At 67.9% G+C, this 53,315-nt stretch carries 60 protein-coding genes, 4 tRNA genes and 1 pseudogene; 38 read left to right on the top strand and 27 right to left on the bottom strand.

Annotated features, from left to right (window positions below; all coding sequences use genetic code 11):
- Positions 1 to 99: 99 nt before the first annotated feature.
- The 4 genes from ACLM5J_RS11730 to ACLM5J_RS11745 form a co-directional block, all read right to left on the bottom strand.
- The gene (locus ACLM5J_RS11730; protein WP_413656598.1) at positions 100 to 843 is read right to left on the bottom strand and encodes a sirohydrochlorin chelatase; all 744 of its coding nucleotides are present in this window, start codon (positions 841 to 843) and stop codon (positions 100 to 102) included.
- Positions 844 to 907: 64 nt separating this feature from the next.
- Positions 908 to 1,654, bottom strand: a complete 747-nt coding sequence (locus tag ACLM5J_RS11735; protein WP_413656599.1) for a phosphoadenylyl-sulfate reductase — start codon at positions 1,652 to 1,654, stop codon at positions 908 to 910.
- Entirely contained in the window at positions 1,651 to 1,842 is a 192-nt protein-coding gene (locus tag ACLM5J_RS11740) for a hypothetical protein (RefSeq protein WP_413656600.1), read from the bottom strand. Before ACLM5J_RS11740 ends, ACLM5J_RS11735 begins: the two co-directional genes overlap by 4 nt.
- A gap of 3 nt (positions 1,843 to 1,845) precedes the next feature.
- The gene (locus tag ACLM5J_RS11745) at positions 1,846 to 3,561 is read right to left on the bottom strand and encodes a nitrite/sulfite reductase (protein WP_413656601.1); all 1,716 of its coding nucleotides are present in this window, start codon (positions 3,559 to 3,561) and stop codon (positions 1,846 to 1,848) included.
- A 404-nt stretch (positions 3,562 to 3,965) separates the two neighbouring features.
- Between ACLM5J_RS11745 and ACLM5J_RS11750 the strand changes: the two genes are divergently transcribed.
- The 3 genes from ACLM5J_RS11750 (at position 3,966) to ACLM5J_RS11760 (ending at position 7,102) form a co-directional block, all read left to right on the top strand.
- Positions 3,966 to 5,408 (top strand): glycine hydroxymethyltransferase, encoded by a 1,443-nt coding sequence (locus ACLM5J_RS11750; protein ID WP_413656602.1) that lies wholly within the window; start codon positions 3,966 to 3,968, stop codon positions 5,406 to 5,408.
- Between the two features lie 159 nt (positions 5,409 to 5,567).
- The gene (locus ACLM5J_RS11755; RefSeq protein WP_413656603.1) at positions 5,568 to 6,677 is read left to right on the top strand and encodes a potassium channel family protein; all 1,110 of its coding nucleotides are present in this window, start codon (positions 5,568 to 5,570) and stop codon (positions 6,675 to 6,677) included.
- A 152-nt stretch (positions 6,678 to 6,829) separates the two neighbouring features.
- The gene (locus ACLM5J_RS11760; RefSeq protein ID WP_413656604.1) at positions 6,830 to 7,102 is read left to right on the top strand and encodes a hypothetical protein; all 273 of its coding nucleotides are present in this window, start codon (positions 6,830 to 6,832) and stop codon (positions 7,100 to 7,102) included.
- Positions 7,103 to 7,219: 117 nt separating this feature from the next.
- Here the strand turns inward: ACLM5J_RS11760 and ACLM5J_RS11765 are convergent.
- A tRNA-Val gene (locus tag ACLM5J_RS11765) sits at positions 7,220 to 7,291 on the bottom strand.
- A 142-nt stretch (positions 7,292 to 7,433) separates the two neighbouring features.
- On the opposite strand from ACLM5J_RS11765, the gene ACLM5J_RS11770 reads away from it, so the two are divergent.
- Positions 7,434 to 7,862 carry an SsgA family sporulation/cell division regulator gene (locus ACLM5J_RS11770; RefSeq protein ID WP_413656605.1) on the top strand — a complete coding sequence of 143 codons (429 nt, stop codon included), beginning with the start codon at positions 7,434 to 7,436 and terminating at the stop codon, positions 7,860 to 7,862.
- 41 nt (positions 7,863 to 7,903) lie between these two features.
- On the opposite strand, the gene ACLM5J_RS11775 is transcribed toward ACLM5J_RS11770, so the two are convergent.
- Positions 7,904 to 8,725, bottom strand: coding sequence for an aminotransferase class IV (locus ACLM5J_RS11775; protein WP_413656606.1), 822 nt, complete (start codon positions 8,723 to 8,725; stop codon positions 7,904 to 7,906).
- 115 nt (positions 8,726 to 8,840) lie between these two features.
- Here ACLM5J_RS11775 and ACLM5J_RS11780 point away from each other — a divergent pair.
- The 4 genes from ACLM5J_RS11780 (at position 8,841) to ACLM5J_RS11795 (ending at position 10,214) form a co-directional block, all read left to right on the top strand.
- Positions 8,841 to 8,913: transfer RNA gene (locus tag ACLM5J_RS11780), tRNA-Gly, on the top strand.
- A gap of 22 nt (positions 8,914 to 8,935) precedes the next feature.
- Positions 8,936 to 9,006, top strand: a tRNA-Cys gene (locus ACLM5J_RS11785).
- A 46-nt stretch (positions 9,007 to 9,052) separates the two neighbouring features.
- A tRNA-Val gene (locus ACLM5J_RS11790) sits at positions 9,053 to 9,127 on the top strand.
- A 325-nt stretch (positions 9,128 to 9,452) separates the two neighbouring features.
- Positions 9,453 to 10,214, top strand: a complete 762-nt coding sequence (locus tag ACLM5J_RS11795) for a hypothetical protein (RefSeq protein WP_413656607.1) — start codon at positions 9,453 to 9,455, stop codon at positions 10,212 to 10,214.
- 39 nt (positions 10,215 to 10,253) lie between these two features.
- Here the strand turns inward: ACLM5J_RS11795 and ACLM5J_RS11800 are convergent, their stop codons facing one another.
- The 3 genes from ACLM5J_RS11800 to ACLM5J_RS11810 are packed head-to-tail and all read right to left on the bottom strand — an operon-like array spanning position 10,254 to position 12,858.
- Positions 10,254 to 11,180 (bottom strand): COX15/CtaA family protein, encoded by a 927-nt coding sequence (locus tag ACLM5J_RS11800; protein WP_413656608.1) that lies wholly within the window; start codon positions 11,178 to 11,180, stop codon positions 10,254 to 10,256.
- Between the two features lie 8 nt (positions 11,181 to 11,188).
- Positions 11,189 to 11,962 (bottom strand): ABC transporter permease, encoded by a 774-nt coding sequence (locus tag ACLM5J_RS11805; protein ID WP_413656609.1) that lies wholly within the window; start codon positions 11,960 to 11,962, stop codon positions 11,189 to 11,191.
- Positions 11,959 to 12,858: an ABC transporter ATP-binding protein gene (locus ACLM5J_RS11810; protein WP_413656745.1), complete on the bottom strand. Its 900-nt coding sequence runs from the start codon at positions 12,856 to 12,858 to the stop codon at positions 11,959 to 11,961. The genes ACLM5J_RS11805 and ACLM5J_RS11810 overlap by 4 nt, the downstream gene beginning before the upstream one ends.
- A 244-nt stretch (positions 12,859 to 13,102) precedes the next feature.
- On the opposite strand from ACLM5J_RS11810, the gene ACLM5J_RS11815 reads away from it, so the two are divergent.
- The 10 genes from ACLM5J_RS11815 to ACLM5J_RS11860 all read left to right on the top strand — a co-directional run bounded on the left by ACLM5J_RS11815 (position 13,103) and on the right by ACLM5J_RS11860 (position 21,674).
- Entirely contained in the window at positions 13,103 to 14,077 is a 975-nt protein-coding gene (locus ACLM5J_RS11815; RefSeq protein ID WP_413656610.1) for an ATP-binding cassette domain-containing protein, read from the top strand.
- Positions 14,074 to 14,904, top strand: a complete 831-nt coding sequence (locus tag ACLM5J_RS11820) for an ABC transporter permease (protein ID WP_413656611.1) — start codon at positions 14,074 to 14,076, stop codon at positions 14,902 to 14,904. The genes ACLM5J_RS11815 and ACLM5J_RS11820 overlap by 4 nt, the downstream gene beginning before the upstream one ends.
- Before the next feature lie 170 nt (positions 14,905 to 15,074).
- Positions 15,075 to 15,758: a helix-turn-helix transcriptional regulator gene (locus tag ACLM5J_RS11825; protein ID WP_413656612.1), complete on the top strand. Its 684-nt coding sequence runs from the start codon at positions 15,075 to 15,077 to the stop codon at positions 15,756 to 15,758.
- Between the two features lie 9 nt (positions 15,759 to 15,767).
- Positions 15,768 to 17,192: a Fe-S cluster assembly protein SufB gene (gene sufB, locus ACLM5J_RS11830; RefSeq protein WP_413656613.1), complete on the top strand. Its 1,425-nt coding sequence runs from the start codon at positions 15,768 to 15,770 to the stop codon at positions 17,190 to 17,192.
- A 50-nt stretch (positions 17,193 to 17,242) separates the two neighbouring features.
- Entirely contained in the window at positions 17,243 to 18,400 is a 1,158-nt protein-coding gene (gene sufD, locus ACLM5J_RS11835) for a Fe-S cluster assembly protein SufD (RefSeq protein WP_413656746.1), read from the top strand.
- A complete protein-coding gene (locus ACLM5J_RS11840) occupies positions 18,400 to 18,735 on the top strand; it encodes a non-heme iron oxygenase ferredoxin subunit (RefSeq protein ID WP_413656614.1) in 336 nt (111 codons plus the stop codon). The genes sufD and ACLM5J_RS11840 overlap by 1 nt, the downstream gene beginning before the upstream one ends.
- 35 nt (positions 18,736 to 18,770) lie before the next feature.
- On the top strand, positions 18,771 to 19,526 hold the full coding sequence (sufC, locus tag ACLM5J_RS11845) for a Fe-S cluster assembly ATPase SufC (RefSeq protein ID WP_413656615.1): 756 nt from the start codon (positions 18,771 to 18,773) through the stop codon (positions 19,524 to 19,526).
- 35 nt (positions 19,527 to 19,561) lie between these two features.
- On the top strand, positions 19,562 to 20,833 hold the full coding sequence (locus ACLM5J_RS11850; protein WP_413656616.1) for a cysteine desulfurase: 1,272 nt from the start codon (positions 19,562 to 19,564) through the stop codon (positions 20,831 to 20,833).
- Positions 20,834 to 20,837: 4 nt separating this feature from the next.
- Positions 20,838 to 21,302, top strand: a complete 465-nt coding sequence (sufU, locus tag ACLM5J_RS11855) for a Fe-S cluster assembly sulfur transfer protein SufU (RefSeq protein WP_413656617.1) — start codon at positions 20,838 to 20,840, stop codon at positions 21,300 to 21,302.
- A gap of 9 nt (positions 21,303 to 21,311) precedes the next feature.
- Complete coding sequence (locus tag ACLM5J_RS11860) at positions 21,312 to 21,674, top strand: metal-sulfur cluster assembly factor (RefSeq protein ID WP_413656618.1); 363 nt, start codon at positions 21,312 to 21,314, stop codon at positions 21,672 to 21,674.
- Positions 21,675 to 21,732: 58 nt separating this feature from the next.
- Here ACLM5J_RS11860 and ACLM5J_RS11865 read toward each other — a convergent pair whose 3' ends face one another.
- A complete protein-coding gene (locus tag ACLM5J_RS11865) occupies positions 21,733 to 22,464 on the bottom strand; it encodes a hypothetical protein (protein ID WP_413656619.1) in 732 nt (243 codons plus the stop codon).
- 86 nt (positions 22,465 to 22,550) lie between these two features.
- Between ACLM5J_RS11865 and ACLM5J_RS11870 the strand changes: the two genes are divergently transcribed.
- Entirely contained in the window at positions 22,551 to 24,506 is a 1,956-nt protein-coding gene (locus tag ACLM5J_RS11870; protein ID WP_413656620.1) for a GMC family oxidoreductase N-terminal domain-containing protein, read from the top strand.
- 3 nt (positions 24,507 to 24,509) lie between these two features.
- Here the strand turns inward: ACLM5J_RS11870 and ACLM5J_RS11875 are convergent, their stop codons facing one another.
- Entirely contained in the window at positions 24,510 to 25,130 is a 621-nt protein-coding gene (locus tag ACLM5J_RS11875; protein ID WP_413656621.1) for an acVLRF1 family peptidyl-tRNA hydrolase, read from the bottom strand.
- A 117-nt stretch (positions 25,131 to 25,247) separates the two neighbouring features.
- Between ACLM5J_RS11875 and ACLM5J_RS11880 the strand changes: the two genes are divergently transcribed.
- Positions 25,248 to 26,147, top strand: a complete 900-nt coding sequence (locus ACLM5J_RS11880) for a phosphotransferase (RefSeq protein ID WP_413656622.1) — start codon at positions 25,248 to 25,250, stop codon at positions 26,145 to 26,147.
- Positions 26,148 to 26,154: 7 nt separating this feature from the next.
- Here ACLM5J_RS11880 and ACLM5J_RS11885 read toward each other — a convergent pair whose 3' ends face one another.
- Positions 26,155 to 27,108, bottom strand: coding sequence for a neutral zinc metallopeptidase (locus tag ACLM5J_RS11885; RefSeq protein WP_413656623.1), 954 nt, complete (start codon positions 27,106 to 27,108; stop codon positions 26,155 to 26,157).
- A 70-nt stretch (positions 27,109 to 27,178) separates the two neighbouring features.
- On the opposite strand from ACLM5J_RS11885, the gene ACLM5J_RS11890 reads away from it, so the two are divergent.
- Positions 27,179 to 28,777 (top strand): ABC-F family ATP-binding cassette domain-containing protein, encoded by a 1,599-nt coding sequence (locus tag ACLM5J_RS11890; RefSeq protein ID WP_413656624.1) that lies wholly within the window; start codon positions 27,179 to 27,181, stop codon positions 28,775 to 28,777.
- Positions 28,778 to 29,268: 491 nt separating this feature from the next.
- Here the strand turns inward: ACLM5J_RS11890 and ACLM5J_RS11895 are convergent, their stop codons facing one another.
- The gene (locus tag ACLM5J_RS11895) at positions 29,269 to 29,466 is read right to left on the bottom strand and encodes a hypothetical protein (protein WP_413656625.1); all 198 of its coding nucleotides are present in this window, start codon (positions 29,464 to 29,466) and stop codon (positions 29,269 to 29,271) included.
- A 96-nt stretch (positions 29,467 to 29,562) separates the two neighbouring features.
- Here ACLM5J_RS11895 and ACLM5J_RS11900 point away from each other — a divergent pair, with 96 nt between their 5' ends.
- The 5 genes from ACLM5J_RS11900 (at position 29,563) to ACLM5J_RS11920 (ending at position 34,175) form a co-directional block, all read left to right on the top strand.
- Positions 29,563 to 29,823, top strand: a complete 261-nt coding sequence (locus ACLM5J_RS11900) for a hypothetical protein (RefSeq protein WP_413656626.1) — start codon at positions 29,563 to 29,565, stop codon at positions 29,821 to 29,823.
- A 91-nt stretch (positions 29,824 to 29,914) separates the two neighbouring features.
- On the top strand, positions 29,915 to 30,607 hold the full coding sequence (locus tag ACLM5J_RS11905; RefSeq protein WP_413656627.1) for a hypothetical protein: 693 nt from the start codon (positions 29,915 to 29,917) through the stop codon (positions 30,605 to 30,607).
- A 46-nt stretch (positions 30,608 to 30,653) separates the two neighbouring features.
- The gene (locus ACLM5J_RS11910) at positions 30,654 to 31,439 is read left to right on the top strand and encodes an enoyl-CoA hydratase/isomerase family protein (protein WP_413656628.1); all 786 of its coding nucleotides are present in this window, start codon (positions 30,654 to 30,656) and stop codon (positions 31,437 to 31,439) included.
- A gap of 20 nt (positions 31,440 to 31,459) precedes the next feature.
- Entirely contained in the window at positions 31,460 to 33,418 is a 1,959-nt protein-coding gene (locus ACLM5J_RS11915; protein ID WP_413656629.1) for an ABC transporter ATP-binding protein, read from the top strand.
- A gap of 1 nt (position 33,419) precedes the next feature.
- Positions 33,420 to 34,175 (top strand): SDR family oxidoreductase, encoded by a 756-nt coding sequence (locus tag ACLM5J_RS11920; RefSeq protein ID WP_413656630.1) that lies wholly within the window; start codon positions 33,420 to 33,422, stop codon positions 34,173 to 34,175.
- On the opposite strand, the gene ACLM5J_RS11925 is transcribed toward ACLM5J_RS11920, so the two are convergent.
- Genes ACLM5J_RS11925 through ACLM5J_RS11935 form a run of 3 tightly spaced genes read right to left on the bottom strand, consistent with a single transcriptional unit; the run spans position 34,172 to position 35,509 of the window.
- Positions 34,172 to 34,951, bottom strand: coding sequence for an SURF1 family protein (locus ACLM5J_RS11925; RefSeq protein WP_413656631.1), 780 nt, complete (start codon positions 34,949 to 34,951; stop codon positions 34,172 to 34,174). The genes ACLM5J_RS11920 and ACLM5J_RS11925 overlap by 4 nt on opposite strands.
- A 40-nt stretch (positions 34,952 to 34,991) precedes the next feature.
- Complete coding sequence (locus ACLM5J_RS11930) at positions 34,992 to 35,204, bottom strand: acetone carboxylase (RefSeq protein WP_413656632.1); 213 nt, start codon at positions 35,202 to 35,204, stop codon at positions 34,992 to 34,994.
- A complete protein-coding gene (locus ACLM5J_RS11935; protein WP_413656633.1) occupies positions 35,204 to 35,509 on the bottom strand; it encodes a DUF3099 domain-containing protein in 306 nt (101 codons plus the stop codon). The genes ACLM5J_RS11930 and ACLM5J_RS11935 overlap by 1 nt, the downstream gene beginning before the upstream one ends.
- 54 nt (positions 35,510 to 35,563) lie before the next feature.
- Here ACLM5J_RS11935 and ACLM5J_RS11940 point away from each other — a divergent pair, with 54 nt between their 5' ends.
- From ACLM5J_RS11940 to ACLM5J_RS11955, 4 genes are all read left to right on the top strand, one after another.
- Complete coding sequence (locus ACLM5J_RS11940) at positions 35,564 to 35,776, top strand: dodecin (protein ID WP_413656634.1); 213 nt, start codon at positions 35,564 to 35,566, stop codon at positions 35,774 to 35,776.
- A gap of 79 nt (positions 35,777 to 35,855) precedes the next feature.
- A complete protein-coding gene (gene fabG, locus ACLM5J_RS11945; RefSeq protein ID WP_413656635.1) occupies positions 35,856 to 36,560 on the top strand; it encodes a 3-oxoacyl-[acyl-carrier-protein] reductase in 705 nt (234 codons plus the stop codon).
- 34 nt (positions 36,561 to 36,594) lie between these two features.
- Positions 36,595 to 37,365: an enoyl-ACP reductase FabI gene (fabI, locus tag ACLM5J_RS11950; protein ID WP_413656636.1), complete on the top strand. Its 771-nt coding sequence runs from the start codon at positions 36,595 to 36,597 to the stop codon at positions 37,363 to 37,365.
- 37 nt (positions 37,366 to 37,402) lie between these two features.
- Positions 37,403 to 37,918: a SixA phosphatase family protein gene (locus ACLM5J_RS11955; RefSeq protein WP_413656637.1), complete on the top strand. Its 516-nt coding sequence runs from the start codon at positions 37,403 to 37,405 to the stop codon at positions 37,916 to 37,918.
- 225 nt (positions 37,919 to 38,143) lie between these two features.
- Here ACLM5J_RS11955 and serB read toward each other — a convergent pair whose 3' ends face one another.
- Complete coding sequence (gene serB / locus ACLM5J_RS11960; RefSeq protein ID WP_413656638.1) at positions 38,144 to 39,364, bottom strand: phosphoserine phosphatase SerB; 1,221 nt, start codon at positions 39,362 to 39,364, stop codon at positions 38,144 to 38,146.
- Positions 39,365 to 39,384: 20 nt separating this feature from the next.
- Complete coding sequence (locus ACLM5J_RS11965; RefSeq protein ID WP_413656639.1) at positions 39,385 to 40,134, bottom strand: hypothetical protein; 750 nt, start codon at positions 40,132 to 40,134, stop codon at positions 39,385 to 39,387.
- Positions 40,135 to 40,268: 134 nt separating this feature from the next.
- On the opposite strand from ACLM5J_RS11965, the gene ACLM5J_RS11970 reads away from it, so the two are divergent.
- The 3 genes from ACLM5J_RS11970 to ACLM5J_RS11980 all read left to right on the top strand — a co-directional run bounded on the left by ACLM5J_RS11970 (position 40,269) and on the right by ACLM5J_RS11980 (position 42,783).
- Positions 40,269 to 41,069 carry an ABC transporter ATP-binding protein gene (locus ACLM5J_RS11970; RefSeq protein WP_413656640.1) on the top strand — a complete coding sequence of 267 codons (801 nt, stop codon included), beginning with the start codon at positions 40,269 to 40,271 and terminating at the stop codon, positions 41,067 to 41,069.
- 59 nt (positions 41,070 to 41,128) lie between these two features.
- Positions 41,129 to 41,587, top strand: coding sequence for an NfeD family protein (locus ACLM5J_RS11975; RefSeq protein ID WP_413656641.1), 459 nt, complete (start codon positions 41,129 to 41,131; stop codon positions 41,585 to 41,587).
- Between the two features lie 68 nt (positions 41,588 to 41,655).
- Complete coding sequence (locus ACLM5J_RS11980; protein ID WP_413656642.1) at positions 41,656 to 42,783, top strand: SPFH domain-containing protein; 1,128 nt, start codon at positions 41,656 to 41,658, stop codon at positions 42,781 to 42,783.
- A 79-nt stretch (positions 42,784 to 42,862) separates the two neighbouring features.
- On the opposite strand, the gene ACLM5J_RS11985 is transcribed toward ACLM5J_RS11980, so the two are convergent.
- The 5 genes and pseudogenes from ACLM5J_RS11985 to ACLM5J_RS12005 all read right to left on the bottom strand — a co-directional run bounded on the left by ACLM5J_RS11985 (position 42,863) and on the right by ACLM5J_RS12005 (position 45,333).
- The gene (locus ACLM5J_RS11985; protein WP_413656643.1) at positions 42,863 to 43,381 is read right to left on the bottom strand and encodes an RDD family protein; all 519 of its coding nucleotides are present in this window, start codon (positions 43,379 to 43,381) and stop codon (positions 42,863 to 42,865) included.
- Positions 43,382 to 43,493: 112 nt separating this feature from the next.
- Complete coding sequence (locus ACLM5J_RS11990) at positions 43,494 to 43,625, bottom strand: hypothetical protein (RefSeq protein WP_413656750.1); 132 nt, start codon at positions 43,623 to 43,625, stop codon at positions 43,494 to 43,496.
- Positions 43,626 to 43,660: 35 nt separating this feature from the next.
- Positions 43,661 to 43,936: pseudogene (locus tag ACLM5J_RS11995) on the bottom strand (RDD family protein); the annotation flags it as partial.
- 83 nt (positions 43,937 to 44,019) lie between these two features.
- Complete coding sequence (locus ACLM5J_RS12000; RefSeq protein ID WP_413656644.1) at positions 44,020 to 44,373, bottom strand: hypothetical protein; 354 nt, start codon at positions 44,371 to 44,373, stop codon at positions 44,020 to 44,022.
- Between the two features lie 9 nt (positions 44,374 to 44,382).
- Positions 44,383 to 45,333, bottom strand: coding sequence for an alpha/beta hydrolase (locus tag ACLM5J_RS12005; protein ID WP_413656645.1), 951 nt, complete (start codon positions 45,331 to 45,333; stop codon positions 44,383 to 44,385).
- Between the two features lie 117 nt (positions 45,334 to 45,450).
- On the opposite strand from ACLM5J_RS12005, the gene ACLM5J_RS12010 reads away from it, so the two are divergent.
- Both ACLM5J_RS12010 and ACLM5J_RS12015 read left to right on the top strand, forming a co-directional pair.
- Complete coding sequence (locus ACLM5J_RS12010) at positions 45,451 to 46,623, top strand: LLM class flavin-dependent oxidoreductase (RefSeq protein ID WP_413656646.1); 1,173 nt, start codon at positions 45,451 to 45,453, stop codon at positions 46,621 to 46,623.
- 25 nt (positions 46,624 to 46,648) lie between these two features.
- The gene (locus tag ACLM5J_RS12015) at positions 46,649 to 47,254 is read left to right on the top strand and encodes an FMN reductase (protein ID WP_413656647.1); all 606 of its coding nucleotides are present in this window, start codon (positions 46,649 to 46,651) and stop codon (positions 47,252 to 47,254) included.
- Between the two features lie 88 nt (positions 47,255 to 47,342).
- Here the strand turns inward: ACLM5J_RS12015 and ACLM5J_RS12020 are convergent, their stop codons facing one another.
- On the bottom strand, positions 47,343 to 47,864 hold the full coding sequence (locus tag ACLM5J_RS12020) for a YbhB/YbcL family Raf kinase inhibitor-like protein (protein ID WP_413656648.1): 522 nt from the start codon (positions 47,862 to 47,864) through the stop codon (positions 47,343 to 47,345).
- Positions 47,865 to 47,931: 67 nt separating this feature from the next.
- Between ACLM5J_RS12020 and cobT the strand changes: the two genes are divergently transcribed.
- Genes cobT through ACLM5J_RS12035 form a run of 3 tightly spaced genes read left to right on the top strand, consistent with a single transcriptional unit; the run spans position 47,932 to position 51,044 of the window.
- Positions 47,932 to 48,990, top strand: coding sequence for a nicotinate-nucleotide--dimethylbenzimidazole phosphoribosyltransferase (gene cobT, locus ACLM5J_RS12025; protein WP_413656649.1), 1,059 nt, complete (start codon positions 47,932 to 47,934; stop codon positions 48,988 to 48,990).
- The gene (cobA, locus tag ACLM5J_RS12030; RefSeq protein ID WP_413656650.1) at positions 48,987 to 50,222 is read left to right on the top strand and encodes a uroporphyrinogen-III C-methyltransferase; all 1,236 of its coding nucleotides are present in this window, start codon (positions 48,987 to 48,989) and stop codon (positions 50,220 to 50,222) included. The genes cobT and cobA overlap by 4 nt, the downstream gene beginning before the upstream one ends.
- A 3-nt stretch (positions 50,223 to 50,225) precedes the next feature.
- The gene (locus ACLM5J_RS12035; RefSeq protein WP_413656651.1) at positions 50,226 to 51,044 is read left to right on the top strand and encodes a TrmH family RNA methyltransferase; all 819 of its coding nucleotides are present in this window, start codon (positions 50,226 to 50,228) and stop codon (positions 51,042 to 51,044) included.
- A gap of 94 nt (positions 51,045 to 51,138) precedes the next feature.
- Here ACLM5J_RS12035 and def read toward each other — a convergent pair whose 3' ends face one another.
- The 3 genes from def to ACLM5J_RS12050 all read right to left on the bottom strand — a co-directional run bounded on the left by def (position 51,139) and on the right by ACLM5J_RS12050 (position 53,277).
- Positions 51,139 to 51,729 (bottom strand): peptide deformylase, encoded by a 591-nt coding sequence (gene def / locus ACLM5J_RS12040; RefSeq protein WP_413656652.1) that lies wholly within the window; start codon positions 51,727 to 51,729, stop codon positions 51,139 to 51,141.
- Positions 51,730 to 51,761: 32 nt separating this feature from the next.
- Complete coding sequence (locus ACLM5J_RS12045; protein WP_413656653.1) at positions 51,762 to 52,586, bottom strand: hypothetical protein; 825 nt, start codon at positions 52,584 to 52,586, stop codon at positions 51,762 to 51,764.
- A gap of 76 nt (positions 52,587 to 52,662) precedes the next feature.
- Positions 52,663 to 53,277: a hypothetical protein gene (locus tag ACLM5J_RS12050; protein WP_413656654.1), complete on the bottom strand. Its 615-nt coding sequence runs from the start codon at positions 53,275 to 53,277 to the stop codon at positions 52,663 to 52,665.
- Positions 53,278 to 53,315 lie beyond the last annotated feature (38 nt).

The raw sequence follows: 53,315 nt of genomic DNA on the forward strand, positions 1-53,315 counted from the left end.
CTGCTGAGCAACCCGCCAGCAGACAACAACGTTGCTTCCACCACCTGAACCCGCCAGCGTTTTCAGGGGCTTTTCGTCAGGGACTATCGCGGCTGTGGATTAAACGGGCACCAACTCGACAGCTCCGACCGCGTACCGGGCCAGGATCACCCGGGCCAGTTCGGGGTGAGCGCCCAGCGGAGCCGAGACGGCGACCGCACCGGCCTCGAGGGCGAGCTCGGCCGCTCGGTCCGGCAGGAAGCCGGGAGCCAGGAAGAGAGAGGCGACCGCGATGTGGCGCCGGCCCTCAGCGCGGAAGGCACGGACCGCTTCGCCGGTGGCCGGGGGAGCGGTCGAGGCGAAGGCCGCCTTGACCGGGAGCTTGTGGTGCGCGCCCCAGAGCCGTGCCAGGCGCGCCACCGAACGGTTCGCGAGCTGGTCGCTGGAACCGGCCGCCGCCAACACCAGCGCGTCGAGCTCGCGGATCCGTGCCTCCTTGAGGGCATCCCGCAGACGCTCGTCGAGCACCTCGAGGAACGCCGTCTCCAAGCCCAACACCTTGGTGGCCCGGATCTGCACGCCCTCGTGCAGTGCCGACTGCTCGGCGACGGCAGCAGGTACGTCGACCTTGGCGTGGTAGGCCTCGGTCAACAGCAGCGGAACTACCACGATCTCGTCGAAGCCGGATCGCACGAGCTTCTTGACCGCCGTCGCGAAACTCGGCTTGGCATGGTCGAGGAACGCGACCTCGACCCGCAGGTCAGGGCGCATGCCTCGAACCTGGGTGACGAGCGCGTTGATCGTCTCAAGCGATCGTGGATCGCGGCTTCCGTGAGCCAGACACACCATGGCAGGAGCGGTCATGTCCACGGCCTCCCTTCGAGAAACTTGTGGGGTTTCGACGCCGTTGTCGAGGTTGGAGTGCGAATCAGATGTGGATGCCGCACTCGGTTTTGTTCTGTCCGGCCCAACGGCCGCTGCGCGGGTCCTCGCCCGGGGCGACCCGGGACGTGCAGGGCCAGCAACCGATCGACGGGTAACCGTCGTAGACGAGAGGGTTCACCAGGACGCCGTTGTCCTCGATGTACTTCTCGACCTGCTCATCGCTCCAGCGAGCGATGGGCGAAACCTTGACCTTGCCCTTGCGCGCGTCCCAGCCGACGACCGGCGCGATCACCCGGTTACGGGTCTCCGCGCGGCGCAGGCCGGTCGCCCAGGCGTCGTAGCCGTCGAGGCTGGTCGCCAACGGCTGGACCTTGCGCAGCTTGCAGCACAGGTCGGAGTCACGCTTGTAGAGCTCCGGCCCGTACTCGGCGTCCTGCTCGGCCACGCTCTGAGCGGGCGTGATCGTGATCAGGTTGACCGGCAAGGTGTGCTTGACGGCGTCGGCGGTGCCGATCGTCTCGGCGAAGTGGTATCCCGTGTCCAGGAAGACCACGTCGATGCCGGGCGCCACCTTCGACGCCAGGTGTGCCAGGACGGCGTCACCCATCGACGAGGTGATGCAGAACCGTTCGCCGAAGGTGGCGACAGCCCATTCGATGATGTGCTCAGCCGGAGCGAGCTCCAGCTCGGCACCCATGTGCGAAACGATCTCGCGCAGTTCTTCGGGTGACCGGTCGGCGGTGTGGCTGCCGCGGTACGCGGCAGCTGCTGCGGTGGTGGATGCGGTCATGGCTTCTTCAGCGTTTCGGGTCGACGGAGCATTCCAAGCATCTTGAGCGAGAAGGCGCGCAGGCAGGCCCGGCACTCCCACGTGCCGCGGGGAGAGGTGACCTCGCCGTCGGCGTCCACGAGCTCATGAGGACGCAGGTCCTCGTTGCCGCAGAAGGGGCACAAGTACGGCACTGCGCGCTCGCTCATCGCTCAGACCCCAGCCAGCTCGGTACGGGGGTCGGACTCGCCGCGCAGCACGGTGTCGTCGGCGCGGGCGACCCAGGTCGCGAAGCGCTCGCCGTCCTCCCGCTCGATCAGGTAGGCGTGGACGACGTTGGTGATGTAGTCGTCGAGGCCGACGCTGGTGACCTTGTGTGCCCGCAGCTTGCGGCCGAAGTTGGTCTCCAGACCGAGCGCGCCACCGAGGTGGACCTGGAAGCCTTCCACCTGGTTGCCGTCGTCGTCGAGCACGAGCTGGCCCTTGAGGCCGATGTCGGCGACCTGGGTGCGCGCGCAGGAGTTCGGGCATCCGTTCACGTTGACGGTGATCGGGGTATCCAGGTCCGGGAAGCGCTGCTCCAGGGAGCCGACCAGCTGGCGAGCGCGCTCCTTGGTGTCGACGATGGCGAGCTTGCAGAACTCGATGCCGGTGCAGGCCATCGTGTTGCGGCGCCAGTTCGAGGGCTTCGCGTCCAGGCCGATCGCGGCCAGGTCGGTGACGAAGGCGTCGACGGCCTGCGGCGGCACGCCGAGCACGACCAGCTTCTGGTACGCGGTCAGGCGGGCACCGGCTGCGCCGTGCTTCTCGACGACGTCGGCGAGGTCGAGCAGCGTCTGGCCGTTGATCCGGCCGACGACCGGGGCTGCGCCGATGTAGAAGTTGCCGTCCTTCTGCTCGTGGACACCGATGTGGTCGCCCTGGGCGACCGGCGGCTGCGGCGACGGGTTGTTGACCAGTTCGCGCTTGAGGTACTCCTTCTCGAGGACCTCGCGGAACTTCTCCACGCCCCAGTCCGCGACCAGGAACTTCAGGCGGGCCCGCGAGCGCAGTCGGCGGTAACCGTAGTCACGGAAGATCGACGCGACGCCTTCCCAGGCGTCGGCGACCTCGTCGAGCGGGATCCAGACACCGAGCTTGACGGCGAGGTGCGGGTTCGTGGAAAGACCGCCACCGACCCACAGGTCGAAGCCGGGGCCGTGCTCGGGGTGCACGGTGCCCACGAAGGAGACGTCGTTCGCCTCGGGGGCGACGTCGTGGCTCGGGTGGCCGGTCAGTGCGGTCTTGAACTTCCGCGGGAAGTTCGAGAAGTCGGGGTTGCCGATGAAGCGACGCTTGATCTCGGCCAGCGCCTCGGTGCCGTCGATGATCTCGTCCTTGGCGACGCCGGCGACCGGCGAACCGAGGAACGGGCGCGGCGAGTCGCCGCAGGCTTCGAGGGTGGTCAGGCCGGCCGCGCCGAGACGCTCCCAGATCTCCGGGACGTCTTCGATCTCGATCCAGTGGTACTGGATGTTGCAGCGGTCGGTGATGTCGGCGGTGCCGCGGGCGAAATCGACCGAGACGCTGCCCAGGGCACGCAGCGCGTGCGGGTCCAGGATGACGCCGTCCGAGCGGACCCGCATCATGAAGTAGCGGGCGTCGAGCTCTTCCTCGGGGAGGGTGGCCGTCTTGCCGCCGTCGAATCCTTCGGCACGCTGGGTGTAGAGGCCCATCCAGCGGAAGCGGCCACGCAGGTCGGCCGGGTCGATGGAGTCGAAGCCACGCTTGGAGTAGATGCCGCGGATGCGAGCTTCAACGTTGAGCGGGTTGTCGTCCTTCTTGGACTGCTCGTTCTTGTTGAGCGGCTCGAGGTAGCCGAGCGCCCACTGGCCTTCGCCGCGCTTGGGGCGGGGACGAGCCTTGCGTGCCGGAGCCTGGTCAGTCATCTGGTGCGGGATCCTTACTCAGCAGGAGACGCGCGACGCGGGGCGACCAACGCTGCTTCGTTGCGGCGGAGTCGGCCTACGACCGGGCGCCCAGGAGGTGTGGAGACGAAGAAAGGGCGTGGGTCAGCAGGGCCAACACATCATGCTGCGGGTACGCCCGAAGTCCACGTGGCGTCGAACCACGAGGTAGGCGTGGGTGGCAGCACTGATCATGTGGCCCAGTCTCACGTGGCGGACACCCTTCCGACAAGGTGAAATCTCATGACGTGAGACTGGTGTCCACGACTTGAGACGTACCCCTGGGTAGCGGGGTGGTCCCACGCTGCGGGGGTGTCAGGGAAGAGGCGCGCGTCACACTCCGGCTGATGTTCGGGTGGGCGCGGAGGGCCACTACGCTTGGCCCCATGAGCGACCTGCCCTCCCTGACCAGCTCCGTCTATTCCCAGGCTCTCGAGGTCATTGCCTCGGTCGAGCCGCGGATCGCGGAGGCGACCCGCCAAGAGCTGGCCGACCAGCGTGCCTCGCTGAAGTTGATCGCGAGCGAGAACTACGCCTCGCCCGCCGTGCTGATGACCATGGGCACCTGGTTCAGCGACAAGTACGCCGAGGGAACCGTCGGCCACCGCTTCTACGCCGCCTGCCAGAACGTCGACACCGTCGAGTCCCTGGCCGCCGAGCACGCGCGCGAACTCTTCGGTGCCGAGTACGCCTACGTCCAGCCGCACTCGGGCATCGACGCCAACCTCGTCGCCTACTGGTCGATCCTCGCCAACCGGGTCGAGTCCCCGGCGCTGGAGAAGCTCGGCGCAAAGAACGTGAGCGAGCTGACCGAGGCGGACTGGGAGTCGCTCCGAGCCGAGCTCGGCAACCAGCGTCTGCTCGGTATGTCGCTCGACGCCGGTGGCCACCTGACCCACGGCTTCCGCCCGAACATCTCCGGCAAGATGTTCCACCAGCAGCAGTACGGCACCGACCCCGAGACCGGTCTGCTCGACTACGACGCCGTCCGGGCGAAGGCGAAGGAGTTCAAGCCGCTGGTGCTCGTCGCCGGCTACTCCGCCTACCCGCGCCGGGTGAACTTCGCCAAGATGCGCGAGATCGCCGACGAGGTCGGCGCCGTGCTGATGGTCGACATGGCGCACTTCGCCGGTCTGGTGGCAGGCAAGGTCTTCACCGGCGACGAGAACCCGGTGCCGCACGCCGACATCGTCACCACCACGACGCACAAGTCGCTGCGTGGGCCGCGTGGCGGCATGGTGCTGGCCACCAAGGAGTTCGCTGCCGACGTCGACCGCGGTTGCCCGATGGTCCTCGGTGGCCCGCTCAGCCACGTGATGGCTGCCAAGGCGGTCGCCCTGGCGGAGGCGCGCCAGCCCGCGTTCCAGACCTACGCACAGAACGTCGCCGACAACGCTCAGTCGTTGGCCGAGGGCTTCACCAAGCGCGGAGCGCGCCTGGTCACCGGCGGCACCGACAACCACATCGTGCTGCTCGACGTCACCTCGTTCGGTCTGACCGGTCGCCAGGCCGAGTCGGCTCTGCTCGACGCCGGTGTGGTCACCAACCGCAACTCCATCCCGTCCGACCCGAACGGCGCCTGGTACACCTCGGGCATCCGTTTCGGTACCCCGGCGCTGACCACTCGCGGCTTCGGTCACGACGAGTTCGACACGGTGGCCGAGCTGGTCGTCGACGTGCTGACCAACACCGCCGCCGGCACCACCAAGGCCGGCGGGCCGTCGAAGGCCTCCTACGTGCTGGGCGATGGCATTGCGGAGAAGACCCGCGCCGCGTCGGCCGAGATGCTCGACAAGCACCCGCTCTACCCGGGTCTCGAGCTCTCCTGACCCGAGGGCATCGCCTGATCCGTGAAACGGCCGACCTGCGCAGGCAGGTCGGCCGTTCGCGTTGCCGCTCGGTGTGGTTCGGCGTCCGGGGCTCGATCGAGTTCCGCCACGCGACCGCGAGGCCCGCGGTGCGGGTGCGGACGTGTCAGACTGCGCCACGTGGCTAACAGTGATTTGCCGGCTCCGCCGCGGGCGGAGGGTTCGAGCGCTTTCGGCGACATCGTCCTGCCCGACCGGAAGCGGTCGCCGTGGTGGGAGCTCGGACGGCGGATCCTCTTCGCCGTGGGGATCCTGGTCGGTACTGTGCTGCTGGTCTGGTTCGACCGGCACGGCTACCGCGACGGCGGTGACCCGACCGGCAAGGTCGACTTCATCGACTCGATGTACTACACGACCGTCACGCTCAGCACCACGGGATACGGCGACATCACGCCGGTCTCCGAACGGGCCCGCCTGATCAACGCGTTCGTGATCACCCCGGCACGTATCGGGTTCCTGGTGTTGTTGATCGGTACCACCCTGGAGGTTCTCGCCAACCAGGGTCGCGAGATGTTCCGGGTTGCCCGGTGGAGGAAGCACATGAATGACCACGTCGTGGTGATCGGTTACGGCACCAAGGGACGTAGCGCCATCGACACCCTGGCCCGCAACGGGATCCCGCGTGAATCGTTCGTCGTGGTCGACCCGCGGCCGACGGCCCGCGAGGAGGCCAACTCCGACGGCCTTGCGGTGATCGCCGGTGACGGCACGCGCCGCGAGGTGCTGCGCCGCGCTGGTGCGGCCCGCGCCAGCCAGGTGATCGTGACCACCGACCACGACGCGACCACGATGATGGCGGTGCTCACGGTGCGCCAGCAGAACGCCGAGGCCTACATCGTCGCCGCGGTGCGGGAACAGGACAACGTGCCGTTGCTGCGGCAGAGCGGCGCCGACTCCGTGGTGACGTCGAGCGAGGCGGTCGGCCGCCTGCTGGGGCTCTCGTCGCTGTCGCCGACGCTGGGGGCGGTGATGGAGGACCTGATGACCTACGGCGCCGGCCTGGAGGTCGCCGAACGCGACCTGCTGGTCAGCGAGGTGGGCAAGCAGCCGCAGACGCTGCCCGACCAGGTGATCGCGGTGGTGCGGGACGAGAAGGTCTACCGGTACTTCGATCCGGTGGTGACGTTGCTGGCCCGCGGTGACAGGTTGATCGTGGTGCGTCCGTCCCGAGAGAAGCCGTGGGCGCCCCGCCCCGGGACACACAACGAGGCCCTGGCGGACGAGGACTGAGGACGTTCGGCTGACCTGCGTGGTCCGATCGGGTAGTTCTTCTGGGACTTACGGTCACCGCTGACGGGTAACCGTCCCGCCGCGCGGGGGAGTTACCTACGGTGACTCATGTCCCGACCCGAAGGTGGCGGGGCAGCGAGGAGTCGGACGGCGTGGAGCGTGAGTATCGGGCAACCCCGCGAGAGGTGCTTGCTGCCGTGATGGCGGCCCGTCCCCGACGGTTCCACTTGGTGCGCGCGACCGCCTCCCTCATTCATGTCCGGGTGATTGCGGCGCACTCCACCGGTGTGGAGCAGAGCCTGCTCGTCCATCTGACGGCGACCGAGGCAGGCACGCTGGTCCGCGTCGAGCCAGGGCCGGAGCGATCGCTGCAGATCCGCGAGGAGGTTGTCGCTGACTTCCTGAGGAGCTTGGTCAGCGCTTAGCTCGCGCGCATCGGCTGAGGACGTACTGGCGCTCTCGCGCGCGGAGACTCGGCTGGCGAGCCGACCCCGGAAACGGAAAGAGCCCCTCGAGAGGGGCTCTGACCTGCGGTGTTGCGGTGGGCGATACTGGGTTCGAACCAGTGACCTCTTCGGTGTGAACGAAGCGCGCTACCACTGCGCCAATCGCCCGCGACGTGTGGAACATTAACGCATCCGAGGGGAGGTTGAGTAATCGACCTCAAAGTGACCAGAAATCTCGGCCGTTTTCGCGTCATGTCCTTACCGCTATCGCGTTCCTACCTCAGGAGCACGATCCAGTTGGGAGGGCAGGATGTTCAATCGCGCAGAAGGTGGCGGTTCGTCGGTGCGTCAGTCGGTGACGATGCACTGCGTCGATGTCGGTGTTGCGGCTGCCCTCGATGTCGACCTCGGCTATAGTGAACACGACCCCTACGCGGTGACCGCGTCCTTCCAGACCGAGTACGGCGAGGTCGTCTGGACCTTCGCTCGCGATCTGTTGATCCGCGGACTCACCCGTCCGGTCGGCGATGGCGACGTCGAGGTCTGGCCAGCAGTCGGGATGACGGGTGCCGCGATGGTGCGCATCGAGTTCCGCTCTCCTGACGGCGAGCTCCTGGTGGAGACGCCGAGCCGCGGGATCACCGCCTTCGTCAACCAGAGCATGCAGGTCGTTCCGCTCGGTGAGGAGTCGGCGCACCTCGACGTCGACGACCTGATCGACCAACTGCTCGGCGTCTGAGATCCACGGACTCTCGACCCCACCTGATCTGAGCGGAGCGATCAGGGATCGATGTCGGCCGCGGACCGCGCAGCGAAGATGTGGGCGGCCTCCTGGGTGATCGGCCCTGGTGCGGCGACCGAGCGCCCGTCGTGCGCGTGCACGCCCTGGACGTCGCGGGTGGTCGAGGCGAGGAAGATCTCACTCGCCTCCGCCAACACCTCGACCGACTCGTCGATCTCGCGCGCCCCCGCCCACTCGAGCAGCAGCGCCCTGGTGACCCCGGCCAGACAGCCGCTGGCCAGCGTCGGCGTGCGTAGTTCGCCGTCGAGTACGTAGAAGACGTTGGAGCCCGTCCCCTCGCACAGGTTCCCGGCCAGGTTGGCGAACAGTGCCTCCGCGGCACCCGCGCGCTGGGCGTGGGCCAGCGCCACCACGTTCTCGCCGTAGGACGTCGTCTTGAGGCCCGTGAGCGCGCTTCGTTCGTTACGGGGCCACGGGACCAGGCAGGTGGACGCGGTCGGCGGGTACGGCGTCATCGGGCTGACGGCGACTACCAGCGTCGGCTCGGAGTCGGTCCGGCCGGAACCCATCGGGGCCGGCCCGCCGGTGTAGGTGATCCGGATCCGGCCGAGGGGGAGCGGGTTGTTCGCCAGGACGGCGTCGACCCCGGTCCGCACCTGGGTCAGGTCGACCTGGGGGAGCCCGAGCCCCTCGGCGCTGTGCGCGAGCCGGTTCAGATGGCGGGTCAGGGCGAACGGGGCGCCGTCGACGACCTTGATCGCTTCGAAGACTCCGTCGCCGACGGTGAAGCCATGGTCGGAGATGGTGATCGCCGGGGCGGTCGGATCGGTCAGGAGTTCGCCATTCATCCACGCGTGCATGGCCCCACCGTAGCTGTGCGAACACGCCCAATGGACCCCGGATTTTGCACGTCGAACGGGTTCGGCTAATGTTCTCGTCGTTGCCCGGTACGGCGAAAGCCCGAACGGAAGACAAGCGGACGTAGCTCAGTTGGTAGAGCGCAACCTTGCCAAGGTTGAGGTCGCGAGTTCGAGCCTCGTCGTCCGCTCTGAGAGGTTACTTGCCTCCGCGGTGGGTTGGCCGAGAGGCGAGGCAACGGACTGCAAATCCGTGTACACGGGTTCAAATCCCGTACCCACCTCCCATGTAATAATGTGGACAACCCCCAAAATATAACTAAAAATCACGGGCGATTGGCGCAGCGGTAGCGCGCTTCCTTGACACGGAAGAGGTCACTGGTTCAAACCCAGTATCGCCCACCATGAGAAACACCCTCTGAGCTGCGGTTATGCAGAGCAGAGGGTGTTTTTCATTGCCTGCACTCCTCCTTGAAATGAGCACGAGTCTCCTAAAGGAGACGGGTGACAGCACGGGGACAGCTGAATCAGATCAGCGGGCGCGAGCCATTGAGGGAGCCTCGGGATGCCTCGTTGTACGCGCAGAAGGCGTGTTTGGACGTGGGATGCGTGCCAACGACGCGGAAGAGGTCCCTGGTTCCAACCCAGTTTCGCCCACCGCCTCAGAGTCGGATTGGAAACAGTCCGGCTCTCGCTGTTTCGCACATAGGATCGCTCAGGGGACAGGGCGGTGCAGACGACAGCGGGGGAGAGCATGGTCCGGTGGGCGGCAGGAGCGCTGCTGCTGGCGACGGCGTCGCTGGTGGGGTGTAGCGGGCAGGACGGGCACCGGTGGCTCGCCTCACCCTCGGGAGAGTGCTCCTACGACCGGCTGCGACTGCTGCCGGCTCTGGAGGCCGCGATGCCCAGCGACGCCACCGTGCGGATGGAGATGGCGGCGACCGGCGGCGACGACTCCATGTCTATGTCAGGGGTCCTTGCCTACACGCCGACCGGGCCCGAGATGGAGATGAGCTACGGAGGACCGGAGCCGTTCACGTTGGTCGCCGTCGACGGCCGGCTCTTCATCAACGAGGTGCCGGGCGGCGAGTACTTCGAGCTCGACCTTGAGCATCCGGAGGCAGCGGAGCTCGCCGACATGATGGCTCAGATGGACGTGAGCGCCAGCTTCGACGCCTGGCGCGCCGGCCTGCGTGGGGTGAGGTCGCTCGGCCCGGGGACGATCGTCTCCGCTGAAGAGGGCCGGGAGGACGTCTGCCACTACGTGCTGGAGGTGGACTTCGCTGATGCGGCAGCGGCTGCCGGAGAGAAGGTTCCCCGGGGCGCCCCAGAGCGCATCGACTACGACCTCTATGTCACTGCCGACGATCTGATCCGCCGGGTGACATTCACGAGCGGCCCGATGAAGGCGACGATGGACATGACGAAGTGGAACGAGCCAGTCGACATTCGGGTGCCCAGTAATCTCGGCTACCCGGAGGATGAGGTCTGAACCGCTTGCCAAGGCCTCCTGCGCACTGCTGAGCCGGTCTCAGCCCTGCGGGGAGGCCTCGCCACTGGTCCAGGCCAGGAGGCGGCCGTGGTGGGTATGTGTGGCGGTGTGCGGACGGGTGGCCAGCACGATCCGGGCGAAGCCTGCTGCGAGCAGTCCGGCGCCGAGCATGTGCAGGGCGACCAGGAGGACCGGAAGGTCGAGCACGTACTGGCTCCAGCCGACGACGCCCTGGAGGAGCTCAAGGGCGAGCAGGGCAGCGGTGACGATGGTCAACCAGCGGTTCCCGGATCGGATCGCCAACACCAGCAGGAGGATGGTCAGCGCGACCAGCAGGTAGACCGAGGCCGCGTGGATCTGGGAGATCGTCGCGGGGTCGATGCCGTTCCGCTTGGCCTCCTCGTCGCCCGCATGCGGCCCGGCGCCAGTCACCACGGTGCCCAGATAGAGGACGACCCAGCCGACCAGCATGATCGCGGCCGCCGTCAGCCGGATAGCGGCGGGCGCAGCGCTGCGGGTGGGGCTGCGCAGGTGGTCCAGCATGGCCAGGCAGATCATGATCATCAGCATCGAGGCCAAGAAGTGCAGCGAGACGACCCACGGGTTGAGGTCGGTCAACACGGTGATCCCGCCGATCACGGCCTGCAGCGGGATACCCAGCGCAACGATCAACGAGTAGCGCGTCGAGAGCCGGTCCTTGGCCCAGAGTGCGGCGAAGAAGCAGGCGATCGCGATGATCGCAAGAGCGAAGGTGAGCATCCGGTTGCCGAACTCGATCGCGCCGTGGATACCCATCGACGGGTGGGTCGTGTACGACTCGTCGGTGCACTTGGGCCAGGTGGGGCACCCCAGTCCGGAGCCGGTGAGACGGACGGCCGCGCCGGTCACCACGATCCCGATGTTCGCAAGCAGGTTCGCGACGGCGAGTGGCCACAGCCAGGAGGCGAGGCGCTGCTTGTAACCCATGGTGATCTCTACTCCCACTTGAAGAAACGGCCGGCGAGGGTGCCGCCGACCAGGGCCCAGGCGGCAAGGATCGCCAAGGCGCCGAGGTTGAACGTGCCGTCGATGAACGCGCTACGCATCGCGTCACCGATCGCTGCCGAGGGCAGGGCCTGCAACAGTTCGCCCGCTCCACCGTAGGTGTCGCGGGGGAAGACCACCGCGCCACCGGCGAGCAGCAGCAGATAGATCATGTTGGCGCCGGCCAATGTGGCCTCGGCGCGTAACGTCCCGGCCAGCGCCAGGCCGAGCCCGGCGAAGGCGCAGGTCCCGAGCAGCGCGGCGGCGATCGCGGCCAGCACTCCGATCAAGCCGGGCGACGGCTCCCAGCCCAAGGCCAGGGCGACGCCGCAGATCACGATCGCCTGCAGGACCTGGACACCGAGCAGCGCGAGCACCTTGCCGAGTAGCAGCCCGACCCGGGGGAGCGGTGATGCGCCGAGTCGCTTCAGCAGCCCGTATCGGCGCTCGAAGCCGGTCGCGATGGCCAGCGAGGTGAACGCCGTCGACATCACGGCCAGCGCGAGCACACCCGGCGTCAGGACGTCGATCGGACGGTTGTCGATCGCGAGGTCGATCCTGCGCGCGGCCAGCGTGCCGCCGACCAGCGCGATCATCGGGATGACCACGGCGAGCAGCAGGTGCTCACCGTTGCGCAGGATCAGTCGACTCTCCATCGAGGCCTGCGCCAGTACCTGGCGGTGGAACGGTGCCGAACCCGGCGCCGGGGCGAAGGTGCCGCTCATGCGCGGAGCTCCCGTCCGGTGTGCTGCAAGAAGACATCCTCCAGAGTGCGCTGCCCCAAGGTGAGCGACTCGGGGAGAACCCCGTGCTCGGCGCACCATTGGGAGACCTTGGCCAGCGTCTGCGCATCGGCAGGACCGGTGATCAGCAGACTCTGGTTGTTGATCGCGGACACCTCGGTCTCCGGGCCGAGAGCGGCCTGGAGTGAGGCCGGCGCGGTCGGCGGGAACGGCTCGGTGACGACGAGGCGGATCGTCGCGTGGCCGCTGGATCGGGTGGTCAGGTCGAACGGCGAACCGGAGATGACCAGCCGCCCGCGGTCGATGATGTGCACCTGGTCGGCCAACCGTTCGGCCTCGTCCATGTAGTGCGTGGTCAGCACGACGGTCACCCCGTCGGCGCGCATCTCTTCGAGCAGCTCCCAGGTGTCGCGACGTGCGGCCGGGTCCATGCCTGCTGTCGGCTCGTCGACGAAGCAGAGTTCGGGACGACCGATCACCGCCATCGCCAGACCGAGCCGTTGCTGTTGGCCGCCGGAGAGGCGTCGATACGGCGTTCGGCCGCAGTCGGCCAGACCGAGCCGTTCGACGAGCAGGTCCACCGGCAAAGGGTTCGCGTGCAGCGACGCGATGTGGCGCAGCATCTCCTCGGCCCGGACTCCGGACCAGGCGCCGCCGTCCTGAAGCATCACGCCGATCCGGGGGAGCAGCTCCTTGCGCTGGGTGTGCGGGTCGAGCCCCAACACCCGGACCTGGCCGGACTGCGGGCGTCGGTAGCCCTCGCAGGTCTCCAGGGTCGTCGTCTTGCCGGCACCGTTGGGTCCGAGCACCGCGGTGATGGTGCCGCGCTCGACGGTGAGAGAGAGGTCATCGACGGCGATCTTGTCGCCGTACTTCATCGTCAGACCATCGACGAGTACGGCAGGATCAGTCGCAGGCACGCGGTAAGTCTAGGGAGCCGTCGCGAGGCTCAAGCATCGGGGACCGATGAGTTGGCGGGCCCCGGCCGGTCCATTCGGCTATGAGAACCCGAAGTGGAACCCCGAAGCAGAGATCCGCCCCGGCCGACGCCGGGCAGAAGCGGCCGCCGGGCGGTCGTAGAAATCGGTCGCGACTGTCGGCCCCTGCCCCTAGGGTCGAAGAATGAGTTCGGAACCCGCGATCGTCGCGGACAACCTAGTCAAGAAGTTCGGCGACACGGTGGCGGTCGACGGCGTCAGCTTCTCCGTACCCCAGGGCACCGTCCTGGGCCTCCTCGGCCCGAACGGTGCGGGCAAGACCACGACCGTCCGGATGATGACCACCCTGACGAAGCCGACGTCGGGGAGCGCCCGGGTCGCCGGGTTCGACGTCGTCCAGGATCCCGCCGGGGTCAGGCGCAGCATGGGGCTGACCGGCCAGGCCGCGACTGTCGACGAGTTGCTCACCGGACGGGAGAACCTCCGCCTGATCGGCGCGCTCTACGGGCTCTCGCCGTCCTACATCCGGAGCGCCAGCGACGACCTCCTGGAGCGGTTCTCGCTCACTGAGGCGGGTAACCGCGTGGTCAAGCAGTACTCCGGCGGCATGCGGCGTCGTCTCGACCTGGCGGTCAGCCTGATCGCGACGCCGCCGGTGCTCTTCCTCGACGAGCCCACCACCGGTCTCGATCCGCGCAGCCGCGTCGAACTGTGGGACGTCCTGCGCGGTCTGGTCAGCGACGGCACCACGCTGCTGTTGACCACCCAGTACCTCGAGGAGGCCGACCAGTTGGCGGACCGGATCGTGGTGATCGACCGCGGCTCGGTGATCGCCGAGGGCACGGCTCTCCAACTCAAGGACGCCTCCGGGCGGGCCGCTGTCGTGGTCACCGTCTCCAACGCAGCCGACCTGGCCCAGGCGGAGGCACTGCTCCGCGGTGTCACCGGCGAGGCCCACGTGGACGCCGCCGCACGGCAGTTGACGGCTCCGGCCGGCGGGCTGGGGGATATGACCAAGGTCGCCGCAGCTTTCGAGAACACCGGCATCGAGCTCGACGACCTGGGCCTCAAGCGGCCCAGTCTCGACGACGTCTTCCTTCATCTCACCGGGCACCGTGCCGAGCAGGCCGAAGCCCTCGACGCGGAGGTCCCCGCATGAGTGCACCTGCTCTGACCCGACCCGAGATCCGGCCCGCCGGCCTGATCCGGGCCTCGTTCACGATCATGCGGCGCAACCTGATCCACATCCGGCGGATGCCGGAGATGCTGATGGACGTCACCATCCAGCCGGTGATGTTCGTGCTGCTCTTCGCCTACGTCTTCGGTGCCTCGATCAGCGCTCAGTCGCCGTCGGGCTACCGGGAGTGGCTGCTGCCCGGAATCATGGGGCAGACGATCGCCTTCGCCTCCTTCATCGTGGCGGTCGGGCTGACCGCCGACATCGACAAGGGCGTCGTGGACCGGATGCGGTCGCTGCCGATCCACCCGGCCTCGGTGCTGGTCGGGCGCAGCATGTCCAGCATGCTGCACTCCAGCATCGGCATCGTGGTCATGTCGATCACCGGCCTCTTCATCGGCTGGAGGATCCGTGGCAGCTTCTTCGACGCGGCCCTCGGCTATGCGCTGGTCCTGCTCTGGGGCTTCGCGATGATCTGGGTCGGGATCTGGGTGGGGTCGGCGATGCGTTCGGTCGAGGCCGTCAACGGCGTCATGTTCACCACGATGTTCCCGATCACCTTCCTCGCCAACACCTTCGCGCCGACCGAGCCGATGCCGAACTGGCTGCGGACGATCGCCGAGTGGAACCCGATCTCCTCGTTGGTCCAAGGGATGCGAGAACTCTGGGGGAACACCCCGCCGGCTCCGGACTCGGCGGCTTGGCCGCTGCAGCACCCGGTGCTCTCCACGGTGATCTGGACCGTCGGTATCACCGCCGTGGTGGCCCCGATGGCCCTGCGCAGCTTCCGCAGGCGTACCCAGGACTGAGCGCGGCACAGTCACCTGCGTCACCTTTTCTGCAGCTATGACGGCGTCTCCCCGCGGGAGGCGCCGTCTTGGTGTGACCTTCGCCACTTCGCCTCAGATCGTGAGCGTGCGGCTTAGGGCAGCCTTGCTTGAAGCGGCTGGTTCATTAACGTCACACTGATGTTGTGCAAATGGTTCGTCCGACTCCCGCGCCCCTCGAAGGGGATGCGCCCACCCGTGCCCGGGTGGTTCAGGCGATCCTGGAAAGCGGCCCGTCGACGGCCGCCGCACTGGCTGAACAGATGGACCTGACGCCGGCCGCGGTTCGTCGTCACCTCGACCACCTGGTCGAGGAAGGCGTCGTCGAGTCGAGCGAGGAGCGGGTCTACGGCTCGCGTCGTCGGGGCCGTCCTGCCCGTGTCTTCGCGCTGACTGCGACCGGCCGTGACGGCCTGGAGCACCAGTACGACTCGCTGGCGGCCGATGTCCTGCGTTTCCTCGCCGAGACCCAGGGCGAGGAGGCCGTCGTCGAGTTCGCCCGGCGCCGGGTGGCCTTCCTCGACCGTGAGTTCGCCAAGCTCGCAGCCGCACGGCCGGACCTTTCCGGCGCGCAGGTGCTGGCCGAGGTGCTCACCGCCGGTGGCTACACCGCAGGTGTGCGCCAGCTCCCGATGGCCGACCAGCTCTGCCAGCAGCACTGCCCGGTCTCGCACGTCGCGGCCGAGTTCCCGCAGCTGTGCGAGGCCGAGACCGAGGCGATCGGCCGAGTCCTCGGCCGTCACGTCCAGCGGCTGGCCACCATCGCCCACGGCGACGGTGTCTGCACCACCAGCATCCCCACACTTCCCGAGACCATCAACAAGCAGAACGGATGAGTTGAAGTCATGACTGTCAACCCGATCGAAGAGCTGAACCCCGAGCTCAAGGGCATTGGACGTTACGAGTTCGGTTGGGCCGACGCTGACGTCGCCGGTGCGGACGCGACGCGTGGACTCAACGAAGCCGTGGTTCGCGATATCTCGGCGAAGAAGAACGAGCCGCAGTGGATGCTCGACATGCGCCTGAAGGGCCTCAAGCTCTTCGGTCGCAAGCCCATGCCGACCTGGGGCTCCGACCTCGACGGCATCGACTTCGACAACATCAAGTACTTCGTGCGGTCGTCGGAGAAGCAGGCCCAGAGCTGGGAAGACCTCCCCGAGGACATCAAGAACACCTACGACAAGCTCGGTATCCCGGAGGCGGAGAAGCAGCGCCTGGTCGCCGGCGTCGCGGCTCAGTACGAGTCCGAGGTCGTGTATCACTCGATCCGTGAGGACCTCGAGGAGCAGGGTGTTCTCTTCCTCGACACCGACACCGCGCTCAAGGAGCAGCCGGAGCTGTTCCAGGAGTACTTCGGCACCGTGATCCCCACCGGTGACAACAAGTTCTCCGCGCTGAACACCGCGGTCTGGTCCGGCGGCTCGTTCATCTACGTGCCCAAGGGTGTCCACGTCGACATCCCGCTGCAGGCCTACTTCCGGATCAACACCGAGAACATGGGTCAGTTCGAGCGGACCCTGATCATCGTCGACGAAGACGCGTACGTGCACTACGTCGAAGGCTGCACCGCCCCGATCTACAGCTCCGACTCGCTGCACTCCGCGGTCGTCGAGATCATCGTGAAGAAGGGCGGTCGCTGCCGCTACACGACGATCCAGAACTGGTCGAACAACGTGTACAACCTGGTCACCAAGCGCGCGGTCTGTGAAGCCGGCGCGACGATGGAGTGGGTCGACGGCAACATCGGCTCCAAGGTCACCATGAAGTACCCGGCCGTCTACCTGATGGGCGAGCACGCCAAGGGCGAGACCCTCTCCATCGCGTTCGCCGGTGAGGGCCAGCACCAGGACGCCGGCGCCAAGATGGTGCACGCCGCGCCGAACACGTCCTCGTCGATCCTGTCGAAGTCGGTCGCCCGCGGCGGTGGCCGTACCTCCTACCGAGGCCTGATCCAGGTCAACGAGGGCGCCCACGGCTCGAAGTCGAACGTGCTCTGTGACGCGCTGCTGGTCGACCAGATCAGCCGCTCCGACACCTATCCGTACGTCGACATCCGCGAGGACGACGTCTCCATGGGTCACGAGGCCTCGGTCTCCAAGGTCTCCGACGACCAGCTCTTCTACCTGATGAGCCGCGGCATGGCCGAGGACGAGGCGATGGCGATGATCGTGCGCGGCTTCGTCGAGCCGATCGCCAAGGAGCTCCCGATGGAGTACGCCCTGGAGCTCAACCGGTTGATCGAGCTGCAGATGGAAGGCGCGGTCGGCTGATCGCCGCTTCCGAGACCGACGAGACGACAGAGAAGAAAAACGACGTGACTGTGACTGCCCCTGCCACCGAGGTCGCCAAGGTGGAGTCCCACCTGCACCCCGAGGGCTCCTTCGACCTCGCCGACCACCCGGTCCCCACCGGACGCGAGGAGATCTGGCGCTTCACCCCGCTGAAGCGGCTCCGTGGCCTGCACGAGGAGGCGCCGCTCACCGGCGTCGAGTACAAGGTCGACGTAGACCTGGCCGACGGCGTCACGGCGCTCGCGGTTCCGGTGGCCGACTCGGCCCGCGGCGCCTCGGGTGCGGTGCCGACCGACCGGGTCGCCGCCCGTGCCTGGGAGGCCACCACCTCGGTCTTCGAGGTCACCGTTCCGGACGAGGCCGTGGTCGAGGGCGCTTCGGTGATCACCTTCACCGGCACCGGCCTGGAGAGCGCTGCCGCCGGCCACCTGGTGGTCCGGGCAGGCAAGTTCTCCAAGTCCACCGTGGTGGTCTCCTACAAGGGCTCCGCGGTCTGGGCCGAGAACATCGAGCTGGTCGTCGAGGACGGCGCGCAGCTGACCTTCGTCACCGTGCAGAACTGGGAGGACGACGCCGTCCACCTGGTCAGCCAGCACGCGAAGATCGGCCGCGACGCGCACCTCAAGCACGTTGCCGTCACCTTCGGTGGCGACGTCGTCCGCTCGGACACCAGCACCGAGTACTCAGGTCCCGGCGGCGGCGTGGAAGGCCTCGGCCTGTACTTCGCCGACGAGGGCCAGCACATCGAGCACCGGCTCTTCGTCGACCACAACCAGCCCAAGACCACGAGCAACGTGATCTACAAGGGTGCCCTGCAGGGTGACGGTGCGCACGCGGTCTGGATCGGCAACGTGCTGATCCGCAAGGTCGCGGAGGGCATCGAGACCTACGAGGAGAACCGCAACCTGATCCTCACCGACGGCACCCAGTGCGACTCGGTCCCCAACCTGGAGATCGAGACCGGTGAGATCGCCGGCGCCGGGCATGCCTCGGCCACCGCTCGGTTCGACGACAACCAGCTCTTCTACCTGCGCTCGCGCGGGATCGACGAGAAGGAGGCCCAGCGCCTCGTCGTCCACGGCTTCTTCAACGACCTGATCCGCAAGATCGACGTCCCGGCGATCGAGGAGCAGTTGGTCGCCACAGTCGAGGCCGAGCTCGCCAAGAACGTCCTGAAGGAAATCTGATGGCGTTCGTCCGGGCTTGTGCGCTCACCGAGGTGCCCAGCGACGAGGCGCTCGGCGTCACCGTCGAGGGCATCGACGTGGCCGTCGCACGCGACGGTGACGAGTACTTCGCGGTCCGCGACGAGTGCTCGCACGCCGCCGTCCCGCTCTCCGAGGGGGAGGTGGCAGGCGGCACCGTCGAGTGCTGGCTGCACGGCTCCACCTTCGACCTGCGCAGCGGCAAGCCCACCTGCCTGCCGGCGACCGAGCCGGTAGCGACCTTCGCGGTGGAGGTGCGCGACGACGAACTGTTCGTCGACGTCACCGCATCGCTCAACGGCGTCAGCGCCTCCTGAACTTTCACTCACGCAACGAAGAGAGAGAACCAAGAATGGCAACCCTCGAGATCAAGGACCTGCACGTCTCCGTCAGCACCGAGGACGGCGACAAGGAGATCCTCAAGGGCGTCACGCTGACCATCAAGGACGGCGAGACCCACGCGATCATGGGCCCCAACGGCTCTGGCAAGTCCACCCTGGCCTACACGATCGCCGGCCACCCCAAGTACACCGTCACCAGTGGCACGATCACGCTGGACGGCGAGGACGTGCTGGAGATGTCCGTCGACGAGCGGGCCCGCGCCGGTCTCTTCCTGGCCATGCAGTACCCGGTCGAGGTGCCCGGTGTGTCGGTGTCGAACTTCCTGCGCACCGCGAAGACCGCCATCGACGGGGAGGCGCCCAAGCTCCGCACCTGGGTCAAGGACGTCAACTCCGCCCTGGACCAGATGAACCTGGACTCCAGCTTCTCGCAGCGTTCGGTGAACGAGGGCTTCTCCGGTGGTGAGAAGAAGCGTCACGAGATCGCTCAGCTCGACCTGCTCGACCCGAAGGTCGCGATCCTCGACGAGACCGACTCCGGTCTTGACATCGACGCGCTGAAGGTCGTCTCCGAGGGCGTCAACCGGTTCAGCGAGCGCGAGAACAAGGGTGTTCTGCTGATCACCCACTACACGCGGATCCTGCGCTACATCAAGCCCGACCAGGTGCACGTCTTCGTGGCCGGCCGCGTTGCCGAGTCCGGTGGCCCGGCCCTGGCCGACGAGTTGGAAGCAAACGGCTACGAGCGCTTCCTCGCCAACGCCTGAGTTCGGACCACCCCACTCAGCTCGAAGGGATTGAGATGACACTGGAGGGCCTGCTGCCCGAGCTTGAGATGATCCGGGCTGATTTCCCGATCCTCGAGCGCACGGTGCACGGACTGCCGTTGGTCTACCTCGACAGCGCCAACACCTCGCAGAAGCCGCAGATCGTGATCGACACGATGGTCGACCACATGGAGCGGCACAACGCGAACGTGGCGCGTGCGATGCACCAGTTGGGTGCCGAGTCGACCGAGGCGTTCGAGGGTGCCCGCGACAAGGTGGCCGAGTTCATCGGCGCCCCGTCGCGTGACGAGGTGATCTTCACCAAGAACGCCTCCGAGGCGCTCAACCTGGTGGCGAACACCCTGTCCTGGGCGCGTGGACGCTACGAGATCGGTGCGGGCGACGAGATCGTCATCACCGAGATGGAGCACCACTCCAACATCGTGCCGTGGCAGCTGCTGGCCGAGCGCAAGGGCGCGACCCTGCGCTGGTTCTCGCTCACCGACGACGGGCAGTTGGACCTCTCCAACATCGACGAGCTGATCACCGAGCGGACCAAGGTCGTCTCCCTGACCTGGGTCTCCAACATGCTCGGAACGGTCAACCCGATCGCGGCGATCAGCAAACGGGCCCACGAGGTCGGTGCGCTGGTCGTCGTCGACGGCGCCCAGGCGGTGCCGCAGATGCCGGTCGACCTGCAGGGCTTCGGCCTGGGCGAGGCGCCGGACTTCCTGGTCTTCACGGGCCACAAGGTGGTCGGCCCGACCGGGATCGGCGTGCTGTGGGGACGGCGCGAGGTCCTGGAGGAGCTGCCGCCGTTCCTCGGTGGTGGCGAGATGATCGCCACGGTCACCATGGAGCGCTCGACCTACGCCGGGATCCCGCACAAGTTCGAGGCCGGCACCCCGCCGATCATCGAGGCCGTCGGTCTCGGCGCCGCGGTGGAGTACCTGGGCCACGTGGGCATGGAGAACGTGCGTCGTCACGAGCACGCGATCACTGCTTACGCCCTGGAGGGTCTGGCCGCCGTCGCCGGGGTCAAGGTTCTCGGCCCGGCCGACGCCGCCCTGCGTGGCGGCGCGATCTCGTTCGAGCTGGACGGCGTGCACCCGCACGACATCGCTCAGGTCGTCGACTCCCGCGGTGTGGCGATCCGCGCCGGTCACCACTGCGCGAAGCCCGCTCACCAGCGGTTCGGCGTCCAGGCCTCGACCCGGATGTCGTCGTACCTGTACACCACGCCGGCAGAGATCGATGCGTTCATCGAGGCGCTGGAATACACCCGCAGCTATTTCAAGTTGAGTTGATGAGATGAGCGCTGCAGAACTGGATGCCCTGTATCAGGAGATCATCCTCGACCATTACAAGAACCCCTTGAACAAAGGGCTGCGTGACGATTTCGAAGCCGAGGTCCATCACGTCAACCCGACCTGCGGTGACGAGATCACCCTGCGGGTACACCTGGTGGACGGCAAGGTCGCCGACGTCTCCTACGACTCGATGGGCTGCTCGATCTCGCAGGCCTCGGCGTCGGTGCTCACCGACCTGGTGATCGGCAAGAGCGTCGACGAGGCGATGGCGATCCACCAGGAGTTCCAGACCCTGATGCAGGGCAAGGGCAACGTCGTCCCTGACGAAGAGGTGCTGGAGGACGGCATCGCCTTCGCCGGCGTCGCCAAGTTCCCGGCACGCGTCAAGTGCGCGTTGCTCTCCTGGATGGCCTGGAAGGACGCGACCGCACAGGCCCTCGCCACCCCCGAATCCCCGGCAAGCTGAGGAGCCCCGATGACTGACCACACTGACCTCCCTGAGGTGCCCGAAGCCACCGGCGCCGTCTCGACCACCACGGTCGACGACGTTACCGAGGCGATGAAGGACGTCGTCGACCCGGAGCTCGGCATCAACGTCGTCGACCTGGGCCTCGTCTACGACGTGCACCTGGACGAGGAGACCAACGTCGTGCTCGACATGACGCTGACCTCCGCGGCCTGCCCGTTGACCGACGTCATCCAGGACCAGACCAACTCCGCGTTGGAGGGCCTGGTCAAGGACGTCACCATCAACTGGGTCTGGATGCCGCCGTGGGGCCCGGACAAGATCTCCGACGACGGCCGCGAGCAGCTGCGCGCGCTCGGGTTCAACGTCTGAGCATCCGTTGCACCTCGCCGAGGGCCGCCCGATCGAAGAGATCGGGCGGCCCTTGGCGTCACTCCGTGATGTAGACCAGAGTGGGCGCCGAGAAGCCGGACCTCTCCGCAGTGGACTCGATCTCTGCCATGCCGAAGGTGAGCCCGGTGTGCGCCGTGATCAGCTCCAGGCCGACGGTGAAGGGATCCTCCTCGGTGTCCGTGAGCGGCTTGCTCAGGTCCACCCAGGCCCGGCTCGCGATGCTGCGCAAATGGTCCGGGTAGAGCGCCGGGTCGTCGACGAAGGCGTACTCGTCGCCGTCGAAGACCAGCGCGCCGTCGGTGGCGGCGGCGAATCGCGTTATGGCGTCGATGTCGTCGCGGACCACAGCTGCCGAACCGCCGATCGCGGAGAGCTTGGCCAACGCCGAGCGGGTCGGATCGCCGTAGCCGGTCAGTTCCACCGCCAGGACGCCTCCGTCGATCCTGCGGAAGCTCCAGACCGTCCGTTCCTCAGGGAGAAGGTCGACCTCGTCCGGATGAACGGTCCTGCTCAGATCGGCACCGAGGATCTTCGCTACCTGGCGTGGTCTGGCACCCCGTACGACCAGGACGCTGACCGAGTCGTAGGGGAGGCCCGGCGACGAATAGTCGAGCGGTGCCGCCTCGTTTCCGGTCATCTCGAACCCAAGGGCCGAGGGGGCGGCGGGTGCTTCGGGCTGGGGATCGCGGGCGGTGGTCTCCGTCCCGGTTGCGCACCCGACCAGCAGCGTGGCCCCGAGGGCTATGGCGAAGGTGAGCGGGACGCGCATGGCGCCAGCGTAGGCGGGCCGGACCGGCGGGGTGGACCGGGGCCGAAAGCGGCCATCGGGGCCGTTGCAGTGTGTACCTTGTCACAATGTCGCCCACTCCCACTGCGCGTGAGCTCGCCGCTGCTGCCCTGATCGCTGACGTGATGGTGCCCGGCGGAGGTGCGGTGCCGCCGGCCTCCGCGCTCGGGGTGCCGGAGCTGATGTTGACCTTGGCCGCTCGCAACCCGCGTGAGGCCGACCGTAAGCAACTGTCGATGCTCCTGCGGGGCTGGGACACCCGCGCTGTCGGCCTGGCGCTGGGTACCCGTGGCCGCCGATTCTCCGAGCTTGACGCCGCCGGGCGCGAACGGGTGCTGTTGGGGCTGGCCAACTCGCGGGTGCCGCAGAAACGTGCGCTCTTCTCGGCTCTGCGGTTCGGGATCATGGTCGCTGCCTACGCGACCCCAGGACCGAGCGGCCACTCGCCGCTGTGGGACGAGGTCGGCTACGACGCTCCGTTCGGCGTGCGCCCCGATGCCGCGCCCCGTGCGCTGTCGCCGGTGCGGTACCAGACCGACACAGAGCTGAGCGCCGACGTCGTGGTGGTGGGCTCCGGCGCCGGTGGCGGTACCGCGGCCGGGATACTGGCCGAAGCCGGGCTCGACGTGGTGGTCCTGGAAGCCGGCGAGTACCACGACGACGCCGACTTCGACGGGTCCGAGCTGACCGCATTCTCGACCTTCTACGCACCGGCGCCGCAGAGCAGCGTGGAGGGCCAGATCGCGCTGATGGCCGGCTATGGGGTAGGCGGAGGCACCGTCGTCAACTACACGACCTCCTTCCGGACGCCGGACGACGTCCGCGCGGAGTGGGCAGGGCTGGGCGCCGGTCAGTTCGCGGAGCAGGAGTACACCGACTCACTCGACGCGGTCTGCGCCCGCCTCGGGGTGAACACCGACCACGACGCGATCGCCCCGCGGGACGCGAAGCTGCAGGCCGGCCTTGAAGCGCTGGGCTGGCACGTCGACACCATGCCCCGCAACGTGAAGGGCTGCGACCAAGGCGTCGAGTGTGGTCGCTGCGGTATGGGTTGTCGGCTCGGCGCGAAGCAGTCCACGGCGAAGACCTGGCTGGTGGACGCCGCCAACGCCGGTGCCCAGATCGTGGTCGGCGCGCGAGCCATGCGGGTCACCCAGGAGTTGGGCCGGGCCAGCGGCGTCGAGGCGGTGACCAGCTCCGGGCATCGGATCACGGTGCGGGCCCGCGCCGTGGTGGCGGCAGCGGGAGCGATCCAGACCCCTGCCCTGTTGCGGCGCAGCGGCCTGGGCAACCCGAACATCGGCCGGCACCTGAGGCTGCACCCGGCGACCGCCGTCTGGGCCCGCTACAACGAGGACGTACTGCCCTGGACGGGATCCCTACAGAGCCGTTTCTCCAAGCAGGACAGAGATCTGGACGGCGCCGGGTACGGCGTCATCTATGAGACGGCGCCGATCACCGCGGCCTTCGGGGCGGCGTTCGTGCCGTGGCACGGGGGAGTCGCCCATGCTGACCGGATGCGCCAACTCCGTTCGTTGGCGCCGATGGTGGTGATCGACCGGGACCGGGACAGCGGTGAGGTGAAGGTCGGTAAGGACGGAGAGCCGGTGGTCAGTTACCGGCTCTCGGCGCGGGACACCGCCCACGTACACCGGGGAATCGTCAACGCGGCAAGGATCGCGGAAGCCTCGGGGGCGGTCGAGATCTTCACGACCCACCAACGGCCGGTCGGGTACGCACCGGGGAGCCGGGGGAGTATCTCCAGCTTCGAGGCCGATGCGTTGGCAGCCGGATACGAGCCTGGACGGGTCGGATTGGCGGCCCTGCACATCATGGGCAGCGCCCGAATGGGTGGCGCCCCCGAGATGTCTGCGGTCAATCCCGACGGTGAGGTCTGGGAGTGCCCGGGCCTCGTGGTCGCCGACGGTTCCTGCTTCCCGACGGCGTCCGGGGTGAACCCGATGATCTCGATCGAATCGATCGCGCACATGAACGCGCGGCGGCTGGCAGCGCGCCTCGTCTGAGCCTCAGGCGTTCACCACGTCGACGGCGACCGACTGGGCGTCGGCGACGGCCTGTTCCAGCACGGAACGACGCGGATCCGGAGTGGCCAGCCACGGACCGGTGACGAGCTCACGCACGGTGCGGAGTCGGGCGTCGTCCAACGCGGCTTCGACCGCGGCATGGTCACCGCCGATCACCAACGCCTGAAGGCCGGAGCGCTCGGTGAGGATGCGCGCGGCATGGTCGGCAGCGGCTCCGAACGCTGCCTTGGCCTGGTTGTCGCGCCGCCGCGCGAACCGTTGCTGGCTCTGTCCGCCGGCCTTCGTCCGGCCCTGCACATGGCGCTGACCGGTCTTGGAGTCGACCAGCTGAGCGCCCTGCAGGCGAGCGATCGCGAACCCGCCCTTGCGGACCAGTAGGACCCCCCAATCCTCAGGCGGGAGTGCCGATCGGGCGAACGCCTCCGGATCGGCGTCGCCCGTCCACTCCTGGGCGAACGGCAGGCGGAACAGACACGTGGAACCGTCTGCGGCGCGCCCGCCCAGCGCGCCGTCGACGACCGTGAAGAGGGTCTCGCCGTGCCGGTGGGCGAAGTTCTCGACCCAACGGGGAAGCCGGGCGGCTGGCAACAGAAGGTCAGGCACGATGCCGACGCTACCTCGCGTCGCCGACGCACGACGGCAGATGGCGCGGGGATCGGCGCGGGTGCCGACGCTGTGCAGATGAGCGATTTCGACTGATTCGCATGTCAAGATCTGAGCATGTGGCAGCCGCAGCCCGGATGGCATGCCCTACCCGGTGGGGGTGGGCCGAGCACCTTGGGAGCGTGGCGTGCCGTCGTCGGAGAGCAGGCGGTCGTCGTCAAACGGTTGGCGGCGCCGCAACCGGGGGACCCGGGTGAGCTGAGCGATCCGCAGCACTTCGCGTATTGGCGTCGGGAGGCGGACGTGCTGAGCGCCGGGCTGGTCGAGGAGACGCCCGGGTTGCGCAGCGGGGGTCCGGCGGCGGTGGACGAGGACGACGAGGGGATCACGCTGATCCAGCCCTGGGTCGAGGATGCCGCGAACAGTGGCCTGGCGATCGCGCGCTGCCTGGGCCGTTTCGCAGCCGCCGACGTGGACGCGCCGTGGCTGGCGCGCCACCAGTTGCGTGATCGACTCGCGCGGGTCGAGCGCAACGGTGCGTGGCGGACCTTGGCCCGGACCACGTTGGCCGACATCGCGGACCGGCTCTGGAGCCGCCGCAACGGCCTGCTCGACCGGCTCGATGAACTGCCCCAGGCGGCCCACCACGGCGATGCGACGCCGGCAAACCTCCGGGGCCGCGAGGGCGACGAACTGGTGGCGATCGACTGGGGGAGTCTGGGGCGCGCGTCGGTCGGCTCCGACCTGGGCTACTTCGCACTCAGCGCCCGCGAAGAGATGACGCCGTTGGCCGAAGCCCACCTGCTCGGGCTGCCCCCGGGGCTCGCCACCCGTTCCGAGGTGGAGCTCGGCGCCCGGGTCACGGCCGTGTATACGGCGTTCAACCGCGCCGAGTGGGCGCTGGCTCGCGCCGCCACGGGTGAGGGGGCGTTGGCCGCGAAGTTCCGGCACCCGAGTGTCGCGCCGTATCTGCGTTCGTTGCAGCGCCTCGTTCCGGAGATCGAGGCGCTGCTCTGAGCAAGGGTCAGCTGCTCCAGATGTTGCAGGCGTTGTAGTCGCCCGACTCGTAGCCCGTGCGGAACCACTGCTCGCGGTCCTGCGAGGAACCGTGGGTCCACTCGTCCGGGTTCACCCGGCCCTGGCTGACCTTCTGGATGTGGTCGTCGCCGACCGCCTGCGCTGCTGCGATGGCTTCCCGTAGGTCGTTCTCGGTGGGGCCCTCGAGGAAGAGCGGTTCGCCGTCGGCGGTGTCGGTGTTCACCGCGTTGTGCACCCACAGGCCGGCGTAGCAGTCAGCCTGGAGCTCCAGCTTCACCGCGTCGCTGTTGCGACCCTTCTGGGTACGCACCTTGCCCATCTGTCCGGTCAGGTTCTGGATGTGGTGGCCGTACTCGTGGCCCAGTACGTACCACTCAACGAAGTCGCCGGGCGGGCCACCGAGCTGCCTGACCAGGACTTCGTCGAAGAAGTCGGTGTCGAGGTAGACCTTCATGTCGCCGGGCGCGGGGCAGTAGAACGGACCGACGGCGGCGCTCGCCTGGCCACAACCGGTGCTGATCGCGCCGGTGAAGGTGACCGTCGCTGCCTCCTGGTACCGGACGCCGGCTGCGGACTGCAACGTGTCGCCCCAGTAGTCCTGGATCGAGTTCACCACCGCGACCCGACCACAGTCGTGGTTGTCGGCAGCGTCCTGGCCGGTCTTGCAGGAGTCGTAGCGCCCGGTATTGGAGGCCGAGCCGCCAGCGACCTGAAGCTGTGAGGGATCGAGGGCGAGGCCGCCGCCTCCGCCGCCGTTGCCCGTGCATTGGAGCAACACGAAGACCGCGATCGCCAGCACCAGACCGAGCCCGCCGCCACCGGCGACCTTGCCGCCCGGGATCGGCATCCGCATGCCGCCGCCGCCCAAACCGCCACCGCCGCCCGAACCGGCGTCACGGACCTGTCCCGCATCAAGTCGTGCTTTGGGGTTGAACCGCATGGTGCAGCCTTTCGCGCCGGGCTCACCGATTCAGGCAGCCACTGTTATCACCCGTACACTAACCACCGAGATGATTACCGCCCAGCAACTCGAGGTCCGGGCCGGTGCGCGGCTCCTCATGGAGAATGTCAACTTTCGCGTCGCAGCTGGCGACAAGGTCGGGTTGGTCGGGCGCAACGGCGCTGGAAAGACCACTCTGACCAAGATCCTGGCCGGCGAGGCCCTGCCCGCCGGTGGCAAGGTGCTGCGCAGCGGAGAGTTGGGCTACCTGCCCCAGGACCCGCGGGTCGGCGACCCCGAGGTGCTCGGACGCGACCGGATCCTCTCCGCGCGCGGCCTCGACGACGTCGTCCGCCGGTTGCGGACCGCCGAGATCGAGATGGGCTCCACCGATCCCGCCGTCGCCGAGAAGGCGATGAAGCGCTACGCCCGCGCCGACAACGAACTGCACGCCAACGGCGGCTACGCGGCCGAGTCGGAGGCGGCCACCATCGCCAGCAGCCTCGGGATCGAGGAGCGGATCCTCAACCAGCCGTTGAAGACGCTCTCGGGTGGTCAGCGCCGCCGGGTCGAGCTGGCCCGGATCCTCTTCGCGGACGCCGAGACGATGCTGCTCGACGAGCCGACCAACCACCTGGACGTCGACTCGATCGTCTGGTTGCGCGGCTTCCTGCAGAACTACAAGGGCGGGCTGATCGTGATCAGCCACGACAACGAGCTGCTCGAAGCGACCGTCAACAAGGTCTACCACCTGGACGCCAACCGCGCCGAGATCGACGTCTACAACATGGGTTGGAAGGCTTACCTGACCCAGCGGGAGACCGACGAGCGGCGCCGGAAGCGCGAGCGCGCCAACGCGGAGTCGAAGGCGAAGACGCTGACCGACCAGGCGAACCGGATGCGGGCCAAGGCCAGCAAGGCGACGGCCGCCCAGTCCATGCTCAAGCGGGCCGAGAAGATGATGGCCGGCCTCGAGGGCGAACGTCAGTCTGACAAGGTCGCCCGGATCAAGTTCCCGTCGCCTGCCGCGTGTGGCAAGACGCCGATCACCGCCAAGGAACTGTCGAAGTCCTTCGGATCGCTCGAGGTCTTCATGGACGTCGACCTGGCGATCGACAAGGGCAGCCGGGTCGTGATCCTCGGGTTCAACGGTGCCGGCAAGACGACGATGCTGCGGATCCTCGCCGGAGTCGACAAGCCGGATACCGGTGAGGTGATCCCCGGTCATGGTCTGAAGGTCGGCTACTACGCTCAGGAACACGAGACCCTGGACGTGAAGCGCACCGTGCTGGAGAACATGCAGAGCGCCGCTCCGCAGCTCACCGACACCGAGGCCCGCAGCGTGCTCGGCTCCTTCCTCTTCTCCGGCGACGACGTACACAAACCGGCCGGGGTCCTCTCCGGTGGCGAGAAGACCCGGTTGGCGCTGGCCAGCCTGGTCGTCTCCAGCGCCAACGTGCTGCTGCTCGATGAGCCGACCAACAACCTCGACCCGGCCTCGCGCGAAGAGGTGCTGGCCGCGATCCGCACCTATGAGGGCGCGATCATCCTGGTCACCCACGATGAGGGCGCCGTCCGTGCTTTGGAGCCTGATCGCGTGCTGCTGTTGCCGGATGGCGACGAGGACCTCTGGTCCGACGACTACGCGGATCTCGTCTCCTTGGCGTGAACCTTCGGTGATCGTCCTCTGGCAACGTGCGGATCCAACCCCGATGCACCTTCGAAGGGTGTTCTCTCCGGGCACACGGAACCAACCGAGGCGGTGGGGGGACGGTTTGTCGTGGTCTTCCCACGCGCAGGCCGCGGAGGCGCGTCGGCCAACGCTATGGCGGTGGGTGCACGAGGAGTGACGTCCAGGCAGGGTGTCCAACCTGGTGATGGGTGCGGCATTTCCGATTGCTGCGTGGGACCCTTGCTGGTGGTACTCGTGGACCCATGATGGCAGCGCCGCAAGTCGAGCGGATTCGGAGTTGTAGAACTTCTGAACGCCCACCCTCAGGCAGGGCGCGGTCGAAACGCTCGATCTTCGTGTTGGCCTGCGGTTGGTAGGGCCGGTCTTCTTCGGCGTGATGCCCAACTCGGAGCAGGTGTCGCGCCACAGGTGTGATGTGTTGAAACTGCCGCTGTCACTGGTCACGCGCTGCACGGTGACCCCGCGCGCTAGCAGCCGCCGTCGGGCACCTTGTCGAGGTTCCTGGCGTCGACGTGGAGCAGGTCGCTTGGTCTTTCGCGTTCGTAGCGGCGGATCGGTCCGCCGGCGGCTCGGTCGATGTGGGTCAGGCGGTTGATCCTGCACGGGATCAAGACTGCGTGCACGGTTGATGCGGCCATGCCGAGTCGATTGGCGATCTCGACCAACGTGCCTGGGCACCACGCTAGGAACGCAGGTCGGTGAGAGCGCGCTCGGGAACCGGTATCCGGGCGAGGACGTCATAGTTCTTATGAGTGCGTTCGATGATCGCCCTACGGAGAACTTGTGATCCGCGCGACAAGTTTTCGGTAGATTTCTCCAACATTCCAGATATCCAGAACGGTGCTGATTGGGCGATGGGTCATCTGGAGTTGGCAACCACGCTTCAGGCGACCGAGAAGGACTGTGGGCCAAACACAGATAACAAGTTTCGCCAGGTCGATCTCGATGGCGATCGTGGAGAGTCGACATTGTCGACGATCTCCGCCCTTTCGAGCCGATTGCATGGTCAGAGGTCACATTGAGAGCGGAAGTACGAGTCGTTGGCTGGAGTACAACAACCATCACATCAATGACGTGAACGGTTGGTACTGACCGAATGGACGGAGTTTCAGGATGAACTTGAACCACAAGATTGCATGCCTGGTTGCTGCGACGGTCCTGACAGGGCTGGTAGCCGGCTGTGGCGAACAGACCACGGCCGACCGTTCACCGTCGGCCCCGGCAGGCACAGCCAGCTCAGCCAGGTCGGAGACGCTGCTTGCCGACGAGCGGTTGCCAGCCGAGGCTAAGGCCGGACTTGTGGTCGCCGAGATTGACACAGCACTCGTTGCGCCGATGCCTTTCGACCCGACGCGGTCACGTACCGATCTGTTTGCGTTGGGACGCCTCGTTGAATTTGTGGCTGGGCCCCGCGCGAAGGGGAAGGATCCGGAGCTGGAGAGCGGAACGGTGGTTGCCGTCATCGACTCCGTGGCACTGTTGGTCGGACCGGAACCGGAGACGGAACGGTTGTATGTGAGTTTCTCTGGAGTCGGGCTGAGTAGCTTGCAGCGCGCCGTGCCTCAGGGCACCCCCGTCCTGCTGGCGGCCTCGATGCAGACGGGAGACGATGATCCGTACTTGGATGACCCGTACCAAGGGTTCGCTGAGGGCGCGACCCGATACGTCACGAGTTCTACTCGGTTCGCGATTGCCGATGGCAGCCAGCACACCTGGTTTCCCTTGGCACAGCAGACCTTCGACCAACCGCTGACGGCCGGAGTTCCAGCCGAACTGACCGGCCGCCTGCCGAAAGGTCTCACCTGATCCCTAGCAACGCCAACGGACATGGCTTCATGGCATGCTGCGAGCCATGGAGACCCGTGCGTACCCCGAAGCCGGCCTGAGCGTCACCGTTGACGGTGCGGTGGCGACCCTGATCCTGGACCGCCCCGAGGCGAAGAACGCCCAACATCCCGCGTTGTGGGCGGCGATGACGGAGGCGCTCGACTCCTTCGACGAGCAGATCCGGGTCGTCGTCGTCCGTGGGGCCGGCGGCACCTTCAGCGCTGGGCTCGACCTCTCCCTGCTCGACCCGGCTCGGGCCGGTGAGGAGGGCAGCATGGTGTCGTTGGCCGGTCAGGGCGCGCAGGCGATCATCGACCAGATCGACGTCTACCAGCAGCCGTTCGCCAAGCTCGCCGACCCGCGGTTCATCTCGATCGCGGTCGTCGAGGGATTCGCGATCGGGGCCGGGTTCCAGTTGGCGCTCTGCTGCGACCTCAGGATCGTCGCCGACGACGCCCGCTTCTGCATGAAGGAGCCCGCGCTGGGCCTGGTGCCGGATCTGGTGGGAACAAAGCCACTGGTCGAGGCGGTTGGGTATGCGAGGGCTTTGGAGATCTGTGCCACGGCCCGTTGGGTGAACGGTGAGGAGGCTGGCCGGATCGGTCTGGCTCAGGTGGTAGCTCCGGCAACGGAGCTGGACGCGGAGCTGGCGAAGCTGGTCGGTAGCCTCACCCAGCATCCGGCGGCGGCGGTGCGGGCAACCACCCAGCTCCTCCAGATGGCAGGACAGCAGACACTCACTGAACAACGGCTCGCAGAGCGCACCGCACAGGCAGATCGGTTCCGAGAGATCGCCGCAGCGCTCACGTAACGCACCACCAGGAGGTACCCATGTCAGGAATGGGCGGGATGGGCGCCACCTTCCGTACGATGCGTACGGATCGCAGTGTGGTCAACAACAAGCTTGACCGTTCGACGGTCCGCCGCGTCGTCTCCTTCGCGCGTCCGCATCGCCGGTTGATCGCAGCGTTCCTGGCGATCACCGTCGTCGACGCGGGCCTGGTGGTCGTGACACCCCTGCTGGTGCAGCGGATCGTCGACCACGGCATCCTTAAGGGCGACACCTCGCTGGTGGTCTGGTTGGCCGCGGGGATGGCGCTGACGGCGTTGATCGGCGGCATCCTGGCTGTCTTCAGCGGGTGGTTCTCCTCTCGGATCGGTGAGGGCCTGATCTTCGACCTGCGGACCAAGGTCTTTGGCCATGTCCAGCGCCAGCCGATCGCCTTCTTCACCCGCACCCAGACAGGCGCTCTGGTCTCCCGGTTGAACAACGACGTGATCGGCGCGCAGCGGGCATTCACCTCCACGCTGTCGAGCACGGTCTCCAACAGCATCTCGGTGCTCGTCGTCGGAGTCGCGATGCTGGCCCTGAGTTGGCAGGTGACGCTGGCCTGCCTGGCACTCTTCCCGATCCTGCTGCTGGCCTCGCACTGGGTCAGCAATCGCCTTGCCGGGCTGACTCGGCAGCAGATGGATGGCAACGCCGACCTCGGCAACCAGATGACCGAGCGGTTCAACGTGGGCGGCGCGATGCTGCTCAAGCTTTTCGGCCGACGCGATGCCGAGGACGTACTTTTCGCCCAGAAGGCGAGCACGGTCCGTGACCTGGGGATCCAGATCTCGCTCGTGACCAGGATCTTCACCGCCACGATGACCACGGTGCCGGCGTTGGCCACGGCATTGGTCTACGGCGTCGGTGGGGCGATGGCGATCCGCCAGGAGCTCAGCGTCGGAACGGTCCTAGCGTTGGCCACCTTGCTGCTGCGCCTGCTTGGCCCGCTGCAAGGGCTCTCCAATGTTCGGGTCGACGTGATGACGGCGCTGGTCAGCTTCGAGCGGGTCTTCGAGGTACTGGATCTGCCGTCGACGATTGTGGAACGCCCGAACGCAAAGAAGGTCCGGCCGGGGCCGCTCAGCGTCGAGTTCGACGACGTCGCCTTCACCTACCCCAGCGCGGACGAGATCTCGCTGGCATCGTTGGAGAAGGTGGCCCGCCGGGGGACAGCCCGATCGGGACCGGTGCTGCGTGGGCTGAGCTTCACCGCGGAGCCGGGCCAGATGGTCGCGCTGGTCGGACCTTCCGGGGCCGGGAAGTCCACGGTCACCCATCTGGTCGCCCGGCTCTACGACGTCAGCGGCGGCGCGGTCCGGGTCGGAGGTACGGACGTCCGTGACCTGGAGTTGGAGTCGTTGGAGGACGCGGTGGGGTACGTCACCCAAGACGCTCACATGTTCCACGACACCGTGCGCGCCAACCTTCTCTACGCCCGCCCCGGCGCTGACGACCGCGACATCTGGGAGGCCCTCGAGGCCGCACGGATCGCCGAACTGGTCCGTTCCTTGCCCGACGGACTGGACACGGTGATCGGTGATCGCGGATACCGACTCTCGGGTGGCGAACGGCAGCGGCTGGCGATCGCCCGCCTGCTGTTGAAGGCACCGGCGATCGTGGTCCTCGACGAGGCGACCGCGCACCTGGACTCCGAGTCCGAGGTCGCCGTGCAGGCCGCGTTGGAGCGGGCGTTGGTGGGGCGGACCTCGATCGTCATCGCGCACCGGCTCTCCACGGTCCGCAACGCCGATCAGATCCTGGTCGTCGACGGCGGGCGGATCGTCGAGCGCGGGACCCACGATGAGCTGCTGACCCACGACGGCCTCTACGCTGACCTGTATCGCACCCAGTTCCAGCAGGTGCCCGACTTTCCCGGCGACGTCCTGTGCGCCTGGTGTGACCAGTCCGGTCCCCACGAACACGGAGCACACAGCGAGCCGGTACCCGCCAAGGAGTGACATGGATCTGCAGCTCGACCAGCGCGTCTATCTGGTGACCGGGGGATCGGGCGGCCTCGGTCGCGCCACCGCCGAACAACTGGTCGCCGACGGCGCCAAGGTGCTGATCTCGGGACGCAGCGAGGAGGCTTTGCAGCATGCCGTCAGCGAGCTCGGCCCCAACGCCGCGTTCGAGGTGGCCGACAACGCCGACCCGGCCAGCGCCGAGCGGCTGGTGGCGGCGACCTTGGCGCGCTTCGGGCGGCTCGACGGCGTCCTGATCTCGGTCGGCGGGCCGCCGACCGGCACGCCGATCACCAACACCGACGAGCAGTGGCAGGCGTCGTTCGACTCGGTCTTCCTGGGTGCGGTCCGGATCGCGCGCAGCGCCGCGGCAGTGCTCGGCGAGGGCGGCTCGATCACCTTCGTGCTCTCCAGTTCGGTAAAGGCGCCGTTGGAAGGCTTGGCGATCTCCAACGGATTCCGACCTGGTCTGGCGATGTTCGCCAAGGACCTGGCCCGTGAGCTCGGCCCCCGAGGGATCCGGGTCAACGGCTTGCTGCCGGGTCGGGTCGGCACCGACCGGGTCCTCAAGATCGACGACGGCGCAGCCGATCCGGCGGCCGCCCGGGCCGCGGTCGAAGCCACGATCCCGTTGCGGCGTTACGGAAACCCCGATGAGTTCGGGCGGGTGGCCGCGTTCCTGATGTCGCCGGCCGCCTCGTTCGTCAGCGGTGCGATGGTCCCCGTCGACGGCGGGATGTTGCAGGCGCTCTAGGCGTTGGCGTCCTCGTCGACGTCGGCCGTTTCGGCGGTCGCGGGCTGCTTACGGCCGCCACGCCACTCGTCGACCGCCATCCAGACGAAACCCAGCAGGGCGAGGAAGCCGAAGAACCACCACTGCAGGCCGTAGAAGAAGTGTGGGCCGTTGTTGATCTCGGGCAACTCGGCCAACTTCAGGTCGCTCTCGGGGTCCGGGTCCTCAGAGACCAGGTCCACGAAGCCACGGAAGGTGGGGTTGCCGGTCGCCTCGGCGATCTTCTCGGCGCTGATCGACCGCGTCGAGTGGTCGTTGACCTTGGTCGAGTCACCGGTGGCGTCCTTGCGGACCCAACCGACCACGGTGACCTCGCCGGACGGGGGAGCGGGCAGTTCCTCGGGCCGGGTCCCTCGGTTCTCGGTGGCCATCCAGCCCCGGTCGACGATCAGTGAGGTTCCGTCCTCGGTCACCAGCGGGACGACCACGTCGACCCCGGCCGCGCCGTCGCGGGTGCGGTAGCGGACCACGATGGTGTTGTCCACGTCGTAGGTGCCGGTCGCAGTGACCCGGCGCCACTCGTTCTGCTTGGAGACGCCGTTCTCGGTGGAGAGCACCTCAGCCGCCGGGACGGGCTCAGCGGCCTCGTTCCGCTCGATGATCGCGTTCTTCTCCTTGCGATCGTCGAGACGGTGGAACTGCCACTCGCCGAGCCACCAGGCACCCCACGCCAAGGCGATCACGGTGACCAGGAAGAGAATCCAACGCCGGGAGAAGAAGAACGACAACGAACGCACCTGCTGAGGCTATCTGTGCGGGTGAAAGACCGTCGAAACGTCAGCGCTCGACGGCGGTGTCGAGCTCGTCGACCGGCTGCGTCTCCTTCAGGAACCCGCGGGCGCTGAGGAAGGAGCCCAACGACTCGCGGTGATCCGCACAGGCCAACCAGATCTTGCGACGATCCGGGGTGTGCAGCTTCGGGTTGTTCCACAGGTGTTGCCAGGCGGCCGGCTGGGTGCAGCCCTTGGCCGAGCAGATCATCTCGGTCATCAGTCTTTCCTCGGCAGCTCTCGGCCCATCGCGCTGTGCGGGGTCAACTCGGTCTCCTCGTTGCGGCGCATGGGCACGGCGTTCGCCATCACCACGGCGAAGTACGGCAGGAAGATCGCGCCCGCGAAGAGGATCCAGCGGAGGAAGCCGGGGCCGATCGCCACGGCACCGAGGAAGCACGCCGCACGGATCGCCATCGAGATCACGTAACGACGCTGGCGGGCGGACAGGTCTTCCCCGCGACCCGGCTCAGCAGTGGTGATGCGGATCGCCTCAGAATCCCGCCGCGAGGCCCTTGACGACATACCTCGATCCTACGCTCTAGGGTTGAGTCAATCGACTTCAGGAGGCATTCAGCCATGACCAACCGCACCTACCGCGTCACCGAGATCGTCGGCACCTCGCCCGAGGGTATCGACCAGGCCGTTCGCAACGGCATCGAGCGGGCAGCTCAGACCCTGCGGCACGTCGACTGGTTCGAGATCACCCAGGTCCGCGGCCAGGTCAAGGACGGTGCCGTCGAGCACTTCCAGGTCGGTATCAAGGTGGGCTTCCGCCTCGAGGACGAGTGAGATAGCGCACGTTCGCCGAGCGTCTCCGGTGGGCCTGTCGACTGGGTCTACCGGAGGGTAATCACTACCGTCGGAACACGTGAGCAGATCTGTACTCATCACCGGCGGCAACCGCGGCATCGGCCGCGCCCTTGCCGAGGCATTCCTGGCCCAGGGCGACAAGGTCGCCGTCACCACGCGGAACGGCGGCGCACCGGAGGGCGCGCTCGACATCCGCTGCGACATCACCGATGCGGCTGCGGTCGACGCGGCCTTCGCTGAGATCGAGCAGGCACATGGGCCGGTCGAGGTGCTGGTCGCCAACGCCGGGATCACCCGCGACACCCTGGTGTTGCGGATGTCGGACGACGACTGGGACGACGTGATCGCCACCAACCTGACCGGCTCCTTCCGGGTGGCGCGCCGCGCTGCCAAGGGGATGCTGCGGCTGCGCCGCGGCCGGATCATCTTCATCTCGTCGGTGGTCGGCCTGCTGGGCTCGCCCGGCCAGGTCAACTACGCGGCGTCCAAGAGCGGCCTGGTCGGCATGGCTCGCTCGCTGGCCCGGGAGCTCGGCTCCCGGTCGATCACTGCCAACGTGGTCGCACCGGGCTTCATCGAGACCGACATGACCGATGTCCTCCCCGAGGAGCAGAAGAAGGCCTACCAGGGGCAGATCCCGCTGGGCCGCTTCGGCGCCGTCGAGGACATCGCCAGCGCCGTCACCTGGTTGGCCAGCGATGGTGCGGGCTTCGTGACCGGTGCGGTGATTCCGGTCGACGGCGGCATGGGCATGGGCCACTAGGCCCCTTACACAACGAGCTTGAGGACGAAGACACGTGGGCATTCTTGAAGGTAAGCGGATCCTGGTCGCCGGGGTCACCATGGACAGCTCGATCGGTTTCGCGATCGCGAAGGTGGCGCAGGAACAGGGCGCGACGGTGCTGATCTCCAACTTCGGCCGCGCACTGGGCATCACCAAGCGGATCGCCAAGCGGCTCCCGGTCGAGCCGCCCGTGCTGGAGCTGGACGTGACCGACCCCGAGCACCTCGAGCGGCTCCCGGAGCTCGTCCGCGAGCACATCGACGGTCTGGACGGCGTCGTCCACTCGATCGCCTACGGCAACCCGGAGACCCTGCTCGGTGGCAACTTCCTCCAGGGCCCCTGGGACGACGTCGCCCAGGCGGTGCAGGTCTCGGCCTACTCGCTGAAGTCGCTGGCGACCGCCACCAAGCCGCTGATGAGCGAGGGCGGTTCGGTGGTCGGCCTGACCTTCGACGCCACCGTGGCCTGGCCGGCCTACGACTGGATGGGTGTCGCGAAGGCCGCTCTGGAGTCCACCTCCCGCTACCTGGCCCGCGACCTCGGCCCCGAGGGCATCCGGGTCAACCTGGTCTCCGCCGGTCCGCTGCGCACGCTTGCTGCCAAGGCGATCCCCGGTTTCGGTGACCTCGAGGACATGTGGAGCACCCGGGCCCCGCTCGGATGGGACAACACCGACCAGGAGCCGACCGCGCGCGCCGTGGTCGCGCTGCTGTCGGACTTCTTCGGTGCCACCACCGGTGAGATCGTGCACGTCGACGGTGGCTTCCACGCGATGGGTGCATGACCCTTCCGCAGTTGTCTGAAGATGACAGACTGACGTAGTGCAGACGCATCGGCGAACCCTGGTTCTGGTCCGGCACGCGAAAGCCGAGGACTACGGTCCTTCGGACCATGCCCGGGCGTTGACCCAGCGCGGGCGCAACGATGCGGCAGAGATCGGACGGCGCCTGGGCTCGGCACGGATCGTGCCCGCCCAGGCGCTGGTCTCCGACGCGCTGCGTACCCAGCAGACCTACACCGAGATCGCTCGTGCGGCAGCGTTCGACTGCCCCGTGATCTCGTCACCGGCCCTCTATGCGGCCGGTCCGGACACCGCGCTTGACCTGATCCGCGACACCGCCGAGTCGGTCGATGCGCTGATCGTGGTGGGGCACAACCCGACGTTGGCGTTGATCGCTGCCTCCCTCGACGACGGGGAGGGGAACGTCAGTGCGTCTACGGCGATGGTCGCAGGGTTTCCGACGGCCGCCTGCGCCGTCTTCGGCGTGACCGGTGACTGGCCCGACCTGCGTCCGGCCAGCACTTCATTGGTCGACTTCTGGGTCTCGCGGGCCTGACGCTTCTGGGTGGGCCGGGCCTAACGCTGATCGATCGCTGACCATCGGTGATCGAGCCTGTCGAGATCACGGTCTCGACAAGCTCGACCTCCGAGGTTCGGTGATCGAGCCTGTCGAGATCAGGGTCTCGACAAGCTCGACTTCCGAGGTTCGTTGATCGAGCCTGTCGAGATCAGGGACTCGACAAGATCGACCTCCGAGGTTCGGTGATCGAGCCTGTCGAGATCAGACCGGCGGTGCTGGAGTGACGATGCCGGCGGCGGCGTCGGCAGCCTCGATCTCTTCGCGGGTGATCCCGAGGAGGTACATGATCGCGTCGAGGTAAGGCACGTTGATCGCGGTCTCGGCAGCTGCCTGGACGACCGGCTTGGCGTTGTAGGCGATGCCCAGCCCGGCGGCGTTCAGCATGTCGAGGTCGTTGGCGCCGTCGCCGATCGCGATCACCGCGGACTCCGGCACCCCGACGTCGACCGCGAAGCGGCGCAGCGCCGCGGCCTTCCCGGCCCGGTCGACGACCTCGCCGACGATCGCTCCGGTCAGGAAGCCGTCGCGGACCTCGAGCTCGTTGGCGTGGGAGTAGTGGATGCCGAGGTCGGCGGCGATCCGGTCGGTGATCTGGCTGAATCCGCCCGAGACCAGCGCGAAGCGGTAGCCGAGGCGGCGCAGGGTACGGACCAGGGTCCGGGCGCCGGGGTTGAGCTGGATCGACTCGTAGACCTGGTCGATCGCGGCTTCGGGGACACCCTTGAGCAGGGCCACCCGGCTGCGCAGCGACTCCTCGAAGTCCAGTTCGCCGCGCATCGCCTGCTCGGTAACGGCGGCGACCTCGGCCTCGCAGCCGGCGTGGGCGGCCAGCATCTCGATGACCTCGCCCTGGACCAGGGTCGAGTCGACGTCCATCACGATCAGGCGTTGGCTGTGCCGGATCAGGCTGGCCGGCTGGACCGCGACGTCGACGCCGAGCGCAGAGGCCTCCTCGGCCAGGGAGGTGCGCAGGGCGCCAGGCGCGATGCCGGAGACGTGGAACTCGATCGCGGTGACCGGGTAGCGCGCCATCCGGACGATCCGGTCGATGTTGGCTCCGGCGTCGGCGATCCGGCCGGTGATCGCGGCGACCGCGGACGCCTTCAACGGACTGCCGATCACGGTGACGTGGCAGCGGCCCTCGCGACGGGCCTTGTTGTCGCCGGTACCCCGCTCGACCTCGACCTGCATGCCGAGCTCCTCGCCGGCTTCGACGACCTGGTCACGGAGCTTCTTCCAGTCGCGCGGAGCGCTGACCAGGACACCGAGCACGAGGCGACGCCGGAGCACGATCTGCTCCAGGTCCAGGACCTCGACCCCGGCGTGGGAAAGGGTACGGAAGATTGTCGACGTCACTCCTGGCCGGTCCTTGCCGGTTAGGGTGATCAACAGGGTCTTGGGTGCCTCTACCTGCTCGTTCATCTCACCGCGAAGGGTATCGCTCACCAGGCGGCGACGCTCACCGGTGGCCACACCTCGGGAGAACACGCCGCAACCAGCGCAGTCCGCGCGGCTTGGGCCAGTGGGGTGAGGGTTGATTGTCGGTGGGCGATCTCCTGGGCGGAGACGGCGCCGCCTTCGTCGATCAGGGCGAGCTCGACGATGCTCTCGGCCTGCCAGGCCCGTCCGGCGAGGTCGACCGCGTCGGTCGGGGTCCCGCCCGGTGCGATGAAGGTGGTCCGATGCCGCAGGTTCATCAGTTCATCGGCGACCTCGGGACGCCAGCGGGCGACGTCGAGGTCGGCGAGCGCGGTGGCGCACTGACTGAGTGTGGCGCGCAGTTGCCGGGACGCCTCGCCGAGGTCCGTCAGCTGCCGTCGGTGCGCGGGCAACAGTTGCCACATCACCCCGGGGCCGGCCCGGTAGGGCACCAGTCCGCCGGCGCCACCGGCCAGGACGACCGCCTCGCCGATCTCGGTGGCTGCCCGGTTGAACGGCGCTGGTCCGCCGAGACCCGTCAGGGCTCCCGGCGTCGGCAGCGCGAGGCCGGCGCTGTCGGCAAGACGACGTAGGTGGGGGAGCGCCAGCAGCAGCGGCAAGGTGCCGTCGACGCCAGGGAGCCCCGCAACGTCGTGAGCCACGTCGTCGGCTACGACGTGGTTGGTCAGATCGTCGGGGTTGGCGTAACCACGACTCCAACTGGTGAACCACCAGGCGAATCTTCCGCTCAGGGTGGGGAGCTGCACGGACATGGGCACAGAGCCTAGTGGCCCGTGTCGGAAGTTGTTGGGCGGTCAGCGTGCTCGGGGCACGCACCCCGAGCACGCCAACCATCCCAGAACCTCCGACACACGCCACTGGCGAGGCGCCACGTAGGCTTCGGCCCATGAGCGCGGTCCTGGAGTTTGCCGAGGTCACTGTCAAGCGTGGTGGAACCACCCTTCTTGACTCAGTGGACTGGGTGGTCGAAGAGGACGAACGCTGGGTCGTGTTGGGGCCGAACGGCGCCGGTAAGACCACCTTGATGCAGTTGGCGTCGGCCAACATGCACCCCACCAGCGGCGTCGCCGCGATCCTGGGCGAGGTGCTGGGGGCTGTCGACGTCTTCGAACTCCGCCCGCGGATCGGCGTCACCAGTGCGGCTGTGGCGGAGCGGCTGCCACGCGACGAACTGGTTCGCGACCTCGTCGTCTCCTCGGTCTACGGCGTGCTCGGGCGCTGGCGCGAGCAGTACGACGACCTGGACCATGACCGGGCCCGGGATCTGCTGGTCGAACTCGGCGCCGGCGCACTGATCGACCGCACCTTCGGCACCTTGAGTGAGGGTGAACGCAAGCGGGTGCAGATCGCCCGGGCGTTGATGGCAGACCCTGAACTGTTGCTGCTCGATGAGCCGGCCGCCGGTCTCGACCTCGGCGGCCGTGAGGATCTGGTCTCCACCTTGGAGATGCTGGCCTTCGACCCGGGCTCCCCGGCAACCGTGCTGGTCTCCCACCATGTCGAAGAGATCCCGCCCGGTTTCACCCACGGTCTGTTGCTGCGCCAGGGCCGGGTGATGGCCGCGGGGCCGCTCGACGAGGTGATCACCGAGCCGTTGCTGGGCCAGACGTTCGGCATGCCGCTGGTGGTCACCAAGGAGGACGGCCGCTACGCGGCCCGTCGTCGTCGCGGACGTCGTCAGGGCTGAGGGTCCACCAGTCGTTCAGACCGGCCGTGGCGTGTGGCGTGATGGCCTAGGGTCTGGATATGGAGTGGTTGCACGACAATGCCTGGGCTGCGTGGCTCGGCCTGATGATCCTGCTCGGCGTCGCAGAGACCTTGAGCCTGGAGTTGGTCCTGATCATGTTGGCCACCGGCGCCGGCGTCGGCATGGTCGCGGCTCTGGTCGGCGCACCCGTATGGGCACAGGCGATCCTGGCCGCGGTGACCGCGCTGGCGGCGCTGGTCCTGGTCCGCCCGACGATGCTCGCCCGGCTCCGTTCGGGCCCCGAGTTGACCCTCGGCCACGACAAGCTGGTCGGAACCCAGGCGGTCGCGTTGTCGCGGATCACCGGCTCGGAGTCGGGACTGATCCGCCTCGGCGGTGAGGAGTGGACCGCGCGCGCCTACGACGACACCACGATCATCGAGCCCGGCCAGCGGGTCGACGTGCTGCAGATCCACGGAGCCACAGCACTGGTCCATCCGATCCCCGAGATCGAGTAGCGGATCGGTTTGACACCGAGCGCCCGTGGGGAAGGAACCGACGTGAGAATGAGCGAGAGGAATACGGGATGGTTGTTCTGATCCTGCTGGCGCTGCTGCTGCTCTTCGTAGTGGTGGTGCTGGCCAAGACCGTGCGGATCGTTCCGCAGGCACAGGCCGCGATCGTCGAACGGTTCGGTAAGTACAAGGCGTCACTGCCGGCCGGCCTGAACCTGCTGGTGCCGTTCATCGACCGCGTCCGGTACATGATCGACCTGCGTGAGCAGGTGGTCTCCTTCCCGCCGCAGCCGGTGATCACCGAGGACAACCTGGTGGTCTCGATCGACACGGTGATCTACTTCCAGGTCACCAACCCGGTGGCGGCGACCTACGAGATCGCGAACTACATCCAGGCCGTTGAGCAGCTGACGATGACGACGCTGCGCAACATCGTCGGTGGGATGGACCTCGAGGAGGCGCTGACCAGCCGTGACGCCATCAACAGCCGTCTTCGCGGCGTGCTGGACGAGGCGACCGGTAAGTGGGGGATCCGGGTCAACCGCGTGGAGCTGAAGGGCATCGACCCGCCGCCGTCGATCAAGGACTCGATGGAGAAGCAGATGCGGGCCGACCGTGACAAGCGTGCGGCGATCCTCACCGCCGAGGGTCAGCGCCAGTCCGCGATCCTCACCGCTGAAGGTGCCAAGCAGTCGGCGATCCTGACCGCCGAGGGTGATCGGGAGGCGCAGATCCTCCGCGCCCAGGCAGACCGTGAGGCGCAGATCCTCCGGGCCCAGGGTGAGGGCCAGGCCATCCAGACCGTCTTCCAGGCGATCCACGACGGCCAGCCGGACCAGTCGCTGTTGGCCTACCAGTACCTGCAGATGATGCCGAAGATCGCGGAGGGCGACGCCAACAAGGTGTGGATCGTGCCGTCCGAGATCGGGAAGGCCCTGGAAGGTCTGGGCTCCACGATGACCAACCTGCAGGGGATCCCGAAGGACGCCACCCCGCGGGTCCGGGTCGACATGGGCGAGCCGATCCAGGCCGCTGCAGCCGACTCCTCGCAGGCGGGCGCGCATGCCGCCGTCCAGGAGGCGCTGGCTGCGGCTCGGGGCGCGGCCGTCGGGAGCCAGGCAGCCGCGGCTGCCCAGCCGACCGACAGCGAGGCTGACTCGGGCCCGGCAGTTGAGCCGCCGCTGGAGCCGGGGAGCTGACCACACCTGGTACGACGAAGGCCGGGAACCCGAACGGGTTCCCGGCCTTTCGTGCTTCTGTCTCTGATCAGGTGGGCGCTCAGCCGACCTTGATCACCCGCGTGCCGCCGGCGAACTTGTCGTGCCAGCCTCGACCCAGGGGGTCGGAGCTGATGGTGACTGCGATGGCGATCATGCCGACGAACGCGGCCAGATTGGCAAGGATGCCGAGGATCGGGACCCAGCCGACGAAGTAGGTGGCGTTGAAGATGTTCCGCTTGAGGACCTCTTCGGTGGTGGGGTTGCCACCCGCGGCGCCGACGGTGCGGAGCTTCATGACCTGCTTGCCGATGGTGGCGCCGCGGCTGGTCTCGAAGTGCACGTAGTAGGCGAAGTAGGCGACGCCGATCAGGACCATGTAGAGCAGCGTGCCGAGCAGGTTGTCCCAGAGACCGAGCACGGCCAGCACGATGCCCATCACGATGGCGACCGGGATCACCACGATCAGACCGTCGATGAACCGGGCGACGAAGCGCTCCAGGACCGATCCGGCAACTGGGCCGGCGGGCGGCTGGTTCGCTTCGGGGTACGGCGGCGGGTAGGGAGGTTGGGCAGACATCGTTTCTCCTCGGGTGGTGTCGTCACGACGTATCGAACGACTTCTTTCCCCGAGCGTAGGCGAGTAAAACCACCAAAGAGGACAAACCGTTGACGTCTGCGCCAGCGCTACCTCAGCCGACCTTGATCACCCGCGTGCCGCCGGCGATCTTGTCGTGCCAGCCGCGTCCCAGCGGGTCGGTGCTGATCGTGACCGCGACCGCAATGACGGAAGCGAGACCGAACAGGTTGAGCAACGAGCCCACAGCCGGGATCCAGCCGAGGAACAAGGCAACGTCGAAAGGTTGCGGCGGAGCGCCTCCTCAGCGGTGGGGTTGGCGCCGGTCGGGCCGAGGGTCCGCAGCCCCATCACGCGCTTGCCGATGGTGGCACCACGGGTGCTCTCGAAGTAGACGTAGTAGCCGAGGAGCGCGGCGATGGACGTCGCACTGAGGACGAATGCGGCTAGCACTCCGAGGAAGACCTGGAGAACTCCCAACACGATGCCTAGGACCAGGCCGACCGGGATGCCGACGATCAGTCCATCGATGAGGCGCGCGGCGAGCCGTGCGAGCACCGACCCTGCGGCGGTGGCAGGCGGCTGCTGGGCCGAGGGGAAGCGGAGGTTGCGCTGACATCGATTCGTCCTCCAGCGCTACCTCAGCGGCGCAGGCCGATGATCCCGGCGACGATCGCCAGGATGGCGGGCCCGACGAGGAAGGCGGAGGTCGACTTCGCCACCGAACCGTCGCGACCGGCCAGTGCGCCGGCAGCTGCATCGGCGGCGTCGATCGCGATGCCACCGACGACGATCGGGGTGCGCAGGCGGGCCGGGGCGGCGAGGGTGATCACGCCGAGGGCGACCTCGCGGGAGCCGAACATCCGCGACATGTAGCCGAGCTGGGGGTTGCTCGACGCATCGAGCCGGAAGAGCTTGGCCGACAGGGCGGGGGAGGCGAGGGCGACCAGCCCGATCACAATGCGGGCGACGGAGAGACCGGCAACAGGGTTCATGGCGCGACCCTACTGATACGCGCGGGTCCAGCGCTCCAATTCGTCGAAAGCCACAGCCCGGGCCTCGGCACGTGAGAGCCAGACGTCGTGGCGCGCGTCAGGGATCGCCACGCTGGTGATGTGGGTACCCAGGGCCGGCACCCAACGACGGATCTGTTCGACGTCCAGGACGATGTCACTGGTGTGTACCTCCTCGCCCATCTCGGACGGCGTCGCGGAGCGGAGCGAGGAGAGCACCAGGATCGGGAGCCGCAGGGAGAGGCCGCGGTGGATCTGGGCGTGGCCGGACCGGATCGCGCGGAGCCAGCCCGCGTGGACCGGCCAGGACTCCAGCGGTTTCCAATCCAGATTGAACTCGAACTCGCCGTCGTAGTCGCGGTGCAGGCTGCGGGCGTAGAGGCCGCTGACGGAGCGCGGGATCTGCCGCATCGGTTGGCGGGAGCCGAGCTGTTTGATCACGGTGGTGCCGATCGTCCGCATCCACCACGGTCCCTGCATGTCGAGCCACGGCGAGTTCAGCACCATGCCGGTGGGGTCGTAGGTCCGGGCCTGTAGCCACAGCGGAACGGTGAGGCCGCCGGTCGAGTGGGCGGAGAGGACGACCTTCTCGTGCTTGCTCCGTACGATCCGCCAGGCGGCGTCGAGCTCGGGGAAGTACTCGGCCAGGTCGGCGACGTAGTTCGCGGTCTGGTGCGACAGCAGGGAGCGTCCGTACTTGCGCAGGTCGAGTGCGTAGAAGTCCCAGCCGCGCTCGACCCACCAGTCGGCGTGCGGGGTCTGGAAGAAGTAGTCGGCGAAGCCGTGCACATGCAGGACCGCTCCCTGCGAGGTGCCGGTCTGACGGCGGCGGTGGACCAGGGTGGCGACGACCGGCCCTTCAGCGTCGTCCGGCAGGGGCAGAACGGTCTGCGTGTAGTCAGCGCCGAGCGGATCGGTCTGGGTGACGGCTCCAGAGGTCATGGGTCGATTGTGGCAAACCTCGGCGATTTCGGGTGGTTGTCGGGCCTGGGAATACTCGGTGGTGGTTCGCCGTTTGGCTAGGTGATTCGGTTTTCAACTACTTCAGGAGTGGTCAGGATGCAGCTCGGAATCTTCACCGTCGGCGACGTGACGACCGACCCCACCACGGGTCACACGCCGAGCGAGAACGAGCGGATCAAGGCGACCGTCGCGATCGCCAAGAAGGCCGAAGAGGTCGGCATGGACGTGATGGCCTTCGGTCAGCACCACAACCCGCCGTTCGCCGCCTCGTCGCCCACCACCACGATGGCGTTCGTCGCCGCGCAGACCGAGAAGCTGTTGCTCTCCACGGCCACCACCCTGATCACCACCACCGACCCGGTGCGGATCGCTGAGGACTACGCCCAGCTCCAGCACCTGGCCGACGGTCGTGTCGACCTCACCCTCGGTCGCGGGAACACCGGCCCGGTCTACCCGTGGTTCGGCAAGGACATCCGTGACGGGATCGCGCTCGCAGTGGAGAACTACGCGCTGCTGCGTCGGCTCTGGAACGAGGACGTGGTCAACTGGGAAGGCAAGTTCCGCACACCGTTGCAGGGCTTCACCGCCACGCCCCGGCCGCTCGACGGCGTCGCGCCGTTCGTCTGGCACGGGTCGATCCGGAGCCCCGAGATCGCCGAGCAGGCGGCCTACTACGGTGACGGCTTCTTCCACAACCACATCTTCTGGCCGGCGTCGCACACCAAGCAGATGGTCGAGCTCTACCGTCGTCGCTTCGCCCACTACGGGCACGGCACGCCGGAGCAGGCGATCGTCGGCCTCGGTGGCCAGGTCTTCGTCGGCAAGAACAGCCAGGACGCCGTCAACCGGTTCCGGCCGTACTTCGACAAGGCTCCGGTCTACGGGCACGGCCCGTCGTTGGAGGAGTTCATGGAGGCGACCCCGTTGACCGTCGGTTCGCCGCAGCAGATCATCGAGCGCACCTTGTCGTTCCGCGACTACGTCGGTGACTACCAGCGCCAGCTGTTCCTGATCGACCACGCGGGTCTGCCGCTGAAGACGGTCCTGGAGCAGATGGACATCCTCGGTGAAGAGGTCTTCCCGGTGCTGCGCAAGGAGTTCGACGCCCTGCGTCCGGCGAACGTGCCCGAGGCGCCGACCCACGCGTCGCTGGTCGCGGCGGCAGGCGGCCCCAAGGACTCGACCGTGCACGCTGCCGCCGACGACGTCACCGGACAGTCGCCGCACGCCGTCTCCCGGATCAACCCCGCAGCCCTGGTTCAGGACTGACCCACCCACGTGAAAGGAGACGATGATGCAGATCGTCGTCATCACTGCCGGACTCTCGGACCCGTCGTCGACCCGGCTGCTGGCCGATCAGCTCGCCGACGCCGCGGTGGCCCAGCTCGGTGAGCGGGGTGAGCGCGCCGAGGTCGAGGTGATCGAGCTCCGGCCGCTGGCCCACCTGCTCGCCGACAACCTGACCACCGGTTTTGCCACCGGTGCGCTCGCCGAGGCGATCGCCAAGGTGGAGCAGGCCGACGCGCTGATCGCGGTGACCCCGGTCTTCACCGCCTCCTACAGCGGCCTGTTCAAGACGTTCTTCGACGTCTTGGACAAGGACGCCCTGGTCGGAGTACCGGTACAGATCGCGGCGACCGCCGGCACCGCGCGGCACTCGTTGGTGTTGGAGCACGCGGTTCGGCCGCTCTTCGCCTACCTGCGGGCCATCGTCCTGCCGACCGCTGTCTTCGCAGCGACCGAGGACTTCGGCAGCAACGCCGACGGTCAGTTGGCCCAGCGGGTCGCCCGGGCCGGCGCGGAACTGGCCGACCTGTTGGTCGGCGGCGCGCGGCGCCGGGTGGTCCGCGACGAGTTCGCAGACCCGACGCCGTTCGAGGAGCTGCTGCACTCCGCCTGATCTCGGCAAGCTCGATCAACGGTGGCCCCGGTGGTCGAGCTTGATCCGGGTAGTCGAGCATGGCCCGGTGGTCGAGCTTGTCGAGACCTCAGTGTTGGTAGGTCCCGTGCAGGATCGCGCGACCCAGCGTCTTGAACGCGAGGTTGAAGGAGACCACGGCGGGGGAGGCGTCGGCGTCGACGCCGAGCGACTCCTCACCGACCGCGTGCACCACGAAGAAGTAGCGGTGCACCTGGTCGCCCTGCGGCGGAGCTGCGCCCATGAAACCGGCGGCGCCGCCGTCGTGGCGGACGTGGAAGGCGGCCCCGGGCAGGGCTGCAGCTGCGGCGCCGGTCTCCAGTGAGGTGACATCGGCGGGCAGGTCCACCAGGACCCAGTGCCAGAAGCCGCTCGGGGTCGGCGCGTCCGGATCGAAACAGGTCACCACGTAGGACTTGGTGCCTTCCGGCGCTCCGGACCAGGAGAGTTGCGGCGAGGTGTTCCCCAGCGCCGCCACCTGGTCGTCCTTGAGCGGCTGACCATCGGTGACGTCGGTGCTGGTCACGGTGAAGGACGGCCGCGCCGGCAGTAGGTCGTAGGGGTTGGGGGCGACTGGGCGCTTGATGCTCATAGGGCGAAGTTAGCCGTCCTGTGGATGCGGACCAACGTCCCGGGCCGGGTTGCGGGACAATAGCCGGGTGACTCCCTCGGATCTCCTTGCCCAGACCGTAACCGCGATCACGAGCCTCGACGCGGACGCTATGCGTGCCGCGCGGGAGCGCCAGGCGATCCTGACCAAGCCGGCCGGTTCGCTCGGCGTCCTGGAGGAGACCTCGGTGCGCCTCGCCGGCATCACCGGGCTCTGTCCTCCGCCGGTCCCGCAGAAGGTGGCGGTCGCGGTCTTCGCTGCCGACCACGGCGTGGTTGCCAGCGGAGTCACTCCCTGGCCGCAGAGCGTGACCACCTCGATGGTGGAGAACTTCCGGGCCGGTGGGGCGGCGGTCAACGTGCTCTCGCGCCAGATCGGTGCCGACGTCACGGTGATCGACATGGGCATGGTCGACGACGTCAAGGAGGACGCCGTGGTCCGGGTCCGCAAGGTGCGGCCCGGGACGGCTGACCTCGCGCACGGTCCGGCGATGACCCGCGACGAGGCCCTGCAGGCCCTCGGGACCGGTATCCGGATCGCCGAGGAGCTCGCCGAAGCCGGCTATGAGCTGATCGTCACCGGTGACATGGGTATCGGCAACACCACGGCGTCGGCCTGCCTGATCGCCCACTTCACCGGACTGCCCGCAGCCGAGATCACCGGCCGCGGCACCGGTATCGACGACGCGATGCTCAGTCACAAGACCACGATCGTGGCCGAGGCCGTGGCCCGGATCGCCGCCGACGCCGACCCGGTCGAGGTCCTTGCCGAGGTGGGCGGTCTGGAGCACGCCGGCCTGGCCGGCCTGATCCTGGGAGCCGCCGCCCGGAACATCCCAGTGGTGCTGGACGGCGTCATCGCCGGCTCGGCGAGCCTGGTGGCGCAGGCGCTCAGCCCGGAAGCCGTGAGCTACTGCCTGGCCGGGCACCGGAGCGTCGAACCCGGCCACACCGCAGCGCTCGCGGCACTCGGCCTGCGCCCGCTGGTCGAGCTGGACCTGCGCCTCGGCGAGGGTAGTGGTGCGGTACTCGCCGTCCCGCTGATCCGCTCCGCCGCCGCGATCCTGGCGGAGATGGCGACCTTCGCGGATGCGGGGATCGAAGCGTGAACGACGAGTCGGACCACGTCGTCACCTATCCGGTCGGCCTCCGCCTGGCCGGGCGGAAGGTGGTCGTCGTCGGTGGTGGGCACGTCGCTCAGCGGCGGGTGCCGAGCCTGATCGCCGCCGGAGCGCTGGTGCACCTGGTCTCGCCGCAGGTGACTCCGGCGCTCGAAGGGATGAAGGACGAACTCACGCTGGTCCTGCGCGGGTTCCAGCCCGCCGACCTCGACGAGGCCTGGTATGTGATCGCCGCCACCGATGACGCGGTCACCAACGCTGCGGTCGCCAGTGCGGCTGAGGAGCGGCGGATCTTCTGTGTTCGCAGCGACGACGCCTCACAGGCAACGGCATGGACCCCGGCTGTGGGCCGACACGGCAGTGCGACGGTCGCCGTCCTGGGCAACCGCGAGCCGCGCCGATCGGTGCAACTGCGCGACGAGATCATGCATCTGCTCCGTGAAGGCGTGATCAGCCTCGAGCACGACCGCACCCCCGGCGTCGTGCTGGTCGGCGGCGGGCCCGGCGACCCGGAGCTGGTCACCATTGCCGCCCGCCATGCGCTGGCCTCGGCCGACGTGGTGGTGGCCGACCGGTTGGCGCCCCGCGAACTCCTCGACGAGCTCGGCCCCGACGTCGAGCTGATCGATGTGGCCAAGTTGCCGCGCGGGCGGTCCGCGGCCCAGGAATTCATCAACGAAGTGATCGTCGAACGTGCCCTGGCCGGGAAACGCGTGGTCCGGTTCAAGGGCGGCGACAACTTCGTCTACGGACGTGGCTACGAAGAGGTGATCGCCTGTCGCGCCGCCGGGGTTCCGGTCAGCGTGGTGCCCGGCATCACCTCCTCCATCGCGGTTCCGGCCCGGGCCGGTATCCCGGTCACCCATCGCGGCGTCACCCACGAGTTCACCGTGGTCTCGGGGCACCTGCCACCGGGTCACCCCGAGTCGTTGGTCGCCTGGGATGCGTTGGCCAAGATGCGTGGCACCGTCGTGCTGATGATGGCTGTCGAGAACGCTCCGGCGATCGCCGACGCCTTGGTCGCCGGTGGCCGGCCGGCATCGACGCCGACCGCCGTCATCCAGGACGGGACGATGCCTGGCGAACGCACCGTGTTGACGACCCTGGGCGAGTTGGCGGAGACGATCACTGCAGAGGGCCTTCGCCCGCCGGCGATCATCGTCGTCGGCGACGTGGTGGCCGTGGCGCATCCGGAGCGTTATCCGAGCGCCGGGCTCTGACTCGTGGCTGAACTGATCGAGATCACCGACCCCGACGACCCCCGCCTCGCCGACTACCGGGACCTGCGCGACGTCCAGTTGCGCCGGTTGCTTGAGGCCGAGCACGGGCTCTTCCTTGCCGAGGGGGAGAAGGTGGTCCGGCGAGCGCTCGAGGGCGGGTTCGCGCCGCGCTCCTTCCTGATGGCGGAACGGTGGTTGGAGGGGCTCGACGACGTCCTCGCCGGGACGGACGCGCCCTGTTACATACTCAGCGAGAAGCTGGCCGAACAGGTCACCGGCTTCCACGTGCATCGCGGCGCTCTGGCGTCGCTGCATCGGCGTCCGCTGCCCAGTGTGGCCGAGGTCATCGACGGGGCCCGTTCGGTCCTGGTGCTGGAGGACATCGTCGACCACACCAACGTCGGCGCGATCTTTCGCAGCGGTGCGGCGATGGGGTTCGACGCGGTGCTGCTCTCGCCGCGCTGCGCAGACCCGTTCTACCGGCGTTCGATCAAGGTGGCGATGGGGGCGGTCTTCGCGCTGCCCTGGACCCGGCTCCCCGAGTGGCGCGGCGCGCTGCCGGAGCTGTCAGCGGCCGGGTTCACCACGATCGCGCTCACGCTCGCCGACGACGCCGTCCCGATCGAGGATGCGGTGCAGGGACTGGAGAAGGTCGCGCTGGTGCTCGGCTCCGAAGGGCCGGGCATCTCCCCGCGCTGGCAGGCCGAGGCCGACCGGCGAGCGGTGATCCCGATGCGTGAGGGGATCGACTCGCTCAACGTCGCTGCCGCCAGCGCGGTGGCCTGCTACCTGACCACGCGCGCATTGGAGAGCAACGCCTGACGGTTGGGCGCGTATGCCTGACGGTTCGCGCCGTATGCCTGACGGTTCGGCGCGTATGCCTGACGGTTCGGCGCGTATGCCTGACGGTTCGGGGTTAGGCGGGCCAGTCGGCGGGGTACTCGTCGGCCAGTTTGTCGTGCTGCTTCTGCAGCTTCTTGCGGGCCTTGGCCGAGATCCGGTCGCCGAAGACGGTGCCGAGGGTGTGGTCGGTCTCGTGCTGGAGGCAGCGGGCGAGGAGTCCGTCTCCGGAGAAGGTGACCGGCTGTCCGTCGATGCCGAAGCCGTGCACGGTTGCGTAGTCGGGGCGGGCGCACTCCACGAAGGCACCGGGGAAAGAGAGGCAACCCTCGTCGTCGGCGTCGAGGTGGCGGTCCTTGCCCTCGGGGAGGGTGAGCACCGGGTTGCAGACGACGCCCTGGACCCGCAGGCCCTCGGCGTCTGGGCAGTCGAAGACGAAGACGGCCAGGTCCACGCCGATCTGGCAGGCGGCGAGGCCGACGCCGTCGGCGGCGTACATGGTGGCGACCATGTCGGCGACCAACGAGGCGAGGTCGGCGTCGAAGGAGGTGACCTTCTGCTGCGGTGCGTGCATCACCGGGGTACCCCACCGGGTCATCGGGCGGGCGGTGCCGCCGGAAGGCAGCGGGCCGTAGGGCGAGAACGGGGTGGGTTCCGAGGTGGACATAGTGACCGATCCTAGGCGGTGCCCGGTGGTACTCAGTCGGTGTGGTCGTCGATCACCTGTTGGTAGGTGGCGTGCTGCTCCACCCGCTGAGCCGCCTGGTCGCGGTGCGCCTGGCTCTGCTGGCAGAGCAGCGCGTGGACCAGGCGGGTGCGGTGGGCGACGAGCTCGATCACCATCGCCCGTTCGGCCGGGGTGGCGGGCTCCGCGATCAGGTTGCCGTGGGCGTCGATCAACCGGCTGGTGTCGGCGACAGCTTCAGCGGACTCGACGGTCAGGGCGAGCCCCTGGATGACGGCGAGATGGCGTTCGGCAGCGAGCATCGCATCGGGTTGGACCAGCAGGGACGACTGCTGCACCAGGAGGGCTTGGGACCGGGCGGTGAGGGCTGCGACGCCGCCCACGGTGAAGCTCCGGTCCCGGCGGCGGGCGTGCGGTCGCCAGGCCCATCCGGAGAGCAGTCCGGTCGCACCGACGATGCCGACGACGGCGATCGCCTCCAGTGCGATCGGTGCCGATCCGGCGACGACGACCGCGGTCCCTGCGGCGGAGGTCCCCGCCGTCGCGTAGGTGGCGACGGGATGGACCCGGAGGCGTTCCCGACGCTCGACCACGGCGGGCAGGGTGGCCGGCTGAGCCAGTGTCTCGGTGGTGGTCGCCCACTGCCGACCGAGGTGGAGTAGGGCATCCCCGACACCAGACGGGTCGTCGAGGACAGCATCCGGGCCGATCTCGACGAGCGCCTCCAGGAACTCCGGCAGCGGAGCAGGGCGACGGCGACGTACGCGGTCGAGCAGACCGCTGTCGAGCAGCATCGTCCACGCAGCACTGGCTGCTCGGCCGGCCCGTTCACCGCGCACTCCTCAGACCTCCTCCGTCGGCTCCCACCGTATCCAAGGTGGCCGAACAGAGCCGATGGGATCCCAGGCGGCGAAGTCAGGGTGCCGGAAGTGTGGTGACCACGACGCGCAACTTCGTTAGGTTGATCTGGCTCGCATATCCACCGGACCCATCAGGCGTGGTGAACCGCAGGGTGAGGTAGTAGGCACCCGGGCCGGTGGCCCCGATGAACCAGCGGGTGTTGTAGATCGCACCGCTGCCGAGGCCGGGGGCCGGGTACCAAGAGTCCGCCGACTCGGCAGCCGTGTTGTAGAAGACCAGGAACGAAGACCGGTCCACCTCTTCCTTGGTGAGCCCGGTGAGCTGCACGGTGGTCGTGGTGGTGATCGTTCCGGGGGTGCCGTAGAACTCCCGTACCTTGGGGATCGCCAGTGTGGACTCTTTGATCTGGGCGCCGGTCAGGCTGTTGGGCCGGACCTTGCTTGCGGTGACGGCGCCCTTCTTCAGGTCGGTTGTCGTCACCTGGCCGTTGCCGATGTGCCGGGACTTGACCGCGTTCTTCTTGATCTGTGCCGAGCCGACCATGGAACCGGCTGCGTAGGCGGGAGCGATACCGAGGACGAGGGCTAACGCGAGGTAGCCGACGACGTGCCGTCGTAGGTGGGTGATCAATGCGCTGGTCACCCCGAGAAGAGCTCGGGTTCGGATCATCTTGACGACGCTAGAGGCAATTCGCGGCGAAGGCGACG

The sequence above is a fragment of the Nocardioides sp. Bht2 genome (genome assembly GCF_047308515.1).
Classification (GTDB): Bacteria; Actinomycetota; Actinomycetes; order Propionibacteriales; family Nocardioidaceae; genus Nocardioides.

Excerpts from the sequence above, each read along its gene's own strand:
- ACLM5J_RS11850 (WP_413656616.1), top strand. The coding sequence starts at position 19,562 with ATGACACTGGAGGGCCTGCTGCCCGAGCTTGAGATGATCCGGGCTGAT.
- ACLM5J_RS12050 (WP_413656654.1), bottom strand. The coding sequence starts at position 53,277 with ATGATCCGAACCCGAGCTCTTCTCGGGGTGACCAGCGCATTGATCACC.
- ACLM5J_RS11980 (WP_413656642.1), top strand. The coding sequence starts at position 41,656 with ATGGTTGTTCTGATCCTGCTGGCGCTGCTGCTGCTCTTCGTAGTGGTG.
- ACLM5J_RS11890 (WP_413656624.1), top strand. The coding sequence starts at position 27,179 with ATGATTACCGCCCAGCAACTCGAGGTCCGGGCCGGTGCGCGGCTCCTC.
- ACLM5J_RS11965 (WP_413656639.1), bottom strand. The coding sequence starts at position 40,134 with ATGTCCGTGCAGCTCCCCACCCTGAGCGGAAGATTCGCCTGGTGGTTC.
- sufC (WP_413656615.1), top strand. The coding sequence starts at position 18,771 with ATGGCAACCCTCGAGATCAAGGACCTGCACGTCTCCGTCAGCACCGAG.
- ACLM5J_RS11870 (WP_413656620.1), top strand. The coding sequence starts at position 22,551 with ATGTCGCCCACTCCCACTGCGCGTGAGCTCGCCGCTGCTGCCCTGATC.
- ACLM5J_RS11935 (WP_413656633.1), bottom strand. The coding sequence starts at position 35,509 with ATGTCGTCAAGGGCCTCGCGGCGGGATTCTGAGGCGATCCGCATCACC.
- ACLM5J_RS11985 (WP_413656643.1), bottom strand. The coding sequence starts at position 43,381 with ATGTCTGCCCAACCTCCCTACCCGCCGCCGTACCCCGAAGCGAACCAG.
- ACLM5J_RS11840 (WP_413656614.1), top strand. The coding sequence starts at position 18,400 with ATGGCGTTCGTCCGGGCTTGTGCGCTCACCGAGGTGCCCAGCGACGAG.
- ACLM5J_RS11805 (WP_413656609.1), bottom strand. The coding sequence starts at position 11,962 with ATGAGCGGCACCTTCGCCCCGGCGCCGGGTTCGGCACCGTTCCACCGC.
- ACLM5J_RS11810 (WP_413656745.1), bottom strand. The coding sequence starts at position 12,858 with ATGAAGTACGGCGACAAGATCGCCGTCGATGACCTCTCTCTCACCGTC.
- ACLM5J_RS11930 (WP_413656632.1), bottom strand. The coding sequence starts at position 35,204 with ATGACCGAGATGATCTGCTCGGCCAAGGGCTGCACCCAGCCGGCCGCC.
- ACLM5J_RS11940 (WP_413656634.1), top strand. The coding sequence starts at position 35,564 with ATGACCAACCGCACCTACCGCGTCACCGAGATCGTCGGCACCTCGCCC.
- ACLM5J_RS11920 (WP_413656630.1), top strand. The coding sequence starts at position 33,420 with ATGGATCTGCAGCTCGACCAGCGCGTCTATCTGGTGACCGGGGGATCG.
- ACLM5J_RS11815 (WP_413656610.1), top strand. The coding sequence starts at position 13,103 with ATGAGTTCGGAACCCGCGATCGTCGCGGACAACCTAGTCAAGAAGTTC.
- sufB (WP_413656613.1), top strand. The coding sequence starts at position 15,768 with ATGACTGTCAACCCGATCGAAGAGCTGAACCCCGAGCTCAAGGGCATT.
- ACLM5J_RS11905 (WP_413656627.1), top strand. The coding sequence starts at position 29,915 with ATGAACTTGAACCACAAGATTGCATGCCTGGTTGCTGCGACGGTCCTG.
- ACLM5J_RS11750 (WP_413656602.1), top strand. The coding sequence starts at position 3,966 with ATGAGCGACCTGCCCTCCCTGACCAGCTCCGTCTATTCCCAGGCTCTC.
- def (WP_413656652.1), bottom strand. The coding sequence starts at position 51,729 with ATGTCCACCTCGGAACCCACCCCGTTCTCGCCCTACGGCCCGCTGCCT.
- ACLM5J_RS11885 (WP_413656623.1), bottom strand. The coding sequence starts at position 27,108 with ATGCGGTTCAACCCCAAAGCACGACTTGATGCGGGACAGGTCCGTGAC.
- ACLM5J_RS12000 (WP_413656644.1), bottom strand. The coding sequence starts at position 44,373 with ATGAACCCTGTTGCCGGTCTCTCCGTCGCCCGCATTGTGATCGGGCTG.
- ACLM5J_RS11910 (WP_413656628.1), top strand. The coding sequence starts at position 30,654 with ATGGAGACCCGTGCGTACCCCGAAGCCGGCCTGAGCGTCACCGTTGAC.
- ACLM5J_RS11865 (WP_413656619.1), bottom strand. The coding sequence starts at position 22,464 with ATGCGCGTCCCGCTCACCTTCGCCATAGCCCTCGGGGCCACGCTGCTG.
- ACLM5J_RS11820 (WP_413656611.1), top strand. The coding sequence starts at position 14,074 with ATGAGTGCACCTGCTCTGACCCGACCCGAGATCCGGCCCGCCGGCCTG.
- serB (WP_413656638.1), bottom strand. The coding sequence starts at position 39,364 with ATGAACGAGCAGGTAGAGGCACCCAAGACCCTGTTGATCACCCTAACC.
- ACLM5J_RS11775 (WP_413656606.1), bottom strand. The coding sequence starts at position 8,725 with ATGCACGCGTGGATGAATGGCGAACTCCTGACCGATCCGACCGCCCCG.
- ACLM5J_RS12020 (WP_413656648.1), bottom strand. The coding sequence starts at position 47,864 with ATGAGCATCAAGCGCCCAGTCGCCCCCAACCCCTACGACCTACTGCCG.
- sufU (WP_413656617.1), top strand. The coding sequence starts at position 20,838 with ATGAGCGCTGCAGAACTGGATGCCCTGTATCAGGAGATCATCCTCGAC.
- ACLM5J_RS11970 (WP_413656640.1), top strand. The coding sequence starts at position 40,269 with ATGAGCGCGGTCCTGGAGTTTGCCGAGGTCACTGTCAAGCGTGGTGGA.
- ACLM5J_RS11880 (WP_413656622.1), top strand. The coding sequence starts at position 25,248 with ATGTGGCAGCCGCAGCCCGGATGGCATGCCCTACCCGGTGGGGGTGGG.
- ACLM5J_RS12015 (WP_413656647.1), top strand. The coding sequence starts at position 46,649 with ATGCAGATCGTCGTCATCACTGCCGGACTCTCGGACCCGTCGTCGACC.
- ACLM5J_RS11900 (WP_413656626.1), top strand. The coding sequence starts at position 29,563 with ATGATCGCCCTACGGAGAACTTGTGATCCGCGCGACAAGTTTTCGGTA.
- ACLM5J_RS11975 (WP_413656641.1), top strand. The coding sequence starts at position 41,129 with ATGGAGTGGTTGCACGACAATGCCTGGGCTGCGTGGCTCGGCCTGATG.
- ACLM5J_RS12005 (WP_413656645.1), bottom strand. The coding sequence starts at position 45,333 with ATGACCTCTGGAGCCGTCACCCAGACCGATCCGCTCGGCGCTGACTAC.
- ACLM5J_RS11825 (WP_413656612.1), top strand. The coding sequence starts at position 15,075 with ATGGTTCGTCCGACTCCCGCGCCCCTCGAAGGGGATGCGCCCACCCGT.
- ACLM5J_RS12010 (WP_413656646.1), top strand. The coding sequence starts at position 45,451 with ATGCAGCTCGGAATCTTCACCGTCGGCGACGTGACGACCGACCCCACC.
- ACLM5J_RS11770 (WP_413656605.1), top strand. The coding sequence starts at position 7,434 with ATGTTCAATCGCGCAGAAGGTGGCGGTTCGTCGGTGCGTCAGTCGGTG.
- ACLM5J_RS11730 (WP_413656598.1), bottom strand. The coding sequence starts at position 843 with ATGACCGCTCCTGCCATGGTGTGTCTGGCTCACGGAAGCCGCGATCCA.
- ACLM5J_RS11740 (WP_413656600.1), bottom strand. The coding sequence starts at position 1,842 with ATGAGCGAGCGCGCAGTGCCGTACTTGTGCCCCTTCTGCGGCAACGAG.
- ACLM5J_RS11915 (WP_413656629.1), top strand. The coding sequence starts at position 31,460 with ATGTCAGGAATGGGCGGGATGGGCGCCACCTTCCGTACGATGCGTACG.
- ACLM5J_RS11800 (WP_413656608.1), bottom strand. The coding sequence starts at position 11,180 with ATGGGTTACAAGCAGCGCCTCGCCTCCTGGCTGTGGCCACTCGCCGTC.
- ACLM5J_RS11735 (WP_413656599.1), bottom strand. The coding sequence starts at position 1,654 with ATGACCGCATCCACCACCGCAGCAGCTGCCGCGTACCGCGGCAGCCAC.
- ACLM5J_RS11860 (WP_413656618.1), top strand. The coding sequence starts at position 21,312 with ATGACTGACCACACTGACCTCCCTGAGGTGCCCGAAGCCACCGGCGCC.
- ACLM5J_RS11745 (WP_413656601.1), bottom strand. The coding sequence starts at position 3,561 with ATGACTGACCAGGCTCCGGCACGCAAGGCTCGTCCCCGCCCCAAGCGC.